We start from the raw sequence: 55,808 nt of genomic DNA, 5'->3' as shown, positions 1-55,808 counted from the left end.
GCCGCGAAGGCCGAGCGCGCCGCCGCCAAGGCCGAGCAGGAGGCGCTCGAGGCCGACCGCGTCCTCGAGGCGGAGCTCACCACCGGAAGGGCGGACACGGTCCCCACGGCCACTCCACGCGCCGCTGGCGCGTCGCGCGGAGCCTCCGGCCGCGTGGGCCCAGCTGCCGCCACCGCGGCGCCCGAGCCCACCGCCGCAGCCGTCGTCGCGGAAGCTCCCGCCGTCGCGGAAGCTCCTGCCGTACCGGATTCGACGGCGGTAGAAGAGGCGCCCGCTGCCGCTCCGAAGGCGCCCGCTGCCGCTCCGAAGGCACCCGCGAAGCGCACCACGACCCGCACCCGCGCCCCGCGTGCGCCGAAGCCCGCGGTCAAGCCGACCGCTGCTGCCGCAGCATCCACCTCGTCTGATCTCGCCACGCTCACCGTCGCGCAGCTGCGCGAGCGCGCCCGTGCCGCGGGCCGGACCGGCTACTCGCGGCTCACCAAGGCCGAACTGATCACCCTGCTGTCCTGACGTGAGCTCGATCGATTCGCCCCCGGCCGTGCCGGCACCGCTGGATCGCATCGACGCGGCACCGGAGCCGCGCACGCTGCTCGACATCCTCCGCGCCACCGTGCAGCGCACGCCGGAGGCCTCCGCACTCGACGACGGCTCGGGCGCACTCAGTTATCGCGAGCTCATGGCGCGGGTGGGTCGCACCGCCGCGCTCCTGCACGAGGCGGGCGTCCGCCGCGGCGACCGGGTCGGGGTGCGGATGCCCTCCGGCTCGAAGGAGCTGTACATCTCGATCCTCGGCGTCATCGCCGCCGGCGCGGCGTACGTCCCGGTGGATGCCGACGACTCCGACGAGCGGGCGCGGCTCGTGTTCGGGGAGGCGCACGTCCACGGCGTGATCGGCGAGGGCGGCGCCTACGTGCCTGCCGGCGCGGCCGGCGAGGAGCCCGCCGCCCTGTTCGGCGGCGCCGCGCCGCATCCGAGCACGCACGCGATCGTCACCGTCCCGCCGCCGACGGTCGACGACGACGCCTGGATCATCTTCACGTCGGGCTCGACGGGCGTGCCCAAGGGGGTTGCTGTCTCCCACCGCTCCGCCGCCGCGTTCGTCGACGCCGAAGCGCGCCTCTTCCTGCAGGGCGCACCGCTCGGCCCGGGCGACCGTGTCCTGGCGGGTCTGTCCGTCGCCTTCGACGCCTCCTGCGAGGAGATGTGGCTCGCGTGGCGCCACGGCGCGTGCCTCGTGCCCGCGCCGCGCTCGCTGGTGCGCTCGGGCGAGGACCTGGCGCCCTGGCTCATCCGGCAGGCGATCTCGGTGGTCTCGACCGTGCCGACGCTCGCAGCGATGTGGCCCGCAGACGCGATCGAGAACGTGCGGCTGCTCATCTTCGGCGGGGAGGCCTGCCCGCCGGAGCTCGTCGCGCGGCTCGTCGCCGACGGCCGGGAAGTCTGGAACACGTACGGCCCGACCGAGGCCACCGTGGTCGCGTGCGCGGCGCTCCTCGACGGCGAAGGTCCGGTGCGCATCGGGCTCCCGCTCGACGGCTGGGCGCTGGCCGTCGTCGACGGTGACGACCGCCAGGTCGAGCCTGGTGGCGTGGGCGAGCTCATCATCGGCGGAGTCGGGCTCGCCCGCTACCTCGACCCGGTCAAGGACCTCGAGAAGTACGCGCCCATGCCGACGCTCGGGTGGGACCGCGCCTATCGCTCGGGCGACCTGGTGCGCTACGAGCCGGAAGGCCTCCTCTTCCAGGGCCGTGCCGACGACCAGGTCAAGGTCGGCGGCCGTCGCATCGAGCTCGGCGAGGTCGAGAACGCACTCCAGGAGCTTCCCGGGGTGACGGCCGCGAGCGCCGCCGTGCGCACGAGCGACGCGGGCGTCCCCGTCCTCGTGGGCTACCTCGTCGTCGACGGCGAGCTCGACCGCGCCGCCGCCCGCGGCCACCTCGCCGAACGCCTGGCCGCGGGCGTCATGCCGCTCCTCGCCGTCGTGCCCGACCTGCCGGTGCGCACCTCCGGCAAGGTCGACCGCGCCGCCCTGCCGTGGCCGCTGCCCGACCTCGACATCCCCCGCGCCGACCTGAGCCCCGACGAAGCCTGGCTCGCCGACCAGTGGCAGGCGGTGCTCGGCCTTCCGGTCCCGGATCGCAAGGCCGACTTCTTCGACCTCGGCGGCGGCTCGCTCGCGGCGGCGCAGCTGGTCTCGCGGATCCGTGCGCGCGTCCCCGACTTCTCGGTCGCCGACATCTACGACGTGCCGCGCCTCGGGGCGATGGCCAAGGCGCTGCAGCCGTTCCTCTCGCGAGAGGAGGCGGGGGAATTCCGGATGCCGGAGCCCACGCCCCGTGCCACGCAGTGGGTGCAGTCGCTCCTCGGCGCCCCGCTGTTCATCCTCTCGGGCGTCCGCTGGCTCCTCTATCTGCTGACGGCCGGGGCCATCCTCCAGCTGTTCCCCGGATTCGAGGCCCTGCCCTCGGCGCCATGGTGGGTGCTCGTCATCGGCCTCGTGCTCTTCGCCACGCCGTTCGGCCGCATGGCGATCGCCGCAGCATCCGCTCGCCTTCTCCTCGCGGGACTGCGTCCCGGGGACTATCCGCGCGGCGGCTCGGTGCACCTGAGGCTCTGGCTCGCCGAGCAGATCTCGGATCAGGTCGACGCCGTGGGGCTGGCCGGCGCGCCCTGGGTCTCGTATTACGCGCGCGCCCTCGGCGCACGCATCGGCGCGGACGTCGACATGCACACGCTGCCGCCGATCACCGGGATGCTGAAGATCGGCGATCGCGCCTCGATCGAGCCGGAGGTCGACCTCAGCGGCTACTGGATCGACGGCGACCTCGTGCGCATCGGCGAGGTGCGCATCGGCGCCGACGCCACCGTCGGCACGCGCAGCACGCTCGCTCCCGGCACGCGGATCGGCCAGCGCGCCGAGATCGCGCCGGGCTCCGCCGTCTTCGGCCGCGTGCGCGCGAACCAGTCGTGGGCCGGCTCGCCGGCTGTGCGGGTCGGCGGCACGTCCGAGGGGTGGCCCACCGAGCGTCCCCGGGCGGCGCGCCGGTGGCTGTGGGCGTACGCGGCCTCGGCCGTGGCCCTGGGGCTCCTCCCCATCGTGAGTTTCGCCGTCGGGGCCGTGGTCCTCGCGATCGGCATGCGCGGCGCTCCCGACCTCGGCAGCGCCCTCGGCGCGGCGCTCGTGTGGCTCGTGCCCGCGGTGCTCGTGACCGGGATCGTCTATGCCGGCGCCGTCCTGCTGGGCGTCCGCCTCGCCGCGATCGGGCTCCACGAGGGCACGCACGCCGTGCGCAGCCGCATCGGGTGGCAGGCCTGGACCACCGAACGCCTGCTCGACTCCGCGCGGACGATCCTCTTCCCGCTCTACTCGAGCCTGTTCACCCCGGTGTGGCTGCGCCTACTCGGTGCGCGGGTCGGACACGACGTCGAGGCATCCACCGTCCTCCTCATCCCGGCGATGACCCGCATCGAGGACGGCGCGTTCCTGGCCGACGACACGATGGTCGCCTCGTACGAGATGCGCGGCGGATGGCTGCGCCTCGGCGAGGTGCGCATCGGCAAGCGCGCGTTCCTCGGCAACTCCGGCATGGCCTCGCCCGGTCACACGGTGCCGAAGGACGGCCTCGTCGCCGTGCTCTCCGCCGCACCGGTGAAGGCGAAGGCCGGATCGTCATGGCTCGGCTCGCCGGCCACACGCCTGCGCCGGCAGCCGAACGAGAGCGATGCGAGCCGCACCTACAACCCGCCGACCTCGCTGCGGGTCGCGCGGTCGCTGTGGGAGCTCTGCCGCTTCATCCCCGTCGTCGTCACGTGCGGCCTGGGCCTGCTCGTGCTGTTCGCCCTCGCCGCCCTCGTCGACACCGTCGGCCCGTGGATCACCTTCCTGCTGTCGGGGTTCGTGCTCCTCGCCGCGGGCGCGGTCGCCGCGGGCATCTCCACCGCCGCCAAGTGGCTGTTCGTCGGCCCGATCCGCGCGGGGGAGCAGCCGCTGTGGTCGAGCTTCGTGTGGCGCACCGAGGTGTCGGACACCTTCACCGAGATGCTCGCGGCCCCGTGGTTCGCGCGCGCCGCCGCCGGCACGCCCGCGCTCGCCGTGTGGCTGCGCAGCCTCGGCGCCCGCATCGGGCGCGGCGTGTGGTGCGAGAGCTACTGGCTGCCCGAGCCCGACCTCGTGACGCTGGGTGAGGCATCCACGGTCAACCGCGGGTGCGTCGTGCAGACGCACCTGTTCCATGATCGAATCATGAGCATGGACACCGTCGAACTCGAACCCGGTGCGACGCTCGGACCGCACAGCGTGATCCTTCCGGCCGCCTCGATCGGCGCCCACGCGACCGTCGGCCCCGCCTCGCTCGTGATGCGCGGCGAGAGCGTGCCCGTCGGCTCCCGCTGGAGCGGCAACCCGATCGGACCGTGGCGCGCGGTCAAGGTGCGCGCGTACCAGTCGACGTCGTGATCGGCCCCGATCCGTATACGCCGCGCAGCGGCGACGCCTCGTTCGACGTCGTCTCGTACGACCTCGACCTGCGCTACCGCGTGCACACGAACCGGCTCGAGGGCACCGCGCTCGTCAACGCGGTCGCGACCCAGCGGACGCGCTCGGTGCGACTCGACCTGATCGGCCTGCGCGCGTCGCGGGTGCGGCTGGACGGCGACGCGCGGACGAAGTTCGCACAGGATGCCTCGGCCCTGCGGATCACGCCGCCTCAGGCCCTGGAGGTGGGCGAGGAGTTCTCCATCGAGGTGCGCTACGCGGGCGCACCGCGGCCCCGGCGCTCGCGGTGGGGCACGATCGGGTGGGAAGAGCTGGAGGACGGCGTGCTCGTCGCGTCGCAGCCGGTCGGCGCGCCGACCTGGTTCCCCTGCAACGACCGCCCCGACGACCGGGCGAAGTTCCGCATCGCGATCACGACGGATCCGGAGTACACGGTCGCGGCGACCGGGGTCCCGCACCCGCCGGTCCGCATCGGCGGGCGCACCCGCTGGGAGTTCGTGTCGGAGGTGCCGACCGCGACCTACCTTGCCGCCGTCCACATCGGCCCGTACCGCGAGAGCGCGATCGGACCCGTGCGGCTGATGGCCCCGGCCGCGCTCGTCACCGCCGCCCGGCGGTGGTTCTCCGACGTCCCGCGCATCCTCGAGTGCTTCGAGGAGGCGTTCGGGCCGTACCCGCAGGAGGGCTGCACGGTGGTCGTCACCGCGGACCCCCTCGAGATTCCCCTCGAGGCGCAGGGACTCGTCGTGTTCGGCGCGAACCACTTCGAGCCGGAGGCCGCGCGCCTGGTGCCGCACGAGATCGCTCACCAGTGGTTCGGCAACAGCGTGGGCGTCGAGCGGTGGCGCGACATCTGGCTCAACGAGGGATTCGCGTGCTACGCCGAGTGGCTGTGGTCGGAGGCCTCAGGCGGCGACGACATCGCGACGCTCGCCGACCAGCACCATGCGCGTCTGCGGGCACTGCCGCAGGACCTCGTCATCTCGGACCCTGGCCCCGTGCTCATGTTCGACGACCGCGTGTACAAGCGCGGCGCGCTCACGCTGGAGGCGCTGCGCCGCACGGTCGGGGCAGAGGTGTTCGCCGATCTCCTCCACACGTGGGTGCGCGAGCACCGGCACGCGCTCGCCACCACCGAGGCGTTCCGCGACTGCGTCGCCCGCGTCGCCGGCCCGGCGGCGGTCGAGCTCCTCGCGACGTGGCTCGACGCAGCGCCTCTCCCGCCGCTGCCGCCCCGCCCGCCGGCACCTGCGGTGCGACGGTGGCTCAGACTCCCGGGCTCCCGGGACTGAGGACCGCGACGCTCACGAGGATGCCCGGCGGCCCGGCCGCATCCCATCCTGCGAAGACCTCCCCGTCGGAGACGGTCGCCGTCCAGCCGTCCGCGGTCGGGGCCACGACCACCGTCGAGGGCTCCACGCGCAGTCCCCGGCCGTCGGCTTTCAGCGCGGCCTCGACGCGGACCCACTCCCGGACGCTCGCCTCGCCGTCGCCGAGCACGCCGGACATGCCGGCCGCGTCGCGGCGCGCGTCGTGCTCGGGCTCGGCGTCGACGCCGAGGGCCGCAGCATCCCGCGTCGCCGCCACGGCCGCGATCGCATACCCGCCCGCGTACGTGACGCCGGCCAGGAACGACGCGTGCGAGACGGCCACCGGGCCGTGCGGTCCGCCGCAGCGCGGGCACGGATTGCTCAGTTCGGCGTCGGCGGGCAGCATCGCCCGCAGCAGTCGCCACGCGTGCGCGCGTCGCGGCTCGCCGGGCGGCACCTCGACCCACGCGATGTCGACGATCGACCGCGCGGGCGCCATCACACCTTCGGCTCGTGCGTCTCGATCGTGACGATGCCCGAGCCCGGGTTCTCGACCGAGAGGTGCACCACCGAGAACGCCGCCGGCTCGAGGGCCGAGGCGCTGCCGAGGTAGGAGCCGCGCAGCGTGCCCGTCGCCAGGGCGAGCTCGCTGAGGATGTCGGGGAGCACCGGGCCATGGCTGCACAGCACCGCAGGCTTGCGCGAGCGCACCCGTTCGCCGATCACCGTGCGGGCATCCGACTTGCCGTCCTCCCACGCGTCCTGACTGATGAGCTTGGTCGTGTCGATCTCGCGCCCGATGGCCGCCGACAGCGGTGCGACGGTCTTGACGCAGCGGGCGGCCGGGCTCGACACGATCCTCCGGACGCCGAACGCGAGAAGGGGGCCGACGATGGAGGCCGCCTGCCGGCGCCCGCGCGCGGCCAGGGGCCGCGCGGCATCCTTCCCCTCCCACTCCTCGCGGGTGACGGCCTTGGCGTGCCGCAGGGCGACGATCGGGAACGTGCGCAGCACGCCCTCGTCGACCAGGCGCAGGAAGTTCTCCATGATCTCGGTGTCGACGGGGTAGCTGAGCCGCTTCAGCGCCTTCTTCGGCGAGACCCATTCGATCGCCGCGATCTCTTTGTTCGGCACGAACGCAGAACCGCGGATCGCGGCATCCGTCGCCTCAGCCGCCCAGTAATGGACGATCTTGGTGCGCTTGCTGGGCAGCCGGTAGCGCGACACCCCGACCGGCACGCCGAGGGCGACGCGGATGCCGGTCTCTTCGTGGATCTCGCGCACCGCGGTCTCGGCGAGCATCTCGCCGGGGTCGACCTTGCCCTTGGGGAGGGTGAGGTCGCGATACTTCGTGCGGTGGATCAGGAGCACGCGCAGCTTGCCGTCGACGACACGCCAGACGACGCCCCCGGCCGCGTAGACGGCCGTCTCGGTCATCGCACCGCCCGCGCCCGCCGGCGGCGCTGCACATTGACCATCGAGCGGTCCTGGAGGTCGAGGAGCGGCTTGCCCTCGTCGTCCGCATTGTGCCGCACCCATTCGCCGTCCGGGCCGAGGTGCCACGAGCTCGTCGAGTCGCTCATCGACAGGGTGAAGAGGTCGTTGATCTCCTTGACGTGCGCCGGCGTCGACACGCGGACCAGGGCCTCGACGCGGCGGTCGAGGTTGCGGTGCATCATGTCGGCGCTGCCGATGTACACGATGGGGTCGCCATCGTTGTGGAAGACGAAGATGCGCGAATGCTCCAGGTAGCGGCCGAGGATCGAGCGCACCGTGATGTTCTCGCTCATCCCCTCGACGCCCGGCTTCAGCGAGCAGATGCCGCGGACGCAGACCTCCACCTTCACACCGGCCTGGCTCGCCCGGTAGAGGGAGTCGATGATCTGCTCGTCGACCATCGAGTTGACTTTGATGCGGATGCCGGCGGGCTTGCCGGCCAGCGCGTTGCGCCGCTCCTTGTCGATGAGGCGGAGGAGGCCTTTGCGCAGGTGCAGCGGCGCGACGAGCAGGCGCTTGAATTTCTTCTCGATCGCGTAGCCGCTCAGCTCGTTGAACAGGCGGGTGAGGTCGCGACCGACCTGGTCGTCGGCGGTGAAGAGGCCGAAGTCCTCGTAGATGCGGCTCGTCTTGGGGTTGTAGTTGCCCGTGCCGATGTGGCTGTAGCTGCGCAACACGCCGCCCTCCTCGCGGATGACGAGGGCGAGTTTGCAGTGGGTCTTGAGGCCCACCAGGCCGTACACGACGTGCACGCCGGCCTTCTCGAGCTTGCGCGCCCACACGATGTTGTTCGCCTCGTCGAAGCGGGCCTTGATCTCGACGAGCGCGAGCACCTGCTTGCCCGCCTCGGCGGCGTCGATCAGCGCTTCGACGATGGGGCTGTCGCCCGACGTGCGGTACAGCGTCTGCTTGATGGCGAGGACGTGCGGATCCTTGGCCGCCTGCTCGAGGAAGGCCTGCACGCTCGTCGCGAACGACTCGTACGGGTGGTGCACGAGCACGTCGCCCTTGCGGATCGAAGCGAAGATGTCGGGGCGCTCGTTGTTGTCGCCGGGCTGGAAGGCCAGAGCGGTCGTCGGCAGGTGGGGCTTGTAGTGCAGGTCGGGCCGGTCGATGCGCGCGAGGTCGAAGAGACCGCGCAGGTCGAGCGGGCCGGGGAGGCGGTAGACCTCCTGCTGCGTGATGTCGAGCTCCCTGAGGAGGAGGTCGAGGGTCACGTCGTCCATGTCGTCGGTGATCTCGAGGCGGATCGGCGGGCCGAAGCGGCGCCGCAGCAGCTCGGCCTCGAGCGCCTGGATGAGGTTCTCGGTCTCGTCCTCTTCGATCACGACGTCCTCGTTGCGCGTGAGGCGGAAGGCGTGGTGGTCGAGCACCTCCATCCCCGGGAAGAGGTCGTCGAGGTGGTTCGAGATGAGGTCCTCGAGAGGCAGGTAGCGCACGGCGCCTTGGACGGGCGGCAGCTCGACGAAGCGCGGGAGCATCGGCGGCACCTTGAGGCGCGCGAACTCCTGGCGCCCGGTGCGGGCGCTGCGGATGCGGATAGCGAGGTTGAGCGAGAGCCCCGAGATGTACGGGAACGGGTGAGCCGGGTCGACCGCGAGCGGCATGAGGACCGGGAACACCTGCGCCTGGAAGTAGTCGTACAGCGCCTCGCGCTCGGAGGGGTCGAGCGACTCGTAGGAGACGACCTCGATCCCGGCCTCCGCCATCGCGGGCTTCACGAGGGCGGTCCACACCTCGGCGTGTCGCAGCTGCAGTTTGTGCGCCTCGGCCGAGATGTCGGCGAGCACGTCCGCGGGGGAGCGCCCCACGTTCGTCGGAAGGGCGAGGCCCGTGACGATGCGGCGCTTGAGGCCTGCCACGCGCACCATGAAGAACTCGTCGAGGTTGCTGGCGAAGATCGCCAGGAAGTTCGCCCGTTCCAGCGTCGGCAGATGGGGATCCTCCGCGAGCTCCAGCACGCGCTGGTTGAACGCGAGCCAGCTCAGCTCGCGATCCAGGTAGCGGTGGTCGGGAAGCTGCGAGTCGAAGACCTCGGACAGGTCGAAGTCGTCGTCGTCCGCATCGCCCAGGCCGGCGTCGAGCACCTCGGGTTCGATCATCCCTTCATCATTGCAGGGTGACGTGACGAGAGTGTGAACGAAGTCCCGGGCCCGTGGACGGCGAGGCGCCGCCCCGATCAGGCGTCGGTGCGCTCGCGGGGCGCGGGTTCGGGCTCGTCCTCGTAGACGTTGAACCGGTAGCCCACGTTGCGCACGGTGCCGATCAGCTGCTCCATGTCGCCGAGCTTGGCGCGCAGGCGCCGGACGTGCACGTCGACCGTGCGGGTGCCGCCGAAGTAGTCGTAGCCCCACACCTCGCTCAGCAGCTGCTCGCGGGTGAAGACGCGTGACGGGTGCGTCGCGAAGAAGTGGAGGAGCTGGAACTCCTTGTACGTGAGGTCGAGCGGACGACCGTGCACCTTGGCCGAGTACGAGGACTCGTCGATCGTGATCCCCGAGGTCTGGATGCGCGTCGAGACCTGCTCTGCCGACTGCCGGCCGACGGCGAGGCGGATGCGGGCGTCGACCTCAGCGGGGCCCGCGGTGAAGAGGATGACGTCGTCGACGCCCCAGTCGGGAGAGACGGCGGTCAGGCCGCCCTCGGTCACGATGAGCAGGAGCGGTGCGTCCAGGCCCGTCGTGTTGAGGATCTTGCACAGCGACTTGGCGCCGACGAGGTCGACGCGCGCGTCGACGAAGATGATGTCGGCGCTCGGCGCGTTGACGAGCTGGGCGGGCTCAGCGGGGATCAGGCGCACGCGGTGGCTCAGCAGTTCGAGCGAGGGCAGGACGGGGCCGCCTCCGTGTGTGGAACTGAGAACCAGGAGCTGTGCCAATGGATCGCCTTCCCGGCGCAGGGGGGTGCGCCGCGAACCCCAGTGTAGGGCGTGGGGGAGAGCCGCTCGGCCCGCATGTCCTCCGTCGACACGCACACCACCCGCGCGGCAGCGCGTGCGCCGCGCGGGTTGTTGCGCGATGATGGGACGCGTGGCCGTGCCTGAACTCGCCCCCCGCCGCACATTCGGCGGCATCGTCGCCGTGTGGGTGCTCGCGGCCGTGATCGCGATCGTCGTCGGCATCTTCGCGACGCCGGACTGGCGTGCGGCGTGGCTGGGCGTCGGATTGGGCGGATGCCTCATCGCGGGGTTCGCGGTCCAGCTCTGGTCGGGCCGGTCCCAGGGGTTCACCGAGCGCGTCGCGGCGAGCGTCCTCGGTGCCGCCCTCGTGATGGGCGTCATCAGCCTGGGGTTCGGACTTGCCGCTCTCGTTCCCGGCTAGACTCGCTCGTATGGATACCGTCGCGCTCGAACTGTTCTTCGTGGGCCTGCTCGGTCTGGCGTCTCTGGCGATCGTCTTCGTCTCCGCCGTCGTCGTCAAGAACCTCTACCGCGGCCAGCGCTGACGGGTCCGGTCGTGCTCGACATCCCGACCGACCTTCCGGCGGAGCTCGTCCCGCTGTCGTGGCTCATCGGAGTGTGGGAGGGCACCGGCGTCATCGACTACGGGGACCACGCCTACGCCGGCGAGTTCACCCACCGCGTGAGCTTCAGCCATGACGGCGGCGACTACCTGAACTACTCGGCCGACGCGTGGCTGCATGACGCGGAGGACCCCGAGAAGCGCACGCGTCTCGTGGCCGAGCTCGGCTACTGGCGCCTCGCACTCACCGCGACCGACGCCGACGCCGGACCCGGGCTGCTTCCCGCGCTCGCCGCACCGGTCGTCCGCACCGCCGACGACATCGAGCAGCTGCGCAACGCCGACGGCGGCTTCGATCTCGAGGCCGCGCTCGTGCACGCCGACGGCGTGAGCGAGCTCTACCTCGGCCAGATCAAGGGTCCTCGCATCGACATCGCGACCGATGCCGTCGTGCGGCCCGCCGGCGCGAAGTCGTACGCGGCCGCGACCCGCATGTACGGGCTCGTCGACGGCCACCTGCTGTGGGCGTGGGACATCGCGGCCCTCGGCTTCGAGCTCGGCGCCCACGCGTCGGCACGACTCGCGCGGGCCGAGTGATGGCCGCCTCGTTCGCCGCTGTTCCCGGCGCCGTCGTCGACGGCACCGGGCTGCAGCACGTCGGCAACCCGCTCCTCGAGCAGCGCCGTCTCGCCGCCGGAGCCGCGCTCGCGCCCCGCGCCGACCGCGCCGTCATCGCCGTCCCCGGTGAGGACCGCCTGACCTGGCTCGACTCGCTGTCGTCGCAGGCGCTGACCCGACTCGACCCCGGCGTGGGCACGGAGCTGCTGATCCTCGACCCGCAAGGACACGTCGAGCACGCGGCATCCGTCGTCGATGACGGAGAGACCACCTGGCTCATCGCCGATCGCGCCGACGTCGAGGGGCTGTACGACTGGCTCCGCAAGATGCGGTTCCGTCTGCGCGTCGACCCGCGCGTCGCCGACGACGAGTACGCCGTGATCGGCGGCACGACCGCTGCCCTCGACCGCATCTCGCCGGCGGCCCCCGCCGGAGTGCCGCTCGTGTGGCGCGACCCGTGGCCGTCGGTCACGCCCGGCGGTCACGCCTACGCGCCCGTCGAGCCGCACCCCGGCGCCGATCGCGATTGGGCCGAGGCGATCGTGACACGCGACGAGGAGACGCGGATCGCGGATGCCGCGGCCCGCGGCGAGCTGGAGCTCGCAGGCCTGACCGCGGTCGATGCCCTTCGCGTCGCCGCCTGGCGCCCGCGATGGACGACGGACGTCGACGAGCGCGCGCTGCCCCACGAGCTCGACTGGCTGCGCACCGCCGTGCACCTCGACAAGGGCTGCTACCGCGGGCAGGAGACCATCGCCAAGGTGCACAACCTCGGGCACCCGCCGCGGCGCCTCGTTGCTCTTCAGCTGGACGGCTCGGGCAGCGTGCTGCCCGAGCACGGTGCGCCGGTGCGCCTCGGCGACACCGAGGTCGGCATCGTGACGTCGGCGGCGCTGCACTACGAAGAGGGTCCGATCGCGCTCGCCATCGTGCGCCGCACGACGCCCGTCGACGCCCCGCTGACGGTGGACACCGCCGACGGCCCGGTCGCCGCGGCGCAGGAGGTCGTCGTTCCGCCGGACGCCGGTGCCACGGCGAACGTGCCTCGGATCACGCGGCTGTCGCGCCGCGCGGCGGCCCAGTAGGGGACCCGGCGGTGAGCGGCGACGGCGAGACCGCCGCGATCACCCAGGTCGTCCCCACGGGCTGGCGCGCCCGGCTCGATCTGCGTCCGCAGCTGTCGCGCGTGCGCGGCTCGGCGCTCGCCATCGTGCAGATCACGGTCGCCGCGACCGCGGCGTGGGCCTTCGCGCACTACGTCGTCGGGCATCCGGCGCCGCTGCTCGCCGCGACGGTCACCATCACCAGTCTGGGTCTCGTGCGCGACGCCCGGCCCCGGCGCGTGCTCGAGACGGTGGTCGGGATGCTCGTCGGCATCCTCGTCGCCGAGGGCTTCGTCGTGGTCGTCGGACCCGGCTGGTGGCAGCTCGCGCTCGCTCTCGGGGTGACGCTGCTGGTCGCGCGGTTCCTCTCGCCCTATCCGCCGTTCGCCATCATGGCGGGCGTCCAGGCGTGCATCGTCATGTCCCTGCCGGCGACGGAGCCGTTCTCGCGGCTCATCGACGGCGCGGTGGGCGGCGTCGCCGCTTTGGCCGTGACCGCGCTCATCCCGCGCAATCCCCGCAGGGAGGAGGCGCGCGACGGACACGCGGTCTTCGCGGCCGCGGACGCCGCGGCGCGCACCATCGTGCAGGCGCTGCGTCGGGGCGATGCGCTCCGGGCCGCCCGCGGTCTCGAGAAGGCGCGGGCGATCGCCCCGCGCATCGACGAGTGGCGCGCCTCACTGGATTCCGGCCTCGCCGTCGCCGGGTTCTCGCCGTGGCTGCGCCCGCAGCGGGCCGAGCTGCGCCGGCACCACGCCGTGCTGCAGGCGATGGACTTCGCCACCCGCAACCTCCGGGTCGTCGCCCGTCGAGCGGTGTACCTCTGCGATGACGGCCAGCGACGTCCGGTGCCCGCCGAGGTGCTCGCCGAGCTCATGCGCGCCGCGGAGCTGGTGGGGGAGAGCCTCGACGACATCTCGCTGCAGCCGGCCGCACGTGAGGCGGTGCGCGCGGTCGCCGTGCGCCTCGACCCGGCGCAGATCCTCCCCGACGGTTCGCAGGGCGAGCAGAACCTCATCACCGCGATGCGGCCGTTCGCGGTCGACCTCCTCACCGCGACCGGCATGCCCTCCGCCGAGGCGCGGGCGGTGCTGCCCCGCGTGTGACGGACGGCACGCCGCGGCTCAGCGCGGGGCCACGGCATCCCACGGCACGGTGACCTCGCCGAGGCGCCAGCGCGACCGCTCGAGGATCGGCCAGCCGCCGTCGACCAGCGCCGACAGGGCCGTGCGCCAGCGATGCACCGGACCGAAGGGCGACACGCTCGCTGCGCGCTCCCACTCCGCGTCGAGGGCCGCGAGGAACGCGTGCACGGGCTCGCCGGGGACGTTGCGGTGGATGAGGGCCTTCGGGAGCCGCTCCGCGGCGATGGACGGATGCTGCAGCCCGGCCAGCCGCAGCGACACCGTGAGCGTGCGCGGCACGGCGTCGGAGTCGAGCGCGACCCAGGTCGCGATGCGGCCGATCTCGTCGCACGTGCCCTCCACGAGGAGGCCGTTCGCCGCGAGGCGCGCGCACATCGTCGCCCACGCGGCCGTGACCTCCGACTCGTCGTACTGCCGCAGCACGTTGAACGCCCGCACGATCGCCGGGCGGCGCCCGCCGGGGATGGGCACCTCGAAGCCGCCGCGCGCGAAGGACACGTGTGCATCGGGGGCGAACGACGTGCCTCCCGCGCGCACCTGCTCCAGTTGGGCCCGCGCCCGCGCGACGCGCGCGGGATCGATCTCGAGGCCGAGCACCTCGACGTCCGGCCGTGCGCGGACCAGGCGTGCGTACAGCTCCAGCGCCGTCACGCCGCTCGCGCCGTAGCCCAGGTCCACGACGAGCGGATCGACGGCGCGGCGCAGCGCGGGATGCGGCGCGATCCAGCGGTCCACGCGTCGCAGCCGGTTGGTGCCGGTGGTGCCGCGCGTGATCTGCCCGACCGGTCCCCGCGCCATGCCTCCATGATGCCAGCCCGGCCCGTCACAGCATCCGGGGGCAGCACCCGGCGCCGATATCATGGGGCGCATGACCGCGCCCTACACGCTGATCCTCCTCCGACACGGCCAGAGCGAGTGGAACAAGACCAACCAGTTCACGGGCTGGGTCGACGTCCGCCTCACCGACCAGGGCAAGGCCGAAGCCCAGCGCGGCGGCGAGCTGCTCGCCGAGTCCGGCATCCTTCCCGACGTGCTGCACACCTCCGTGCTCAGCCGCGCCATCCAGACCGCCGACATCGCCCTCGACGCGGCCGACCGCCTCTGGATCCCCGTCAAGCGCTCGTGGCGCCTCAACGAGCGCCACTACGGCGCTCTGCAGGGCAAGGACAAGGCGCAGACCCTCGAGGAGTTCGGCAACGACCAGTTCATGCTGTGGCGCCGCTCGTTCGACGTGCCGCCGCCGCCGCTTCCCGCCGACGACCAGTACAGCCAGGTCGGCGACCCCCGCTACGTCGGCATCGACGGCGAGGTTCCCGACACCGAGTCGCTCAAGATCGTCATCGACCGCATGCTGCCCTACTGGCACAGCGACATCGTTCCCGACCTCAAGGCCGGCAAGACCGTGCTCGTGACGGCGCACGGCAACTCGCTGCGCGGCCTCGTGAAGCACCTCGACGGCATCAGCGACGCCGACATCGCCGAGCTCAACATCCCCACGGGCATCCCGCTGGTGTACCGCCTCGACGAGAACCTCGAGCCCCTCGGGCCGGGCGAGTACCTCGACCCCGAGGCCGCCGCCGCCGGCGCTGCCGCGGTCGCGAACCAGGGCAAGGCCTGATCTGAAGAAACGACGGAAGAGCGGATGCCTCCCCACGAGGCATCCGCTCTTCCTTTTCTTCGCCTTCGCAGCGGCAGCTCCCCAGCTGCAGGCCGCGTGACGGGCTTTACAGAGCCGGGGCGACGACGTCGATCGTGTCGGTGCTCGACGTCCAGTCCCCGGTCGACAGGTACGCGACCTTCTTCGCGACCGAGACCGCGTGGTCGCCGAAGCGCTCGTGGTAGCGGCTGGCGAGCGTGGCATCGACAGTGGCGGACGGATCGCCCTGCCAGCTGTCGCTGAGCACCTTCTCGAACACCGAGACGTGCAGCTCGTCGAGCTTGTCGTCGGCGTTGCGGATCTCGTCGATGAGGTCGCCGTCCTGCGTGCGCAGCAGCTCGGTGAGCTGGCGTGCCGCCTCGACGTCGAGTTCGCCCATCTTGAGGAACGTGGACTTGAGGCCCTTGGGGATCGCCCGCTCGGGGAACCGCATGCGGGTGAGCTGGGCGATGTGCTCGGCGATGTCGCCCATGCGCTCGAGCGACGCGCTCATGCGCAGCGCGCTGACGACGATGCGCAGGTCGCGGGCGACCGGCTGCTGGCGGGCCAGGATCTCGATGGCGAGCTCGTCGAGCTCGACGGCCTTCTCGTCGATGACCGCGTCGGCCTCGATGACCTCCTCCGCGAGCGCGACATCGCTCGTTCCGAACGCCCGCGTCGCCTTGTCAATGGCGATCGTGACGAGCTCGGCGATCTCGACGAGACGGCCCTGCACGTCCTCGAGGGACTGGTGGAAGACTTCGCGCATTCCGACGCACCTTTCATGGATGGGGGGAGCTTTCGCCCGCGCCCGGCCGATTGTCGTCAGCGAAGGTTAACGGACAGTGCCCCCGTGGTGAACAGTACCGGGCGCGGGTGCCCGGGTCCCCGTCACGGTCCATTGTCCCGCGCGACGTGCCCCTACGCTTGAGACATGGATACGACGCAGCTCGCGCTGCTCGCCCTCCTCGCGGGGATCATCATCGGCGGTTCGATCTCCGCCGTCGTCGTCGCGTCGATGCGGGCGCGTGACCGCGCGCATGCCGAAGGGTCGATCGAGATCCCCGACGGCGTGCGCGGCGTCCTTCACGGCATGGACGACGCCGCCGTGGTGGTGGACGCGTCGTTCACGGTGCTGGCGGCTTCCTCCGCAGCCGCGGCATTCGAGCTGCTCGAAGGCGGCACGCTGCCGACCGACGAGCTGCGGACCCTTGCACGCCGCGTGCGGACCACCGACGCCGAGGTCACCGAGGCGAGTGCGACGGAGACGATGCGGCTGCGCCGTGGCGCTCCGCCGGCCGAGCCCCGCCTCGTGGCCGTGCGCGCGTCGCGCATCTCGCCCCGGCTCACCCTCCTCGTGCTGCGAGACATCTCGGAGCGCGAACGCGTCGAGGAGATGCGGCGCGACTTCGTGGCGAACACGAGCCACGAACTCAAGACGCCCGTCGGTGCGGTGAGCCTGCTCGCCGAGGCGATCGAGTCGGCCGCCGACGATCCGCCGCAGGTGCGGATCTTCGCGACGCGGCTGCAGGCGGAGGCCAACCGGCTCGCGCTGCTGACCTCGCGCATCATGAACCTGTCCCGGCTGCAGGCTGCGGACGAGCTCACGCAGCAGGACGTCTCGATCGACGAGGTCGTGGCGTCGGCCCTCGACGCGCACGCGATCCAGGCGGACTCCGCCGGCGTCGAGGTGATGCGCGGCGGTGCGCGCGGCCTCTACGTGCATGGCGATGCACAGGTGCTGAGCGAAGCCGTCGGCAATCTGATCGCGAACGCCATCGCGTACTCTCCGCGCGGCTCGAGCGTCGGCGTCGGGATCAAGGCCGTCGACCGCGTCGTCGAGATCGCCGTGACGGACCGCGGCATCGGCATCGCCGAGGGCGAGCAGGACCGCGTTTTCGAGCGCTTCTATCGGTCCGACCCCGCGCGCGCCCGCCGCACCGGCGGCAGCGGGCTCGGGCTCTCCATCGTCAAGCACGCGGTGCAGCGGCACGGCGGCGAGGTGCGGCTGTGGTCGCGCCCGGGTCGCGGATCCACGTTCACCATCCGCCTGCCCCAGATCGACGCGCCCGACCTCGAACCGGCGCCCAAGCGCGGGCGCAAGAAGAAGCGGCCGGCCGCTGACGTGACCGCCGAGGCTGGGCTCGCCGCTGGGGCTGCGCCCGCCGCCGTCTCGGCACCGTCTGCGTCTGCCGCCGCTCCGGCCGCGAAGAGCACGCCGGTCGCGAAGATCGCTCCGGCCGCACCCGCGGCGAAGCCCGCCGCTTCCGCCCGCGCGGCCAAGCCTGCGGCACCCGCCCGCGCGGCCAAGGCCGCTGCGCCCAAGACTCCCGTCGGTCCTGCCGGCGGACAGAACCCTGCATCCGTCGCGAATGGAGACCCCGCATGACTCGCGTTCTGATCGTCGAGGACGAGCCAGACCTCGCCGACCCGCTCGCCTACCTCCTTCGCCGCGAGGGCTACGAGGTCGAGATCGCCGAAGACGGCCCGACCGCGCTGACCGCGTTCCGCGAACGCGGCGCCGATATCGTGCTGCTCGACCTCATGCTGCCCGGAATGCCGGGCACCGAGGTGTGCCGCCAGATCCGCGTCAATTCGGCCGTGCCGATCATCATGCTGACCGCCAAGGACTCCGAGGTCGACATCGTGGTGGGCCTCGAGCTCGGCGCAGACGACTACGTCACGAAGCCGTACTCCGCCCGCGAGCTGCTCGCCCGTATGCGCGCCGTGCTGCGACGGTTCTCGCAGATCGACGCCGACCTCGAGGACCGCGTGCTGGAAGGCGGTCGCGTCGTGCTCGACATCGACCGTCATACCGTCGCCGTCGAGGGCGGCGAAATCAACATGCCGCTCAAGGAATTCGAGCTGCTCGAGGTGCTCATGCGCAACGCGGGCCGTGTGCTCACGCGCGGCCAACTCATCGATCGCGTGTGGGGGAGCGACTACTTCGGCGACACGAAGACCCTCGACGTGCACATCAAGCGGATCCGCTCCCGCATCGAGAAGAACCCCGGCTCGCCGGAGATGCTGGTGACCGTGCGCGGCCTCGGCTACCGCTTCGAGGGCTGAGCCACCGCAGACGAGAAGAGGGCGCCCCGTGATGGGGCGCCCTCTTCTCGCGTCTGCGCGAGCGTCGCTCAGGGAGCGAGGGGCGCGAGGTAGCTGAGAGAGCCGTCCAGCACGGGCACCGAGACGAGCGCGCCCTCCGAGTCGCCGGACTGGAAGAACGTGGTGATATCGGTGCCGGGGAGGGCGTCGAGGTCCTCGACGAGGAGCGGCTCGTCCTCGTCGGAGCCGAGGCTCACGGTCGTGTTCGCGGGCACCCTCACGGTGAGCGTCGGACCGCCCTCGCCGAACTCGATGTTGAGGGTGTGCGAGTCCTCGGTCTGGTTGATCAGCGCGGCGACGAAGTTGCCCTCGGACCCGTCTTCGTTGGCGACGATCTGGGCGTTGCGCACCTCGACGGGGCCGGCCTCGTGGACGTTCGTCCCCTCCGCCGCGGAATACGGGAGCGTGGTCGCCTGCGGCGAGATCATGCTGCAGCCGGTCGTCGTGAGGACGAGTGCGCCCCCGATGGCCAGCGACGCGATGAGGCGGCGGTTCACGGATCCTCCATAAGACGGATGACGGTTCTCCAGCATTCTAGGGGCTCGCGATGTGCCGCGCGGAGCACCGCCCCGGCCGGAGGGCGGAGAACCTTAGCGTATTTCGCCTGTGGTATCCTGGAGGTTGCCGAAAGGACATAACTCCATGCTTTTTGAGGTTGGCGAGACGGTCGTCTACCCCCACCACGGGGCGGCTACGATCATCGAGGTCAAAGACCGGATCATCAAGGGCGAGACGAAGAAGTACCTGAAGCTCAACGTCACGCAGGGTGATCTCATCATCGAAGTCCCCGCAGAGAACGTCGACCTGGTCGGCGTCCGAGACGTCATCGGCAAGGAGGGCCTCGACAAGGTCTTCGAGGTGCTGCGCGCTCCCTTCACGGAGGAGCCGACCAACTGGTCGCGCCGCTACAAGGCGAACCTCGAGAAGCTCGCCTCCGGTGACGTCATCAAGGTCAGCGAGGTCGTGCGCGACCTCTGGCGCCGCGATCAGGACCGCGGCCTGTCGGCCGGAGAGAAGCGCATGCTCGCCAAGGCGAAGCAGATTCTGATCTCCGAGCTGGCCCTGGCGGAGAAGACCGACGAAGAGAAGGCGAGCGTTCTTCTCGACGAGGTCCTCGCGAGCTGAGACTCCTGGAACGGCGCCCCGATGGGGCGCCGTTCTGCTGTGCGCACCGGGTCCCGGCGGGGCCGGACGCGCACAGCGCCGCCCGTCGATCGCGATAGCGTGAACGGGTGAGCATCACTCCCGTGCCCCGCGTCGGCGTCATCGTGGTGGCCGCCGGATCCGGCACCCGATTGGGCGCCGGAGCGCCGAAAGCGTTCGTCGACATCGACGGGAGCAGCATCCTGCGCCACGCCCTCGAGGGCGTCTTCGCCGCCCCGCTCGCGCAGGTCGTGATCGTCGCCCCTGCCGGGCGCGAGGGCGACGCGCTGAGCGAGGCGCTGGCCACCGCGGGGGATCGTCGGGAGCTCATGTCCGTCGTCGCGGGCGGCGACACCCGCCAGGCTTCCGTGGCCGCCGGTCTCGCGGCCCTGTGGGCCGACGTCGAGGTCGTGCTGGTCCACGATGCGGCACGCGCCCTCACCCCCGCCGAGGTCTTCGAGCGCGTGATCGCGGCGATCGACGGCGGCGCGGTCGGCGCGATCCCCGTGCTCCCGGTCATCGACACGATCAAGCGCGTCGCCGGCGACGAGATCGTCGCCGCTGTCGACCGCGCCGAGCTCGCCGCGGCGCAGACGCCGCAGGGCTTCCGGCGAGACGTGCTGGACGCGGCATATGACGCCGCCACGACGGACTTCACCGACGACGCCGCCCTCGTCGCCGAGGCCGGGCATGCCGTCGCGGCCGTGCCGGGGCATCCGCTCGCCTTCAAGATCACCACCGCGGCGGACCTCGATCGCGCACGCCACCTGATCGCCGAGCCCGCACCGCACGCCGCGGCACACCTCGGCGGCGTGCCGGTGCTTCCGCGCGTCGGCGTCGGGACGGATGTGCACGCGTTCGGCGGCGAGGGGACGCTGTGGCTCGCGGGGCTCGAGTGGCCGGGTGAGGCGCCGCTGTCAGGGCACTCGGACGGCGACGCCGTCGCGCACGCGATCGTCGACGCCCTGCTGGCGGCCGCGGGCCTCGGCGACATCGGCACGCACTTCGGCACCGATCATCCCGAGTACGCCGGCGCGCACGCGGGCGCGTTCCTGACCCGCACCGTCGCGCTCCTCGGGGAAGCGGGCTGGCGCGTCGGCAACGTCTCGGTGCAGGTGCAGGCGAACCGCCCGCGGTTCTCCGCCCGCCGCGCAGAGGCCGAGCGGGCTCTGTCGGCCGCACTCGGCGGCGCGCCGGTGTCGGTCTCTGCGACGACGACCGACGGCCTCGGGTTCACCGGGCGGGGCGAGGGTGTCTCCGCGTTCGCCGTCGCCCTCGTCGTCCCGGCCTGACCACCGACGCCCCTCGGACGTCAGAGCGTGCGCGTCATGAACACCGAGAACGGGTCGAGCGCGTAGTCCTCGAACGGACCGCAGAAGACGAACCCCTCGCTCTCGTAGAGGCGCCGCGCGGGCACGAAGTCCTCGGTGGTCCCGGTCTCGAGCCACAGGCTCGACATGCCGCGCCGCCGGGCGTCCTCGACGATGTGGCGCAGCAGGGCGCGGCCGACGCCGGTGCCGCGGAATCGGTCGTCCGCACGCATCGATTTGATCTCGCCGCGATCGGCATCGAGCGCCTTGAGCGCCCCGACGCCCGCGAGCTCGCCGTCGACCCACGCCGTCCAGACCGAGAGAGACGGATGCCGCAGCGCGTCGATGTCGAGTGCGTGCACGCTCTCGGCGGGAGACGTGTCGTGCATCCCCGCCAGGTGCAGGGCGATGAGGCGCCGGGTGGCTTCGCCGCTCAGGTCGTCGGTGCGGATCTCGATGGTGCGCTGCATGTCGCGCTCAGTGTGCCACGCCCCGGTTTCGGCCGTGTTTCCTGTCGGGCTGGGCCTCACGCCTCGACGGCGTACGGCGCGGGGTCGCGCGGCGACCGGGATCCCCACGCGAGGAGGGCGAGTCCGGCAGCCAGCACCACGAGCCCGACGATCGCGAGGGCCGACAGCCGCTCGCCCAGCACGACGATGCCGAGCACGCTCGCGGTCAGAGGCTCGCCCAGCGTGAGCGTCGCGGCGGTCGCCGCGGTGAGGCCGCTCAGGCCCCACGTGAACAGCACGTAAGCGATGGAGATGGTCGCGAGGCCCAGCCACAGCGCCATCACCACACCCGACGTCGTGCCGAGCCACGAGAGGTCGACGAAGGGGAGAGCGAAGGCGCAGATGATCGCCGAGCTGGCGCCCATCGCCCCGACGACTGTGAAGGGGTCCCAGCCGTCGTCGAGCAGGCGCCGCTGCGCGTTGGCGATGACCGCGAACGAGGCGCCCGCGCCGATGGAGCCGATCAGTCCCAGGGGATCCGTGCCGCCGGCCGCTCCCGCCTCGCCGCCGAAGCCCAGCAGCACGACGCCGATCGTCGCGAGCGCGGTCGCGCCCATCCACGTGGGTGTCGGCATCCGTCGCGTCAGCGCCCATTCCAGGAGGCCGGCGAGGATCGGGGCCGAGCCGAGGGCGACGACCGTGCCCACGGCCACGCCGTTGCGCGCCGTGCCGAGGAAGAAGAGGGGCTGATACAGCGCGAGGCACGCGCCCGTCAGCACCATGAGCAGAACCGGCCGGGCGCCCCACCGCGGACGCACCGCACCCGCCGGCAGGCGTCGGGAGTGCCGTGCGGCGAGCGAGAACGCGATGATCGCGAGGCCCGTGCCGCCGATCACCATGCGCATCACGCCGATCGACAGGGGAGTGGTGCCGGCGGGGCCGAGCGCCTGAGACGTGCCCGTCGTGCCGAACAGGAGCGCGGCGGCGAGGACGGCGAGCACATGCACCATTTAGTTCTACAGGCTCACTCAGGGTCGACGCGGTACCCGCCGGTAGGCTGGTGCGGTGACGGTTCAGTTGTACGACACCAAGGCGCAGACCCTGCGCGATTTCGTGCCCCTCGACCCCGGAAACGTCACGATCTACGTCTGCGGTCCGACAGTGCAGTCCGGGCCTCACATCGGGCATCTGCGCGGCGCCCTGAGCTTCGACATCCTGCGGCGCTGGCTCACCCACCGGTACGGCCGTGTCACCTTCGTCCGCAACGTCACCGACATCGACGACAAGGTGCTCGCGAACGCGTCAGACGGTGAGCCGTGGTGGGCGCTCGCGTACCGCATGGAGCTCGAGTTCACGCGCGCGTACACCGCGATCGGCATCCTCCCGCCGACCTACGAGCCCCGCGCGACGGCCTCGATCCCGCAGATGCAGGAGCTCATCCAGCGCCTCATCGAGGCGGGTCACGCCTACGCCGCGGCGGCGGACACGGTCCCCGCGTCCCCTCACGACGCCGCTGGCGCGTCGCCGCGAGCCTCCGGGCGTGGGGGCCCAGCCGGGGGCGACGTCTACTTCGACGTCCGGTCGTGGGCGGACTACGGGTCGCTCACGAACCAGTCGATCGACGCGATGGAGCCGGCGGCCGACGCCGATCCGCGCGGGAAGCGCGACCCCCGCGACTTCGCCCTCTGGAAGGGCGCCAAGGCCGACGAGCCGGCATCGGCGACCTGGGCCTCGCCCTGGGGATCCGGGCGCCCCGGCTGGCACATCGAGTGCTCCGCGATGGCGCGCCGCTATCTCGGCGCCGAGTTCGACATCCACGGCGGCGGGCTCGACCTGCGCTTCCCCCACCACGAGAACGAGCTCGCGCAGTCCACGGCGGCCGGCGACGGCTTCGCGCGGTACTGGGTGCACAACGGCCTCGTGACGGTCGGCGCGCAGAAGATGTCGAAGTCGCTGTTCAACTTCGTCCTCGCCGAGGACCTGCTGCGCGAGCGCGACCCACTCGTGGTGCGCTACGCGCTCGCGGCGGCGCATTACCGGTCGAGCCTGGACATCACGACCTCGACGTTCGACGAGGCCGAGGCGGCGCTCGAGCGCATCCGCACCTTCCTCGAGCGCGCGCTGCGCACGCTGCGGGGGACGGAGGACGTGCGGGTGGATGCTGCGGTCCCCGCCGCGTTCGCGACGGCCCTCGATGACGACCTCGGGGTGCCCCAGGCGCTCGCCGTGCTGCACGAGACCGTGCGCGACGGCAACACCGCGCTCGATGCGGGTGACCGCGACGCGGCGCTCCGCGCGTTCGCCGACGTCGCCGTGATGGCGGGCGTGCTCGGCATCGACCCCCTCGACCCGCAGTGGCGGTCGACGGATGCCTCGGCCGAGGCATCCGCTCTCGACGCGCTGGTGCAGACGATGATCACTCAGCGCGCGGTCGCGCGCGCTGAGAAGGACTGGGCGGCGGCCGACCGCATCCGCGACGCGATCGCGGCGGCCGGCATCGCCCTCGAAGACGGTCCCGACGGGACGCACTGGAGTGTCGCCGACGCTCCTCGCCCGGCGGAGAGCAACTGACGGGCCGCGGCCCGCACGAAGGAGAACTGATGGCAAAGCCAGGGCGCCCCGGCGCAAGCAAGGGCGGCAAGGGTCCCACCAAGGGCTCGGGCGGCAAGAACAAGCGGTCCCTCGAGGGCCGCGGGCCGACCCCCAAGGCCGAGGATCGCGCATGGCACCCCGCCGGCAAGCGCAAGGCGGCTGCTGACCGGTACGCGGCGGCAGGCGGCAAGGGCAAGCCGGGACAGCCGGCGCCCCGGTCGTCGCGTCCCGCCAAGAAGGACGATGACACCGAGACGGTGACCGGCCGCAACTCGGTGCTCGAGGCGCTGCGCGCGAAGATCCCCGCCACCGCGTTCTACATCGCGCAGCGCGTCGAGATGGACGACCGCGTCAAGGAGATGCTCGCGATCGCCACTCACCGCGACATCCCGGTGCTCGAGGTCACGCGTCCCGAGCTCGACCGCATGGCGGGCTTCGACGGCGTGCACCAGGGCGTCGCGCTCAAGGTGCCGCCGTACGAGTACGCCCACCCGCAGGATCTTCTCGAGAAGGTGATCGACGAGGGCAAGACGCCGCTGTTCGTCGCGCTCGACGGCATCACCGACCCCCGCAACCTCGGCGCCATCCTCCGCTCGACCGCGGCCTTCGGCGGGCAGGCGGTCATCGTTCCGCAGCGCCGCTCGGCGAGTGTGAATTCGGCCGCGTGGAAGACGAGCGCCGGCGCCGCGGCTCGCGTGCCGGTCGCCCTCGCCTCGAACCTCACGGCGATGCTCAAGGACTTCAAGAAGCAGGGCGTGTTCGTGCTCGGCCTCGACGGCGGCGGCGACGTCTCGCTCCCGGCGCTCGAGCTCGCGGACCGTCCCGTCGTGATCGTCGTCGGCTCCGAGGGCAAGGGTCTCTCGCGCCTGGTGACCGAGACGTGCGACCAGATCGTGTCGATCCCGATCTCGTCGGCCACTGAGTCGCTCAACGCCGGGATCGCGGCATCCGTCGCGCTGTACCAGGTCTCGACCCTTCGGGGCTCCACTCCCGCCTGAGTCCGCGTGTGACGCGCGCGGGAAGAACCCCGCGCGGCGCACGTTCCCCTCTGCAGAGCCGGCGAAGGCCGGCGCACCACTCGTGAAAGGCAGCACATGGCACGCATCGCCGTCATCGGAGGCTCGGGATACGCCGGCCGTCACATCGTCGCCGAGGCGGTGAGCCGGGGCCACAGCGTCCTGTCGATCGCGCGCCGCATCCCCGCGGAGCGCCACGCCGGGGCGATCTACGTCGAGGGGTCGTTGACCGATGTCCCGGACCTCCTCGCCCAGATCGAGGGCGTGGACGTGGTCGTGTCCGCGGTCGCGCCGCGCGGCGAGATGGAAGGCCTGGTGCGTCCGAACATCGCGGCGCTCGCCTCGCTCCTTCCCGAGGATGTCCGCCTCGGCGTCATCGGCGGCGCCGGCGGCAGCCTCGTCACCGAGGGCGGCGAGCGGGTCGTCGACCTTCCCTCTTTCTCCGAGGACTACAAGGCCGAGGCACTCGAGGCGATCGGCATCCTCGACGACCTCAAGGAAGGGCCCGAGTCGCTGGACTGGTTCTACATCCACCCGGCCGGCGGCTTCGGCGCGTACAACCCGGGGGAGCGGACCGGCGAGTACCGCACCGGCGGCGACGTCATCGTCACCGACGCCGAGGGCGAGTCGTACATCTCGGGCGAAGACCTCGCCGTCGCGATCGTCGACGAGATCGAGCACCCGCAGCACCCCCGCAAGCGGTTCACCGTCGGGTACTGACAGCTGGAATCGCGAAAGGGTGCATCTCCGCCGGCGGAGATGCACCCTTTCGGCGTCTGGGCGACGCGAGACGGGCTCAGACCAGGTCGCGCCAGTCGATGTCGTCCTCGTCGTCGTCGATCACGGGGTTGGATGACGTGATGATGGACAGCGACACGGTCTCGGTGGGCGGTCCCATGAGGGTCGCCTCGTCGCGGCGGTGGCGCAGCACGTTGTCGATGTAGCTCGTCAGGGCCTCCGCGAGGGGCACCGACTTGCCCTTGGCCTGCGACAGGTACCAGCGGTGCTCGAGCAGCTGGTGGAACACCTCGGCAGGCTCGAGCTTCGAGCGCAGGTCCCAGGGGATCGCCTTGACGACCGGCTCGAACACCCGGGTGAGCCACTCGTGGGCGACCATCTCCTCGTCGTCGCCGAGGCGTGAGATGCGCACGCGGAACTCGTCGAGGTCGTTGAGCAGGCGCCGGGCCTGGTTCTCCTCGACGTCGAGGCCGGTCAGGCGCAGCAGCCGCCGCTGGTGGTGGCCGGAGTCGACGACCTTGGGCTGGATCGACACGCGGGTACCGTCTGCCGTCGTCTGGATCGACATCTCGCCGATGTCGAACCCGAGGTCGTTGAGCCGCTGGACGCGCTCCGTGAGCCGGTACGCCTCGTCGGCGCGGAACGTCTCCTCGTCCGTGAGCGCGGCCCACAGGGCGTGGTATGCCGACACGATGCCGTCGGCGATCGCGATGGCGTCGACGCCGCCCTCGAGACGCCCCCCGGCCTCGAGGTCCATGATCTCGCCCGCGATGTTCGTGCGGGCGACGTCGAGGTCGTGCGCGCGCTGGCCCGGGGTCAGGCCGCTCTCGTGCAGCTCGCCGGTCTCGGCGTCGACGAGGTAGGCGGCGAACGCGCCCGCGTCGCGGCGGAACAGCGTGTTCGACAGCGACACGTCGCCCCAGAAGAAGCCGACGTTGTGCAGGCGGACCAGCAGCAGCGCGAGCGCATCGACGAGGCGCGTCGCGGTGTCCGGGCGCAGCACCTGCGTGAACAGGGCGCGGTAGGGCAGTGAGAACTTGAGGTGCGCGGTCACCAGAGCCGCGGGGAGCGGCTCGCCCGCGGCATCCGTCCTCCCGGCGATCACGGCGACGCGCTCGACGCACGGTACGTCCAGGCGGGCGAGGTTGCCGAGCATGTCGTACTCGCGCTGCGCCATGGCCTGGGTCGTCTCCTTGATGGCGACCACCCGGCCCGAGAGGTTGGCGAACCGCACCAGGTGGCGCGAGATGCCCTTGGGCAGGAACACGATGTGGCTCGACGGCCACTCTCCGAGCGGGGTCGACCACGGCAGCGTCAGCAGCCCCGGATCGACGCTCGAGGCGGTGATGCTCAGGGCGTCAGGCACAAACCCTCCTGGAAAAGTGCGACGGCGCGGGGGGAAGAAGCTCCCACCCGCGCCGTCGCGAACGAATCAGCGGTTACGCCGCGGCGATCGCCTTGTCGGTGAGGCGCTCACCCGACTCGATGTCGAACACGTGGACGTGTCCGGGGACCGGAGCCAGCGTGACCTTGTCGCCCGCGATCGGGTGACGGCGGCCGTCGACGCGCGCGACGATGTCGGTGCGCTTGCCGGCGACGTCGGCGTGACCGTAGAGGTAGCCGTCGGCGCCGAGCTCCTCGACGAGGTCGACCGTGACCGTGAGGCCCTTGCCGTCGGCCGGAGCGACCTGGATGTCCTCGGGACGCACACCGATGGTGACCTCCGAGCCGTGCGCCTTGCCGAGCGTGTCGGCCTCGACACCGACGACGCTGTCGCCGAACTGCACGCCGCCCTCGGCGATGTGCGCCGGGAACAGGTTCATGGCGGGCGAGCCGATGAAGCCGGCGACGAACACGTTGTTCGGCTTCTCGTACAGGTCGCGCGGGGAGCCGACCTGCTGGAGGAGGCCGTCCTTGAGGACCGCGATGCGGTCACCCATGGTGAGCGCCTCGGTCTGGTCGTGCGTCACGTAGACCGTGGTGACGCCGAGGCGGCGCTGCAGCGACGCGATCTGCGTACGGGTCTGGACACGGAGCTTGGCGTCGAGGTTCGACAGCGGCTCGTCCATGAGGAACACCTGGGGCTGGCGGACGATCGCGCGGCCCATCGCGACGCGCTGACGCTGACCACCCGAGAGGGCCTTCGGCTTGCGGGTCAGGTACTCCTCGAGGTCGAGGAGCTTCGCAGCCTCGAGCACGCGAGCGGCGCGCTCCTCCTTGCCGACGCCGGCGATCTTGAGCGCGAAGCCCATGTTCTCGGCGACCGTCATGTGCGGGTACAGCGCGTAGTTCTGGAAGACCATCGCAATGTCGCGGTCCTTCGGGGGGACGTCGGTGACGTCACGGTCGCCGATCAGGATGCGGCCCGAGTTGACCTCTTCGAGGCCGGCCAGCATGCGCAGCGACGTGGACTTGCCGCAGCCCGACGGGCCGACGAGAACCAGGAACTCGCCATCGGCGACCTCGAGGTTGAGCTTGTCCACAGCGGGGCGAGTGCCCCCGGGGTACAGACGAGTTGCGTTGTCAAACGTGACGGACGCCATGTTCTCTTCTCCTTCACCGGCAGGTACGTGCCGGACGATCCGTAGTGAGGAATGAGCGGGGGCTTACCCGCACGCCCGCCATCGGGCGCAAGGAACAGTATGACACGGCGCGCGCGGAGCTTGCGTCTGGGCATTTCCCAGGGTGGCTGACTAGCATCGTGGACGGCCGCTTTCCCGCCTGGCCAGTGCGAATCCATGGTCTAGCCGGTTCGCCGCCCCCCTTCCGCCCCGAGAGGTTCCATGTCGAGCGACGAGTCACAGAACGCCGCGCCCAGCGAGCGCCGCGACGCCGTGCGCGAGAAGGCGCAGCAGGTGAAGGCGCGCCAGTCGCGTGCGCGTCTGATCCGACGGACGTCCCTCGTCGCCGTCGCCCTGGCGTTCGTGGCGGTCATCGCCGTCGTGGTGACGTGGACCGTCTCGTCGAGCGCATCGAAGCCGACCATGAGCCCGGCCAGTGGCGTCGACGGCGGATTCGTCGTCACCGACGTCACCGGAGCGGGCGTCGCCGGCGACTCCAGCGCGGGCGGCCTCGTCGAGGGCGAGGCGAGCACGACTCCCGAGACCGAGCCGACTCCCACCTCGACGCCTACGGATGCGCCCGCGGTCGATATCCGCGTCTACGTCGACTACCTCTCGACGGGTTCGCGAGAGTTCCAGCTCGCGAACATGAAGCAGCTCTCGCAGTGGATCGATGACGGCGCCGCCACTCTGACTTACTACCCGGTGGCCATGCTCACCGCGAAGTCGAACGGCACGAAGTACTCGCTGCGCGCCGCCGGCGCCGCGGCCTGCGTCGCCCAGCACTCGCCCGACTACTTCTTCGCGTTCAACGACGCCCTGCTGCGCCAGCAGCCTGAGGTCGACTCCGACGGCCTCAGCGACGACGAGCTCGCGACGCTCGCGCAGGCGACGGGGCTCGACGGCGGCAAGGTCGTCCGCGCATGCATCGAGGACCAGTCCTACGCGTCGTGGGCGAAGGCGGCGACCGAGCAGGCGCTGAAGGAGCTCCCCGGCACGGACGGTGTGGCCCTGACCGGCACCCCGATGGTGCTGGTCAACGGCACGCAGTACGTGGGCAAGCTCGACGACCCCAAGGAGTTCGCGCAGTTCGTGCTGACGATCGCGAGCGACGCGTACTACAAGGCGACGCCGACCCCGACCCCGACGCCGACCGCTCCCTGATCGGGTCCTCGCGCGGGCGCCGCTAGACTGGGCGCTCTGCCGACTTGGCGCAATTGGTAGCGCACCGTACTTGTAATACGGGGGTTACGGGTTCAAGTCCCGTAGTCGGCTCCAGTTTCCGGCGACCCGTCGCCGCGGGTCCGCGCCCCGTGGCCGGCTCCCGTCGCGCGGGCAGGAGAGGATGGATCGGGTGACCGCACGCCGCCTGCCCGCATGGATCGGCCTGGGCGGCGCCGCACTCATCGGCATCCTCACCGCCGTGCAGGCGCGCATCAACGGCCAGCTCGGCGTCCGCATCGGCGACGGGTTCGCCGCTGCCGTGATCTCGTTCGGCTCGGGGCTGATCGTCCTCGTGGTGCTGTCGGCCGCGCTGCCGCAGGGACGCCGCGGATTCGGCGCGCTGGTGACGGGGCTGCGCGAGCGGAGGATCCCGATCTGGATGCTGTGCGGCGGCGTCGCCGGCGCGCTCTCGGTCGCCACGCAGTCGCTCGCCGTCGGCATCATCGGTGTGGCCCTGTTCACGGTGGGGGTCGTCGCCGGGCAGACGGTGAGCGGGCTGCTGCTGGACCGAGCCGGCGTCGGGCCGGCCGGTGTCGTCGCGGTCACGCCGGCGCGCCTCGTCGGCGGCGCGCTCGCGGTGCTCGCCGCGGCGGTGTCGCTCGCCGGCGGCGTCCACGCGCCCTTGGTGCTCCTGGTGCTGCCGTTCCTCGTCGGCGCGGGCATCGCGTGGCAGTCGGCGGTCAACGGCCGGCTGCGTCAGCGCGTCGGCACGCCGCTGACGGCGACCCTCGTGAACTTCATCGGCGGCACCGCGGTGCTCGGCGTGGCCGAGCTCATCCACACCGCGATCGCGGGGCCCCCGACCTCGTTCCCGTCGGATCCGTGGCTGTACGTCGGCGGGGTCATCGGTGTGACCTACATCTTCCTCGCGGCGGCCCTCGTGCCCTACACCGGCGTCCTGCTGCTCGGCCTCGGCACCGTCGTCGGGCAGGTCGTCACCTCGGTCCTCATCGACGCCCTCTGGCCGACGGAGGCCGCACCGACGGTCGGCGCCTCGCTCCTCATGTCGACGCTGGCGATCCTGTCGGTGGTCGTGGCCGCTGTGCCGTGGAGACGGATGCCGCGCCGCGGCCACTGACGCCGCGCACATCGTCGCCTCACCCCGCGCCGCACCGCGGGGTGGCATGCTGAGACCGTGCCGAAGGGGTCGCAGCCGCACCGCACCCTCCTGTCGCGCGCCGACGACGGCGCACGACCGCCCGATCGTGCGGCGCCCGCGCTGACGCCCCAGGACCTCCTCGGCATCGATCGCCTCCTCGCGCCTACCGACCGGCTCCTCGCGGACGCCTACCCCGGCGACGACGACACCCGCCAGCCTGTGCACACCGTCTACGTGGCCGCCGACCGTTACGCGCCGGGGCTGCCTCGCGAGTGGGGTGCCGCGGCACGCGATGCCGTCGAGGCTCACGGCGGCATGGAGGCCGTCGCCCTCGACCTGGGAGTGCCGGAGGCGTTCTGTGCCGAGGTCGCGGGGCTCGTCACGGCGAAGCTCGCGTCCGAGCCCATCGAGGACCTGCGCCTCGACCTCGAGGACGGGTACGGCGACCGGGGTGACGAGACCGAGGACGCCGACGTCCGACGCGCCGCAGAGCTGCTGCTCGAGGCGGGCGCCGGCGGCGAGGCGCCGCCCTTCTTCGGGATCCGCATCAAGGGCCTCGAGCGGGCGACGCGGGAACGCGGCATCCGGTCTCTCGATCTGTTCCTGGCGACGCTGCTCGCAGCCGGCGATCTGCCGAACGGCCTCCGGCTGACCCTGCCGAAGGTGACGACCGTCGCGCAGGTCGAGGCGATGGCGCGGATCTGCGACCGCCTCGAGCAGCACCACGGGCTCGCGACCGGACGCCTGCGATTCGAGATGCAGGTCGAGACGCCGCAGATCGTGCTCGCCGCGGACGGGACCTCGCCGCTGGCCGCGGCCATCCATGCGGCGGAGGGCCGGGTGAGCGGGCTGCACTACGGCACGTACGACTACAGCGCCGCCCTCGGCATCGCCCCGGCGTACCAATCGATGGATCACCCGGCGGCCGACCATGCCAAGAACGTGATGCAGGTCGCCGCGGCGCAGACCGGGGTGCGGCTGTCAGACGGGTCGACGAACATCCTCCCGGTGGGCGACGCGGACACGGTGCGCGCGGCCTGGCGTCTGAGCGCACGCCTCACCCGCCGTTCGCTGGAGCGGGGCTTCTTCCAGGGCTGGGACCTGCACCCTACGCAGCTGGTGCCGCGGTTCGTCGCCAACGTCCTCTTCTACCGGGAGGGCTTCGCGCCGGCCGTCGCACGCCTTCGCGCCTACGTCGACCGGGTCGAGGGGGGGATCCTCGACGAACCCGCGACCGCCCGCGCGCTCGCGGCGTTCGTGTCCCGCGGCGTCGCCTGCGGGGCTGTCACCGAGGACGAGCTGACGGATGCCGCGGGCCTCGATCTGGCAGCACTCGCCGCGCTCGCACGTCCACTGCACACCACGACCGAGGGGCACGCATGAGCTACTACACGCCGCAGGGCGGCCTGCCGCCGCAGACCGCGCTCCTCACCGATCGCGCCGTGGTGAAGCCCGCGTACACGTTCATCCCGAAGGGCGTGCTGCGCGACATCGTCACGAGCAACCTTCCGGGGTTCACGGACACGCGGTCGTGGATCCTGGCGCGGCCCGTCGCGGGTTCGGCGACGACGTTCGCGCAGCTGATCGTCGAGATCGCACCCGGAGGGGGAGCCGAGCGCCCCGAGCCCGAGAGCGGCGTCGAGGGCGTCGTGTTCGTCACCACAGGCGCGGTCACGCTCGTCCTCGAGGGGGAGCGGCACGTGCTCGACCCGGGCAGTTACGCCTTCGTCGCGCCGGGTGCGGCGTGGTCACTGGCCAACGAGGGCGAGGAACCTGCGACCTTCCACTGGATCCGCAAGGCCTACGAGCCGGTCGATGACGTGCCGGTGCCGGCGTCGTTCGTGACGCGCGACCAGGACGTCGAGCCGCGCGCGATGCCCGACACCGACGGCGCATGGGCGACGACCCGCTTCGTCGACCCCGACGACCTCTCGCACGACATGCACGTCAACATCGTCACCTTCCAGCCCGGCGGGACGATCCCGTTCGCCGAGACGCACGTCATGGAGCACGGGCTCTACGTCCTGCAGGGCAAGGCGGTGTACCGGCTCAACGACGACTGGGTCGAGTGCGAGGCCGGCGATTACATGCTGCTCCGGGCCTTCTGCCCACAGGCCTGCTACGCGGGCGGCCCCGAGCCCTTCCGGTACCTGCTGTACAAGGACGTCAACCGCCAGATCCGGCTCACCTGACGGCGGGGATGTCATGAGCGAACGGATGCTGCGGCACGACCTGGTCGTGCGCGGCCGGCGCGTGCTCATCGACGGCGGATTCGAATCATGCGAGGTCGCGGTCGCGGACGGAGCCATCGTCGCGATCGAGCCGCTCGGCACGGGAATGCGCGGACACGACGAGGTCGAGCTGCAGGACGACGAGACGCTGCTGCCCGGCCTCGTCGACACGCACGTGCACGTCGACGAGCCCGGGCGCACCGAGTGGGAGGGGTTCGCCTCTGCCACGAAGGCTGCAGCGGCCGGCGGCGTCACCACGATCGTCGACATGCCCCTCAACAGCATTCCGCCCACCGTCTCGGTGGAGGCTCTGGAGGTCAAGCGCCAGACCGCGCGCGACCAGGTGTTCGTGGACGTCGGCTTCTGGGGTGGCGCGATCCCCGGCAACACGCGGGAGCTGCGCCCGTTGCACGAGGCCGGGGTGTTCGGGTTCAAGTGCTTCCTGCTGCCCTCGGGCGTGGACGAGTTCCCTCCGCTCGATGCCGCGGAGATGGAGCGCGACATGGCCGAACTCGCCGGGTTCGGCGGGTTGCTCATCGTGCACGCAGAGGATGCGGCGACGATCGAGCACGCCCCACACGCGAACGGGGTGCGATACGACCGATTCCTCGCGTCGCGCCCGCACGCCGCCGAAGACGTCGCGATCGCCGAGGTCATCGACTGCTCCCGCCGCACCGGAGCACGCGCGCACATCCTGCACCTGTCTTCGTCCGACGCGCTCCCGCTCATCGCGGCCGCCAAGCGCGAGGGCGTGCGCCTCACCGTCGAGACCTGCCCGCACTATCTGACCCTGACCGCGGAGGACGTGACGGACGGGGCGACCGCCTTCAAGTGCTGCCCGCCGATCCGCGAGGCGGTCAACCGCGACCGGCTCTGGGAGGGACTGGTCGACGGGACGATCGACAGCATCGTCAGCGACCATTCGCCCGCCACACTCGAGGTCAAAGACCCCGGCGACGGCGACTTCGCCGTCGCGTGGGGCGGCGTCGCGTCACTGCAGCTCGGGCTGCCGGTGGTGTGGTCCGAAGCGCGACGAAGAGGTATCTCCCTGGAGAAGGTGGTGGAATGGATGTCGGCGCGTCCGGCGGCCCTGGCGGGCCTCGCCCGCAAGGGCAGGATCGCGCTCGGCTTCGACGCCGACCTGTCGGTGTTCGCACCCGACGAGGGGTTCGTCGTCGACGTCGCCCAACTGCACCACAAGAATCCCGTCTCGCCGTACGACGGCCGCGCCCTGTCGGGCGTCGTGCGCGAGACCTTCCTGCGGGGCGAGCGGGTGGACTTCGCCGAGCCCCGCGGTCGCCTGCTGCGCCGCGACGCGGCCTGAGCGCCGACAGCGGCCTCCCCGGCCGGGTGAGACGTGACGATACGGAAGAAGAGTGAGATGTCGGCAGATCCCTATGGCAGTGGCGCGGAAGTCCTCGAGGCGGAGGACGGCCTGCGGTCGCTGATCACCACGCGTCCGGCGCACCATCGCGCCGTGGACCCGGCGATCGCGCGGTCGTGGCTGCTCGTCCCGGGGACCCGCCCCGAGTCGTTCGACGACATGGCGGCGTCGCGCGCCGACGCCGTCGTGCTCGACATCGAGGACGCCGTCGACCCGAGCAACAAGCCGCAGGCCCGGCAGGACGTCGCCGACTGGCTGCGTGGCGGCGGTCGCGCCTGGGTGCGCGTCAACGACGCGCTGAGCCCGTTCTGGGCCGACGACCTCGCGACTCTTGCGGGCCTCCCCGGCCTCCTGGGCATCATGCTCGCCAAGACCGAGTCCGCCGACCAGGTGACGAGCTCGTTCGACCGCCTCGGCGGCACGGTGCCTGTCGTGGCGCTCGTCGAGTCGGCGCTGGGCATGGAGGACGCCGCGCACATCGCGCGCGCCCGTGGTGCCTTCCGCCTCGCGTTCGGCAGCGGCGACTTCCGCCGCGACACCGGCATGAGCGCGGACGCCGAGGCGATGGCCTACCCGCGGGCGCGCCTGGTCGTCGCGAGCCGTGTGGGCAACCTGCCCGGGCCCATTGACGGCCCGACCGTGGGCAACAGCATGCCGACGCTGCGCGAGCACTCCGCGATCACGGTGTCGATGGGCATGACCGGCAAGCTCTGCCTCGCCGCCGAGCAGGCTCCCGTCATCAACGAGGTCATCTGCCCCACGCCGAGCGAGGTGCTGTGGGCACTGGACTTCCTCGCCGACTTCGAGGGCCGCGGTCGCGTGATCCGCGACGGCAGCGACTTGCCCCGGCTCGGGCGGGCGCAGAAGATCGAGAAGCTGGCTCTCGCGTTCGGGGTGCACCCGACCTCGTGACCGGCGACGCCGAGCGACGAACCATCGAAGGGACCGACGACATGGCCGACATCCGCCTGAACGAGGGCGACGCGAACCCCGGGTTCGCGCTGCCCGACTCGACCGGCACGGTGGTGCGACCGGAGGACTTCGCCGGCCGCCGTGTCATCGTCTACTTCTACCCGGCCGCGTTCACGCCCGGCTGCACGACCGAGGCGTGCGACTTCCGCGACAACCTCGCCTCGCTGCAGGCGGCGGGCGTCGCCGTCGTCGGGGTCTCGCCCGACTCGGTCGAGCGGCTCGCGGAGTGGGCCGAGGCCGAGCAGCTGCAATTCCCGCTCCTCTCCGACGAGGACCACGCCGTCGCCGAGGCGTGGGGCGCGTGGGGGACCAAGGTCGTGAACGGTGAGGAGCGCGTGGGCCTCATCCGCTCGACTTTCGTGCTGGATGCCGAGGGCACGGTGCAGTCCGCCGAGTACCGGGTCGATCCCAACGGCCACGTGGACCGCCTCCGCGCCCAGCTCGCCGCCTGAGCCCACCCTCACCCAGGCACGCTGCAGCGATGGAGCTGGACGCGTTCAACCGCCTCGACGCCGAAGCCGCGCGAGCCGTGGTGCGCCCGTGCGTCGACCTCGACCGGTGGGTCGATGCCGTCGTCGAAGCGCGCCCCTACGCGACGACGGCGGAGCTCCTCGCGGCGGCCCGCACGAGCGCCCCGCGGTGGACGCCGGCCGAGATCGACGGCGCCCTCGCCCACCACCCCCGCATCGGCGAGCGCGCGAGCGGAGGCGGAGCCGAGGCATCCCTCTCGCGATCCGAACAGGCGGGGATCGGGATGCCGTCCGCCGACGTCGCCGCGGCGCTCGCCGCCGGCAACCGGGCCTACGAGGAGAAGTTCTCGCGGGTCTTCCTCATCCGGGCGGCCGGGCGCAGCGCCGACGAGATCCTCGGTGCGCTGAGCGAGCGGCTGGCCCACACTGAGGAGGAGGAGATCCCGGTCGTGGCGGAGCAGCTGCGGCAGATCGCCGTCCTCCGACTCGAAGGGATCATCGGTTCATGAGCCAGATCACGACGCACGTGCTGGATGCTGCGCTCGGAGGCCCTGCGCGCGGCGTCGGCGTCGTGCTGACCGCGGCCGACGGAGCCGAGATCGCGTCCGGGGTGACAGACGAGAACGGCCGGATCTCGGATCTCGGACCCGAGCGCCTGGACGCCGGCACGTACCGGCTCACGTTCGCGACCGGCGACTTCTTCGCCGCGACGGGGCGCGCGACGTTCTACCCGGTCGTGTCGATCGACGTCGCGGTCGCCGACTCCGCGCAGCACTACCACGTGCCCCTGCTGCTCAGCCCGTTCGCATACTCGACCTATCGGGGGAACTGACATGTCCGAGCCCGCGATCGTCCTCGGCGCGAACCAGTACGGCAAGGCCGAGGTGCGCCTCGTGCGGGTCGACCGGGGCGGTCAGCGGCACACGATCACCGACCTCGACGTGACGTCGCAGCTGCGTGGCGACTTCACCGCCGCCCACATCGAGGGGGATAACGCGCGGATCGTCGCCACCGACACGCAGAAGAACACGGTGTTCGCCTTCGCCCGCGACGGCGTCGGCACGCCCGAGGAGTTCCTGCTGCGGCTCGGACGCCACTTCATCGGGGAGTTCGACGGGGTCACCGGCGGACGCTGGGAGGCCGAGCAGTACACCTGGAACCGCATCCCGGTCGACGGCGAGGGGCACGACCACTCGTTCGTGCGAGGCGGCACCGAGATCCGCACGGCCGTGGTCACGTTCGTCGGACCCGAGGCGACCGTCATCTCGGGGCTGCGCGACCTCGCGGTGCTGAAGTCCGCCGGGTCGGAGTTCCACGGTTTCGTGCGCGACCGGTACACGACGCTCGCCGACACCGACGACCGCATCCTCGCGACGTCCGTCACCGCGAGGTGGCGCTACAACCGCCTCGACGTCGGGTTCGACGAGTCGTTCGCCGAGGTGCGCCGGCTGCTGCTCGAGGCGTTCGCCGAGACGCACTCGCTCGCGCTCCAGCAGACCCTGTACGAGATGGGCCGGCGGGTGCTCGAGGGCCGTACCGAGATCGACGAGATCCGCTTCTCGATGCCGAACCTGCACCATTTCGCGGTGGACCTGACGCCGTTCGGGCTCGACAACCCCAACGAGGTCTTCTATGCCGCCGACCGCCCGTACGGGCTGATCGAGGCGGCGGTGCTCCGCGACGGCGTTCGGGGGAACCACCCCGCATGGCACGGGATCGCCGGTTTCTGCTGACCGCGGACCCACGCGTGCGTCGGTCTGCGGCGCCGAGTCAGCCCTTCGGCATGCGGCTCACGAAGCGGGTGGCGTCGACGCCCTTGCGGCGGGTCGGACGCGACCGCTTCGGCTTGCCGCCGACGTACAGCCAGCCCAGGAGCTCCTCGTTCTTCTTGAGGCCGTGGGCCTTCGCGACGACCTTCGACCGGGTCTGGTCGCCGGCGGTCCGCCAGAAGACGCCCCAGCCGGCCTCGTCGAGCACCAGGCTCAAGACGTGCGCGACGCCGGAGGCGACGGCCTCCTGCTCCCACCGCGGCACCTTGTGCGTCTTGCTGTAGCTCGCCACCACCGCGATGATCAGCGGCGCGCGCATCGGCTTCGAGGACGAGCCCTTGTGCCCCTCGGCCTTGTTGAGCGCCTTGCCCAGACGCTGTCGATCGGCGCCGCGCAGCTCGATGAGCCGCCACGGGTGCAGCGACTTGTGGTCGGCGACGCGCCCGGCGGCGGCGACGAAGTCGAGGAGCTCCTCGTGCGAGGGCGCCTCGTCCGTCACCTTCGACCACGACCGCCGTGCGAGCGCGGCGTCGAGCGCGCCGGACATCACGCCGCGCCCTCGCCGGGCGTGAACTGCAGCGAGATCGAGTTCATGCAGTAGCGGTCGCCGGTCGGGGTGCCGAAGCCGTCGGGGAACACATGGCCCAGGTGCGAGCCGCAGTTCGCGCAGCGCACCTCGGTGCGCACCATGCCGTGGCTGTTGTCCTCGATGAGCTCGACCGCCTCCGGGCGGATCGACTCGTAGAAGCTCGGCCAGCCGCAGTGCGAGTCGAACTTCGTGCCGCTCTGGAACAGCTCAGCCCCGCAGGCCGCGCACGTGTAGAGGCCGGCACGGCTCTCGTCGAGCAGCTCACCGGTCCAGGGCCGCTCGGTCCCCGCCTGGCGCAGCACGGCGTACTGATCGGCGGACAGGTCTTCGCGCCACTGGGCATCGCTCTTGTCGACGGCGTAGGTCATGGTTCCTCCTCTGCCGCGCACGACGGCCACCCTCCATTCAACCCCAGCAGCGGGTGCCCTGGGGCGGCTCGGGGTGGGGGAGGATGTGGGGCGTGGACGAGGCCAGGGGCGAAGAGGTCGACGCCGTCATCGAGCGATACGCGCGCTTCGCGCGCGACGAGGCGCCCGGCCGGTCGGCGCTGTACGCCGAGTGGGCGGACGGCATCGCCTCCGATCCGGCTCTCGCGGCCACCCTCGCGCGCATCCCCGCCACGCGGCGGCAGCCGCCGCTCGTGTTCGCGGTGACCCGCATGCTCGGCGCGCCCGAGGGCGCCTTCCCGGCGTGGGCCGCCTGGCTCGTCGGGCACGGCGACGAGGTCGTGGCCGAGGCATCCGTCCGCCGTCTGCAGACCAACGAGCCGCAGCGGTGCGCGGCCCTCCTCCCGGCCCTCGCGACGGTCGAGGGCCCGATCGCGCTGCTCGAGCTCGGCGCGAGCGGCGGGCTGTGCCTGTACCCCGACCGCTACTCGTATCGCTACCGGGGGAGCGACGGCGTCCTCGCGCTCGATCCCGACGCCGGCACCTCGGAGGTGGTGCTGGAGTGCGAGATCACCGGCGCACCGCCGCTGCGGCTGCCGGAGGTCGTATGGCGCGCCGGGATCGACCTCGAGCCGCTCGACGCCGGTCACGAGGGCGACCGGCGGTTCCTCACGAGCCTCGTGTGGCCGGGGGAGAGCGGAAGGACGGGGCGGATCGCCGCCGCCCTCGACATCGCCGCCGCGGACCCGCCGCATCTGATCGCCGGCGACGCGTCCGACCCGGAGGTGCTGCGCGCGGCCGCCGCGCTCGCGCCCACCGGTGCGACGCTCGTCGTCACGACGCCGGGGGTCCTGCCGCACATCCCGCGTGCCGGACGCGAACGCCTCCTCGACGCCGTGCGCACCCTCGACGCGGTCTGGATCACGATCGACCCTCCCGCGCTGCACGACCGGTGGCGGCCTCCCGTCGACGCCGCGTCGTGGGGCGGCTTCGCGCTCGGCCGGGACGGCGAAGCGCTCGCCGCGGTCGACCCGCTCGGCTCGTTCGTGCACTGGCGCGCGTGGCGCACGGGAGGAACGGATGCCGCGGGCTAGCGTGGAGGCGTGCCTCTGACCGACCGCGACCGCGCCATCCTCGACTTCGAGGCCGAGTGGCGCCGGCACGCGGGTGCCAAGGAGGAGGCGATCCGCTCCGACCTCGGCCTGTCGCCGGCGCGGTACTACCAGCTGCTCGGCCGCCTCATCGACACGACCGACGCGCAGGAGCACGACCCGATGCTCGTGAAGCGGCTCCGCCGGCTGCAAGAGGCCCGTCTGCGCGAGCGCGCCGGCCGCGCCGCCGACGCGCGCTGAGTCGCCGCTCCGCGCCACGCGGGCGGGCCCGCGCAGGACGCCCAGGGTTCGGCAGGTAGCATCGACGGGTGCCGACCACCAGCTACCCCCGGGATCGTTTCGACGATGTGCCGGAGACGGATCGCGTCGGCGCCCACCGGGCCGAGAACCCGCGCATGCGCGGATGGGTCGTCCTGCTGTGGGCCGCACTGGCCACCGTCGTGCTCATCGTCGTGGGCATCTTCGGCACGCTGCTGGCCTCCGGACGCATCGAGCTGGTCCCGACGCCCACCCCGACCGTCGAGCCGGTCCCCGAGGTCACGCCCGTCGTGGACGTGAACTACGACGTCATGATCCTCAACGCGACCCCCGAGCAGGGCCTCGCGACGCAGATGAAGGACGTCGTCGTGGGTGCGGGCTGGACGGACGACAAGGTGACCGCGGGCGAGGCCGGCTCGCAGGACTTCCCGACGACCACCGTCTTCTACGTCGATCCGGCTGACGAAGCCGCGGCCGTGGGCCTCGCCGGCGTCATCGGAGGCGCCGAGATCGAGCAGAGCGAGGCGTACCCCGCGACCACGGAGGGCGTGCCGCAGCTCACGGTCGTGATCGGTCTGGACCGCACCGCTGCGGGACAGACACCGGCCCCTACGCCCTGACCCGCCGAGCGCGTGTTTCGCGCGGGTAAACACTTGTGTGCCTGCATGTCAACAAGTGACGAAACGCGCGGATCCCGCGATTTCGCCTGCATACGATGAAGCCCTGCACCGCCGGCAACAGGAGATACGCATGACCCAGGGCACCGTCAAATGGTTCAACGCCGAGAAGGGATTCGGCTTCATCACCGTCGCCGACGGCCAGGACGTCTTCGTCCACTACTCGAACATCGACATGTCGGGATTCCGCGTGCTGGAGGAAGGGCAGACCGTGGAATTCACGGTCGGCTCCGGCCAGAAGGGGCCGCAGGCCGAGTCCGTGCGCGTCGTCTGAGCGCCCGGCTCAGCGCCCGACGCTGAACCGACACCGGAGACGGGATGCCGAAAGGCGTCCCGTCTCCTTGCGTTTCGGCATCCGTCATCGCGGCTTGCACTCGATAGGGTCGAGTGCCAGAATGATTTAGCACTCGCGTTTGTTGAGTGCTAATACCCCAGCCAACGTTCCGGAGGGACGACACACACATGGCAAAGATCATCGCTTTCGACGAGGAGGCCCGTCGCGGCCTCGAGCGTGGCCTGAACACCCTGGCCGACGCCGTCAAGGTGACGCTCGGCCCGCGCGGTCGCAACGTCGTGCTCGAGAAGAAGTGGGGCGCCCCCACGATCACGAACGACGGTGTCTCGATCGCCAAGGAGATCGAGCTGGACGACCCGTACGAGAAGATCGGCGCGGAGCTCGTCAAGGAGGTCGCCAAGAAGACCGACGACGTCGCCGGTGACGGCACCACCACCGCCACGGTTCTCGCCCAGGCGCTCGTGCGCGAGGGCCTGCGCAACGTCGCGGCCGGCGCCGACCCTATCTCGCTCAAGAAGGGCATCGAGAAGGCTGTCGCGGCCATCACCGCTGAGCTGCTCGAGTCGGCCAAGGAGGTCGAGTCCAAGGACCAGATCGCCGCGACCGCGTCCATCTCGGCCGCTGACCCGGAGATCGGCCAGCTCATCGCCGAGGCGATCGACAAGGTCGGCAAGGAGGGCGTCGTCACCGTCGAGGAGTCGCAGACCTTCGGCACCGAGCTCGAGCTCACCGAGGGCATGCGCTTCGACAAGGGTTACATCAACCCCTACTTCGTCACGGACCCGGAGCGCCAGGAGGCGGTCTTCGAGGACCCGTACATCCTCATCGCGAACCAGAAGATCTCGAACATCAAGGACCTTCTGCCCGTCGTCGACAAGGTGATCCAGGACGGCAAGGAGCTCGTCATCATCGCCGAGGACGTCGAGGGTGAGGCTCTCGCGACCCTCGTGCTCAACAAGATCCGCGGCATCTTCAAGTCGGTCGCCGTCAAGGCTCCCGGCTTCGGCGACCGTCGCAAGGCGCAGCTGCAGGACATCGCGATCCTCACCGGCGGCCAGGTCATCACCGAGGAGGTCGGTCTCAAGCTCGAGAACGCCACCCTCGACCTGCTCGGCCGTGCGCGCAAGGTCATCGTCACCAAGGACGAGACCACGATCGTCGAGGGTGCCGGCGAGGCGGGCCAGATCGAGGGTCGCGTGACCCAGATCCGCCGCGAGATCGACAACACCGACAGCGACTACGACCGCGAGAAGCTCCAGGAGCGCCTCGCCAAGCTCGCCGGCGGCGTCGCCGTCATCAAGGCGGGCGCGGCCACCGAGGTCGAGCTCAAGGAGCGCAAGCACCGCATCGAGGACGCCGTCCGCAACGCGAAGGCTGCTGTCGAGGAGGGCATCGTCGCCGGTGGTGGCGTCGCGCTCATCCAGTCGGGCCGCAAGGCTCTCGACTCGCTCGAGCTCTCGGGTGACGAGGCGACCGGTGCCAACATCGTGCGCGTCGCGATCGAGGCTCCGCTGAAGCAGATCGCCCTCAACGCCGGTCTCGAGCCGGGCGTCGTGGCGAACAAGGTCTCGGAGCTCCCGCTGGGCCACGGCCTCAACGCGGCCACGGGCGAGTACGGTGACCTGTTCCAGCAGGGCATCATCGACCCCGCCAAGGTGACCCGTTCGGCGCTGCAGAACGCCGCGTCGATCGCCGGCCTGTTCCTCACGACCGAGGCCGTCGTCGCCGACAAGCCCGAGAAGGCCGCCGCTCCCGTCGGCGACCCGACCGGTGGCATGGACTTCTGATCCAGAACTCCACGACCGCGTAACGCGTTCACAGAACGGCCCCTCCTCGCGGAGGGGCCGTTCTGCGTTCCGGTGGGGGTCAGCGGAACAGGCTCGTGGTGGAGAGCTCGGTGTCGGCGTACTGGCGGCCGGCCGCCGCGAGCGCGGCGTTGATGCTGGTCAGCGACTCCTCGACCTGACGCTGCGTCGCGCGCCACTGCTCCACCACTCCGGCGAAGGCGGCCGAGGCCGACCCGGTCCACGAGGACTGCAGCTGCGTGAGCTGCGCGAGCATCGCGTTCGACTCCGCCTGCAGCCGGTCGATCGTGCCGCGCACCGTGGCGGTCGAGGTGAGGATGCTGTCGCTGTCGACGGTGAAGACGGCCATTCGGGGCTCCTGATCAACGTGCGGCGGCCGGATGCCGAACCGCGGTGAGGCCAGGCTAGGCGTCCGACGAGGCGGGCCGAGGCGTCCGTCGTCAGTTGTGCACGATGCGTCGGGGGCGGCGGCTGGGGAGGAGACGCTCACTCGGAAGCGTCGGCGAGCCTCGCCATCGGCTGGGTCGCGAGGTCGACGTGCTCGGCAGCGTCGCGCGCGTCGGCGAGCGGGAACGCCACGCGGAACGTCGCACCGCCGCCCGGCGTGTCGACGACCCCGACCGAACCGTGCAGCGCCTCGACGATCGACGCGACGATCGACAGGCCCAGACCCGACCCGCCGGTCTCACGTGTGCGCGACGTGTCGGCCCGCCAGAAGCGCTGGAAGATCTTGTCCTTGATCTGGTCGGGCACGCCCTCGCCGTGGTCGATCACCTCGATCCACCCCATGCGGTCGCGCACGTCGACGCCGATGCGCAGCTCGACGGGGGACTCGTCCGACGAGTACCGCCGCGCGTTCCCCAGCAGGTTCGTCACGACCTGACGGATGCGATTCTCGTCGCCGAGCACCACCGGCAGGAGTCCGTCGGCGGCCGGCTCCGGCTCGGCGTCGGGAAGGATCGTCGGCAGCGCCGCACTCGCCGCGGCGCCCGCCGCGGGCACCGGCTTCGGGCGGCGGCGCAGCAGCGACAGCGTCGCGCCTGCACGCGAGATGGCGGATGGCCCGCCGGCACGGCGCTTCGTCTCGGGCGGGACGGATGCCTCGTCCTCGGGCGGCAGTGCGGGCTCGCCGATCGTGGTGTCGATGACGGTGACCGGGCGCATCGGCGAGGCGGCGCGCACGTCGAGGGCGGCGTCCCGGGCGATGGGGCGCAGGTCGACGGGGCCGATCACGACGTCGCGGCGCTCGTCGAGCCGGGCGAGCGCGAGCAGGTCCTCGACCAGGACGCCCATGCGGATCGCCTCCTTCTCGATGCGCTCCATCGACTGGGCGATGTCTTCGTCGCCGCGGATGGCCCCCATGCGGTACAGCTCGGCGTAGCCCCGCACCGTGACCAGCGGGGTGCGCAGCTCGTGGCTTGCGTCGCCGACGAACCGCCGCATCTGGCGCACCGTCGAGTCGCGCTGCGAGAGCGCCGCGTCGACGCGGTCGAGCATCGCGTTGATCGCGGTCTTGAGGCGGCCGACCTCGGTCGTCGTCGGCTCGATGTCGGTCATGCGCAGGCTGAAGTCGCCGCCCGCGATGGCGTCGGCGGTCGACTCGACCTGGCCGAGGCTGCGGAAGGTGAGGGTGACGAGGAAGCGCGTCGCCACGGCGCCGGCGATGAGGACCACGAGCGCGAGGATCGAGTAGATGCCGATGTACTGCGCGATCGTGCGGTTCACGCTCGCCAGGGGAAGGGCGACGAGTTGGGGGTAGAGGATGCCGGTGTCCTCGGACGGCTGGGTCGAGACGGTGGCGAGGAACTCCGCTTCGCCGTCTTTCGACATGAGCTGGGTGATCTGCAGCTCCTTGGTGACCGCCTGCTCCGGTGTCAGCGTGAGGGGCACGTCGGGCGATGGGCCGCCGCGTCCGCCGACCAGCGCGAGGAGGTTGTCCTGCGGCGTCGTCGGCTCGTAGACGGCGACGAAGTAGTCGACGTCGGCGGTGCCCTCCTTCTTCTCCACGTCGAGGCGCCCATCGACGGAGGAGAACTCGAGCAGCGGAGCCCCCGCTTCGGTGCGGGCGAGGGCGACGAGCTGGGTCTCGACGCCGTCGATCAGCGAGTTGCGCAGGAAGAGCGCGGTGCCGACGCCGGCGGCGATGAGTCCGATCCCGAGGAGCGCGACGGTCACCCCGGTGACCTTCGCGCGCAGACTCGTGCCGCGCCACCACCGGGTGATCGCGTCGGGCTTGTGCGCCAGATCGTCCCCCTCGCTTGCTGCCGCGCCGGGCGGCGCTTCCAGGCTAAGCGGTCTTGCCGGCCTTCAGCATGTAGCCGAAGCCGCGCTTGGTCTGGATGAGCGGCTCGGACGAGTGCGGGTCGATCTTGCGGCGCAGGTACGAGATGTAGCTCTCGACGATGCCGGCGTCGCCGTTGAAGTCGTACTCCCAGACGTGGTCGAGGATCTGGGCCTTCGACAGCACGCGGTTGGGGTTGAGCATGAGGTAGCGCAGGAGCTTGAACTCGGTGGGGCTGAGGTCGATGGACGCGTCGCCCACCTGCACGTCGTGGGTGTCCTGGTCCATCGTGATCTCGCCGGCACGGATCACGGACTCCTCGTCGGCCTGCATCGTGCGGCGCAGGATCGCCTGGATGCGGGCGACGATCTCGTCGAGGCTGAAGGGTTTGGTGACGTAGTCGTCGCCGCCGGCGTTGAGGCCGGTGATCTTGTCTTCGGTCTCGTCCTTGGCGGTGAGGAAGAGGATCGGCGCGGTGTAGCCGGCGCCGCGGAGGCGCTTGGTGACGCTGAACCCGTTCATGTCGGGCAGCATCACGTCGAGGATGATGAGATCCGGCTCCTCCTCGAGCACCGCCGAGATCGTCTGGGCGCCGTTCGAGACGGCCCGTACCTGGAATCCGGCGAATCGCAGGCTCGTGATCAGCAGGTCGCGGATGTTCGGTTCGTCGTCCACGACGAGGATGCGCGGTGCGGTCATGCCCTCATTATGTCGGCGGAACCGATGCGGCGTCTGGATATCCGGCGACGCGGCCGAGAATCCGTCAGCGGGCGCTGTCCCGGATCTCGACGCAGCAACGGCCCGCCGTGGGCGCGAGCACGGGCGTCCGCTCGTCGCCGGTGGCGGTCGTGAGGCCCCGCACCAGCTCGAGGTTCGCCCCGCAGATGAGGGCGGTGTGCCGGGTCGCGAGGGCGTGGAAGGGGCAGTTCTCGAGCACCAGATCGGTGGATGCTGCGTCCTCCGCGCCGTCCGAAGGGAGCGTGTCCTTCGCGCGTGGCGCGTAGCCGCACAGGGTCAGCGCCGCCTCGAGGTCGGCGCACCCGGCGCCGATCGCAGCGCCTGCGGCGAATGCCCCGGCGTCGAGCGCATCGCGCACCGGCACCCCTCGTTCGTCGGCCTCCGCCGCCGCGGCGGCGAGCAGCTCCCCGGCGAGCTCGTAGTGGCGTTCCGGGATGGTGGCGGCGAGCTCGGCGTCGGCGGCGCGGTAGAGCTTCGCCGGGCGCCCCGCGCCCGGGCCCGTGCGACCGGAACGCCTCTCGTACGAGACCGTCAGGAGGCCGGCCTCCGCCAGCCGGTCGAGGTTCACCGCCGCCGTGCTCCGCGGCATCCCGAGCGCGGCCGCAGCCTCGTCGCGGCCGATCGGACGCTCGGTCGCGAGGCGGTACAGCTCGCGGCGCTGCGGGTCGGCGAGTGCCGCGACCGCCTCGGCGCGGTTGGGGGTGAGGATGCTCACGGCGTGAGTCTACCTCTAAAACCAGGAATCTTGACAAAAGAATCCGAGAGTTCTAGCGTCGGGGTCAGACGAGCCGATCGTGCTCAACACGAAGGAGTGGGGATGATGTCGACCCCGGCGCACGCGACGGCGCTGCACGCCCTGCCCGACGAGGCTCCGATCGATCGTGACGCGGCGATGGTCGCCGTCGGCGATCTGCTGGCGGCACTCGGCTTCGATCCGGACGAGGGCGACCTCGTCGAGACTCCCCGGCGCGTCGCCGACGCGTTCATCGAGATGATCACGCCCGAGCCGTTCGAGATGACCACTTTCGCGAACGACGACGCGTACGACGAGCCGGTCGTCGTGCGCGGCATCCCGTTCGTGTCGCTCTGCCGGCATCATCTGCTGCCGTTCCGCGGCACGGCCACCGTGGGCTATGTGCCCGGCGATCGCCTGGTGGGGCTCTCGAAGCTCGCGCGCGTCGTTGCCCACCACGCACGCGGGCTGCAGGTGCAGGAGGCCCTCACGGTGCAGATCGCGCGCACGCTCGAGACCGCGCTGGAGCCCCGCGGGGTCGGCGTCGTCGTCGAGGCGGAGCACCTGTGCATGTCGGCGCGAGGCGTCCGCACCGAGACCGCCCTCACCACGACCACGGCTTTCCGCGGCGCGCTCGCCACCGACCTGGCGCTGCAGGCGCGATTCATCGGAGCGTGCCCCGTCTGACGCGCCGACACAGGCGAGAGGAGTCGTCATGAGCCACATGCTGATCATCGGGGGAGGCCTCGCCGGCGGAACGGCCGCCGAGGCGCTGCGAGACGAGGGGTTCGACGGCGACATCACCGTCGTCGCCGCCGAGGCGCATCCGCCGTACCAGCGACCCCCGCTCTCGAAGGGGTATCTCGCGGGCGGCGAAGGACTGGACGCCGTCATCCTGCATGCCACCGAGTGGTACGAGGAGCGCGGGATCCGCCTGATCACCGGCGTCGCCGTCACCTCGCTCGAGCCCGCCGCGCACGCGGTGGAGCTCGAGGACGGCGAGAGGCTGACGTACGACGCGGTGCTGCTCGCGACGGGCGCGACACCGCGGATGATCCCGCTGCCAGGACACGACCTGCCCGGAGTCACGACGCTGCGGCGCCTGGACGATTCCGACGAGCTCAGGGCGCAGCTGGGCGAAGGCGGCAGACGACTCGTGGTGATCGGCGCGGGCTGGATCGGCATGGAGGTCGCCGCGACGGCCCGCGGCTTCGGCAACGAGGTCGCGATCCTCGAGCGCGACGCGGTGCCGCTCGCGATGGCGCTCGGCGCCGAGATGGGGGAGGTCTTCCGCGCGCTCCATCTCGAGCACGGTGTCGACCTGCGCACGTCGGTCGGCGTGGATCGCATCGTCGGCGACGGGCGCGCGGAGGGTGTCGTCGTCGACGACGAGACCCTTCCCGCAGACCTCGTGCTCGTCGGCGTCGGGGCGTCCCCGAACACGGCGCTCGCCGAGGAGGCGGGGCTCGACATCCTGAACGGGGTCCTGACCGACGAGGCGCTGCGCACGAGCGCGCCCGACGTGTTCGCCGCAGGAGACATCGCCAACGCCTTCCACCCGGTGCTGCAGCGGCATCTGCGTAGCGAGCACTGGGCGAATGCGCTGAACGCCGGCAAGGTCGTGGCGCGGTCGATGCTCGGGAAGCCGGCATCCTTCGACGACATCCCGTACTTCTACACGGACCAGTACGACCTCGGCATGGAGCTCTCGGGGTACGCGCCCCTGATGACGGATGCCGAGGTCGTGGTGCGCGGCGATCTCGACGCGCGCGAGTTCATCGCCTTCTGGACGGATGACGGCCGTATCGTCGCGGGCATGAACGTCAACGTGTGGGACGTGAACGACAAGGTGCAGGACCTCATCCGGTCCGGCGCGCGGATCGACCCCGACCGTCTTCGTGACCCCGATGTGCCGCTGGAGGACCTGATCCCGTGACGCTCGCCCCCGACACCGCCTCGGCCCTGCTCGCTCCGGTGCTCGACCTGCCGGGCGGTGCGCTCGACCTGTCGCGGCACATCGCGGTGATGGCGATCGTGAACCGCACGCCGGACTCCTTCTACGACCGCGGGGCGACGTTCGCACTCGACGCCGCGGTGTCGGCGGGCTTCGCCGCCGTGGAGGCCGGCGCCGAGATCGTGGACGTCGGAGGCGTGAAGTTCGCGCCCGGTCCGCCGGTGCCGGTCGACGAGGAGATCGCGCGCGTCGTGCCCGTCGTGCGCGAGCTGGCGCCGGTCGCACGCGTCAGCGTCGACACGTTCCACCCCGAGGTCGCGCGGGCGGCGATCGACGCGGGCGCCGCGATCATCAACGACACGACCGGCCTGCATGATCCGGCGATGGCCGAGGTGGTCGCACGAGGCGGGGCCGGGGTGGTGATCGCCCACAGTCTCGCGGCGCCGCGCACGCAGCATCCGCTCCCGCACTACGACGACGTGATCGGCGACATCGCCGAGTTCCTCGTCGCGCGCCGCGAGCTGGCGCGGGAGCACGGCGTTCCCGACTCGCGCATCGTGCTCGACCCCGGCCATGACCTCAACAAGAACACGCGGCAGACCCTGGAGCTCACCCGGCGACTGGGCGAGCTCGCCGGGCTCGGCGCGCCGCTCCTGGTGGCGCTCTCGAACAAGGACTTCGTCGGCGAAGCGCTCGACCGCGAGAAGGGGGACCGCCTTCCCGGGTCCCTGGCCGCTGCCGTGTTCTGCGCGCTGAGCGGCGCGCGCATCGTGCGTGCCCACAACGTGCGCGAGACCGTCGATGCGATGCGCATGGTGGAGGCGATCCTCGGCTGGCGCAGGCCCGCCTACGAGCTGCACAACACTCGACCCGAGGGGAACGACTGATGCCCACGCGCTCCGAACTCTTCGACGCCTATGCGCTCCGAGGCCGCGACGGCACGCGTGTGCGCATGAACTTCGTCTCGAGTGCCGACGGAGCCGTCACCCTCGATGGACGCAGCGGCGCGCTCGGCGGCGACACCGACCGCGAACTCATGCAGGTCCTGCGCGCGATGGCCGACGTCGTGCTGGTCGGTGCCGGCACCGTGCGTGCCGAAGGCTACGGCGGGCTGAAGGTCGATCAGGAGGACGTCGAGTGGAGGCGCGCCCGCGGGCTCGACGACCAGCCCGCGCTCGCCGTGGTGAGCGGCGGCCTGCACCTCGATCCGGCCGACACGGTCTTCGCCGAGGCGGTGCGGCGCCCGGTGATCGTGACGACGGATGCCGCGGCCGCCGCAGACGGCGGGCGCTTCGAGTGGGTGGCATCGGTGATGGCGTGTGGGGAGGCCGACGTCGATCTCGCCGCGATGCTCGACGCGTTCGCGCGGCGAGGGTGGACGCAGGTGCTCTGCGAGGGCGGTCCGCACCTCTTCGGGGCGCTGCTGGAGGCCGACCTCGTCGATGAGGTGTGCGTCACGCTCGCGCCGCGGTTCGTCGGCGGACAGGCCGGGCGCATCGTGCAGGCCGCCGCCGAGGCGGACCGGCGGTTCGCCCTCGAGGGCGTCGTGACCGACGACGAGGGCTTCGTCTTCCTGCGGTACGCGCTGGCCTGACTCCCCGGCCTACTACATACCTAGTGCCGGTAGCACTATAAGCGTAGTATGACGCTCACTCTAGGAGAGGAGAGTCATCATGAGCCTCACCGAATCGCGCGAAGAGCTGCGTTTTCAGCTGCGACGTGAACTGCACGCCACGGAAGAGGCCGTCTTCGACGCGCTCGTGAATCCCGAGAAGCAGAAGGTATGGCTGTCGCCGCCGGGTGCCGGCGCCGTCGAGACGACCGTCGACCTGCGCATCGGGGGTGCGTGGGAGGCCCGCTTCCGTCCGGATCACCTGACCGAGGTGCACGACGTGCAGACGTACCTCGTGGTCGATCGCCCGCATCGCCTCGTCACCGATCTGGTCTCCGAGTCGGCGCGGGGCGGACGGGCGATGCCGACACTGCACTCGCGTGTCGACATCACGCTCGAGCCCACGGTGTGGGGCACGCTCATGACGGTCGAGCAGACCGGCTTCCCGAGTGTCGAGGTGCGCGACTTCTTCGAGGCCGTCGTGTGGCCGGGCGGGTTCGACCGCATCGAGTCCTGCCTCACCGGGCGCTGAACGCCGGTACCGGTGATCAGTCCAGTGCCGCGCGGACCGCGCGCTCGACGACGGGCCGGATCTCGGCGTCCGGGTCCACGGTCACGCGATGGAGCACCAGCCCATCGCCCGCGGCCATGAGCGCGCGGACGGCCTCATCGGGCGAACGGGCCCCGATGCGCGCCAGAAGCGCGGTGGTCCACTCGACGAAGATCCGGCGCTGGGCGAGAAGCGGTTCCAGCAGATCGGGGTCGCCGGCACCCTCGAGGAAGAGCGCGTAGCGGGCTCTCGTGCGCGAAGCGCGTGGCCCGGTCTGAAATGCGATCGTGCTGCTGAGTGCGTCGATGAACTGCTCGGGCGTCTCGACAAGAGGCGCTTCGGCCGCCGCGAACTCGGCTCGCTCGGTTTCGGCGAGCCAGGCCACGACGCCGGCGACGAGCGCGTCGCGCGTGCGGAACCAGTTCGAGGTCGACCCCTTCGGCAGCCCGGCGCGTTCGTCGACCCTGGCGTGGGTCAGCGCCCGGATGCCCTGCTCGCCCACGAGCTCGAGCGCCGCGTCGAGCGCACGATCGCGGGTGGATGCCATGTCCACGACACTAGGCGCAACACCTCCTACTGCAGAAGTAGTAGCACCCGTCGTCGCCTCGTCGTTCCGGTTTCATGAAGTTCGCCGATCGCCCCTGTCGAATCCGCGGGGCCTGTATTAGGTTTCTCGTGATCGCGCCCACGAGGACGCGTGCATCTCGGCGGGCAGAGCCGCCCGCCAGAAAACGGGAGGGTTCTGTGCACATGCGCAAGACAACGACGGCCCGGCTTGCGGGAGGCGCGGTCATCACCGCCACCGCGGTCGCGCTCGCCTTGATCGGATCGGGGGCCGCGACAGCGGCACCGCCGACGGGGCCCAACAACGGCGGCAACACGCCGAACGGCCCGACGCTCGACATCCAGCTGCTGTCGTTCAACGATTTCCACGGCAATCTCGAGCCGCCCACCGGTTCCAGCGGCCGCCTCAACCTTCCGGGAGGGGGCACGACGGACAGTCTCACTCCTCCCGGAGTCGGCGGTGTCGAATACCTCGCGACCCACCTCGCGCAGGCGCGCGAGGGTCACCGGTACTCGCTCACCGTCGCTGCCGGTGACCTGATCGGCGCATCCCCGCTGCTGTCCGGTGCCTTCCATGACGAGCCGTCGATCGAGGCGCTGAATGCGCTCCACCTCGACGTCTCGGCGGTCGGCAACCACGAGTTCGACGAGGGCTACGTCGAGCTGCAGCGCATGGCGGACGGCGGATGCCTCGACGACGGCGACGGCGAGAACAACCAGAACTCGTGCCCGACCGGCAGCTTCGCCGGCGCCGACTTCGATTACCTCGCCGCGAACGTCGTGTACGAGGGCACGAACGACACGATCCTCCCCGCCTACGCGATCAAGAACATCAAGGGCGCCAAGATCGGCTTCATCGGCATGACGCTCGAGGACACGCCCGACATCGTGACCGCGTCCGGCATCGCGGGCCTTGATTTCAAGGACGAGGTCGAGACGGCGAACGCGCTCGTCCCCGTGCTCAAGGCGAAGGGCGTGAATGCGATCGTGGTGCTCATCCACCAGGGCGGGACGCCGCCGTCGAGCGCCGCGTACAACGCGGCATGCGGCAACGGCGCGGAGATCGCGGCCGACAGCCCGATCATCCCGATCGCGCAGAACCTCGACCCCGCGATCGACCTGATCGTCTCGGGACACACGCACCAGCCGTACGTGTGCAACATCAAGGACCCCGCGGGCAACGACCGTCTGGTCACGTCGGCCTCGTCGTTCGGCCGCTTGTACACCGAGACGAACCTGACGTACGACAAGCGGACCCAGGACATCGTGCGCACCTCGATCACGAGCGCGAACATGCTGGTGACCCGTAACGTGCCGAAGGATCCGACCGAGACGGCGCTGATCGCCAAGTACCAGGCGCTCGTGGCACCCATCGCGAGCAAGATCGTCGGCCAGATCTCCACGACCGTGACGCGGACGCAGAACGCCGCCGGAGAGTCCCCGCTGGGCGATCTGATCGCCGACGCACAGCTGGCCGATCCGAGCGTCGTCGGACCGTACTCCGCCCCTGTCATCGCACTGATGAACCCGGGCGGGATTCGGGCGGATCTGCCGTTCTCGTCGCCGACGTCGCCCTACGGCGAACCGGACGGCGCGATCACGTTCGCTGAGGCGTTCACGGTGCAGCCGTTCAACAACTACCTGGTCTCGCTCGACCTGACGGGCGCGCAGATCAAGCAGCTGCTGAACCAGCAGTGGAGCGGGGTGAACGCGGGCACGGCCCGGAAGATCCTGCAGGTGAGCGACGGCTTCTCGTACACGTACTCGGGCACTACGCTGCAGTCCGTCACGCTCAACGGGCAGCCGCTCGTCGACACGACGACCTACCGCGTCGTGACGAACAACTTCCTCGCCGGCGGCGGGGACGGCTTCCCGACGTTCCTCGAGGCGGGGAACGTGTACTACGGCGGGCTCGACATCGACGCGTTCTCCGCGTACCTGACGGCGAACAGCCCGTACACGCCGGGACCGCTCGACCGCATCATCGGGGCTCCGTAACCCCGACCACAGGAGAGCCCGGCGCTGACTCGGCGCCGGGCTCTCCCCGTGTGCGGCTCAGGCCGCGAGCGAGTGCGCGTCGAGGATCGTGTACGCGTAGCCCTGCTCGGCGAGGAAGCGCTGGCGGTTCTGCGCGAAGTCCTGGTCGACGGTGTCGCGCGCGATGAGCGTGTAGAAGCTCGCGGTGTGGTTCGACTGCTTCGGCCGCAGCAGGCGTCCGAGGCGCTGGGCCTCCTCCTGGCGCGAGCCGAATGAGCCCGACACCTGGATGGCGACGGATGCCTCGGGCAGATCGATCGAGAAGTTCGCGACCTTCGACACCACCAGCACGGAGATCTCGCCGACGCGGAACGCCTGGTACAGCTCTTCGCGCTCGTCGATCGGGGTCTGTCCCGTGATCTTCGGAGCGTTGAGCGCTTCGGCGAGGACGTCGATCTGGTCGAGGTACTGGCCGATGATCAGGATGCGCTCGCCCTCGTGGCGCGCGACGAGGTCGCGGACGACCCCGATCTTCGCGGGTGCGGTCGCGGCCAGGCGGTAGCGCTCGTCGTCGGCCGCCGCCGCGTACTCGAGGCGGTCGCCGGCGGGCAGGTCGACGCGCACCTCGTAGCAGACGGCGGGCGAGATGAAGCCCTGCGCCTCGATCTCCTTCCACGGAGCGTCGAACCGCTTGGGGCCGATCAGGCTGAACACGTCGCCCTCGCGGCCGTCCTCGCGCACGAGGGTGGCGGTGAGGCCGAGGCGGCGCCGCGCCTGCAGGTCGGCCGTCAGCTTGAAGACGGGCGCAGGGAGGAGGTGGACCTCGTCGTACACGATGAGGCCCCAGTCGAGGGCGTCCAGCAGGGCGAGGTGGGCGTACTGTCCCTTCCGCTTCGCGGTGAGGATCTGGTACGTCGCGATGGTGACCGGCTTGATCTCCTTGGTCTGGCCCGAGTACTCGCCGATCTCCTCGGGCGTGAGCGACGTGCGCTTGAGGAGCTCGTCGCGCCACTGACGGGCGCTCACCGTGTTGGTCACGAGGATCAAGGTCGTGGTCTTCGTGTCGGCCATCGCCGCCGCGCCCACGAGTGTCTTTCCTGCGCCGCAGGGGAGCACGACGACGCCGGATCCGCCCTGCGTGAAGATGTCGACGGCCTGTCGCTGGTACGGCCGCAGGTGCCAGCCGTCCTCCGCGAGATCGATCGGGTGCGGCGTCCCCGGCGTGTATCCGGCGAGGTCCTCGGCGGGCCAGCCGATCTTCAGCAGCTCCTGCTTGATCTGGCCGCGCGCCCACGCGTCGATGACGTACGAGTCGGGGGAGGGGTGCCCGAGCAGCAGCGGCTGGATGCGCTTGTTCTTCGACACCTCGGCGAGGACCGCGGCATCCGTGGATCGAAGGATCAGCTCGCCGTCCTCGTTCCGCTCGATGACGAGGCGGCCGTACCGGCCCACGGTCTCGGCGATGTCGATCGACACCGACGGGGGCACGGGGAAGCGCGACCAGCGGTCGAGGGTCGCCAGCATGTCCTCGGCGTCGTGGCCGGCGGCGCGTGCGTTCCACAACCCGAGCCGCGTGATGCGGTACGTGTGGATGTGCTCGGGGGCACGCTCGAGCTCGGCGAAGATCGCGAGTTCGTGCCGCGCGCTCTCGGCATCGGGGTGCGCGACCTCGAGGAGCACGGTGCGGTCGCTCTGGACGATGAGGGGGCCGTCAGCCATAACGGACCAGTCTACCGTCGCGGACGGCGGGTGGATGCTGCGGGCTCAGGCCGCGTGGACGCTCACGATGCTCGACACGGGGAGAGTCCGTTCGATGTCGGCGGCGCGGTCGCGGCCCCGGAGGCGCCCGCCGCCGAGGCCGGCCGCCTCCAGGGTGAAGGAGCGCTCGGAGCCGTCGGGCATGCGCACGACCACGACGATCTCGGCGCGGGCGCGCACCGCCTGCTCCAGCTCGCGTTCGAGCCAGCCGGACTCGCCCTGCGTGCCGTGCCCGCCGCGGAGGGTGGCGATGAGGCGCGCGTACGTCTCCTGCGCAGTCCCGGCCGGCTTGGATGCGGTCGCGGTGGTGCGCCGGTGGATCGACTCGGGAACCCCGCGGGCGTCGAGCGCGACGACGGGGTAGCGGGCATCGGCGAGGGTCCAGTACACCGCGTCGCGCGCCACACGGGACGAGAGTGCGTCGTCGCCCTCGAGCACGAGCAGACCCAGGGGCCGCAGCGCCTGGTCGACCGTGATCGCGTCGAGCAGGCCCGCGTCGGGGCTCTCGACGCGGGTGCGCCCGGTGGCGCCGTCGGCGCGCACGCGCACCAGGCCGTGCCGGCTCGCCGTGCTCTCGATGAGGTAGGCCAGCGGCTGCGGGATGCCGGTGAGCGACAGGCCCGCGAGGAAGTCGCGCATCGACTCGGCCGTCTCTCCCTCGGTCATGCCCGCGCCGATCGACTCCGCGGTGAAGCGGTACGTCGACGCCTGCGCACGCGACTCCCGCAGCGCGATCGACCGCAGGCGCAGATCGAGGGCGGGCGCGAGAGGACCCGGCGCGATCGCGGTGAGGTCGGCCTGCAGGTAGACCCGGTCGATCTCGGTGGGAAGGTACGGCGCCATGGTGGCGGCATCCGCTCGCTCTCCCGCCCGAAGGGCAGCCGTCCAGGGGAACTCGGCAGGGGAGCGGTCCGACGTGAACAGCCCCCATCGCACGCCGATGCGGTGCAGCCGCTCAGCCCGGGCGGGCCACTCGGGGTCGAGCGGGTACATGCCGGGCCATGCGTCCGGTGTCAGGAAGCCGTGCGACGAGGTGCGCAGCCCCTGAGGAAGGCTCGTGCGGAGGCCCTCGGCGATCGCCTCCCAGCGATCCGCGGTCGGCGCCTTCAGCCAGCGCTCGCCGGCGTCGGTGACGGTCCACTCGCGTTCAAACGCCGTCGCAAGGCCCGCACCTGCCGCCGAGGC

55 protein-coding genes, 1 tRNA gene and 1 pseudogene (2 of these 57 cut by a window edge) are annotated in these 55,808 nt (G+C 71.3%); 37 read left to right on the top strand and 20 right to left on the bottom strand.

The annotated features are described in order from the left end of the window. The 3 genes in view from ACLBXX_RS09930 to ACLBXX_RS09920 are tightly spaced (at most 1 nt apart) and all read left to right on the top strand, a layout consistent with a single transcriptional unit that may run on beyond the window. Positions 1–513 carry the 3' portion of a hypothetical protein gene (locus tag ACLBXX_RS09930; protein WP_447657888.1) on the top strand. The gene continues 372 nt to the left of window position 1, outside the view, so only the last 513 of its 885 coding nucleotides appear in the window; the start codon falls outside the window, past its left edge; it ends in the stop codon at positions 511–513. A gap of 1 nt (position 514) precedes the next feature. Next, positions 515–4,459 (top strand): Pls/PosA family non-ribosomal peptide synthetase, encoded by a 3,945-nt coding sequence (locus tag ACLBXX_RS09925; protein ID WP_447657887.1) that lies wholly within the window; start codon positions 515–517, stop codon positions 4,457–4,459. After that, positions 4,456–5,790, top strand: coding sequence for a M1 family metallopeptidase (locus ACLBXX_RS09920; protein ID WP_447657886.1), 1,335 nt, complete (start codon positions 4,456–4,458; stop codon positions 5,788–5,790). Before ACLBXX_RS09925 ends, ACLBXX_RS09920 begins: the two co-directional genes overlap by 4 nt. Here ACLBXX_RS09920 and ACLBXX_RS09915 read toward each other — a convergent pair. The 4 genes from ACLBXX_RS09915 to ACLBXX_RS09900 form a co-directional block, all read right to left on the bottom strand. After that, positions 5,765–6,307, bottom strand: a complete 543-nt coding sequence (locus ACLBXX_RS09915) for a chemotaxis protein CheY (RefSeq protein ID WP_447657885.1) — start codon at positions 6,305–6,307, stop codon at positions 5,765–5,767. The genes ACLBXX_RS09920 and ACLBXX_RS09915 overlap by 26 nt on opposite strands. Continuing rightward, entirely contained in the window at positions 6,307–7,245 is a 939-nt protein-coding gene (locus ACLBXX_RS09910) for an NUDIX hydrolase (RefSeq protein ID WP_387147175.1), read from the bottom strand. The genes ACLBXX_RS09915 and ACLBXX_RS09910 overlap by 1 nt, the downstream gene beginning before the upstream one ends. Next, entirely contained in the window at positions 7,242–9,407 is a 2,166-nt protein-coding gene (locus tag ACLBXX_RS09905) for an RNA degradosome polyphosphate kinase (protein ID WP_447657884.1), read from the bottom strand. The genes ACLBXX_RS09910 and ACLBXX_RS09905 overlap by 4 nt, the downstream gene beginning before the upstream one ends. A 77-nt stretch (positions 9,408–9,484) precedes the next feature. Beyond that, positions 9,485–10,183: a response regulator transcription factor gene (locus ACLBXX_RS09900; protein WP_045298087.1), complete on the bottom strand. Its 699-nt coding sequence runs from the start codon at positions 10,181–10,183 to the stop codon at positions 9,485–9,487. A 151-nt stretch (positions 10,184–10,334) separates the two neighbouring features. Here ACLBXX_RS09900 and ACLBXX_RS09895 point away from each other — a divergent pair, with 151 nt between their 5' ends. From ACLBXX_RS09895 to ACLBXX_RS09880, 4 genes are all read left to right on the top strand, one after another. Then, complete coding sequence (locus ACLBXX_RS09895) at positions 10,335–10,625, top strand: hypothetical protein (protein WP_447657883.1); 291 nt, start codon at positions 10,335–10,337, stop codon at positions 10,623–10,625. A 135-nt stretch (positions 10,626–10,760) separates the two neighbouring features. Beyond that, complete coding sequence (locus tag ACLBXX_RS09890; RefSeq protein WP_387147166.1) at positions 10,761–11,363, top strand: FABP family protein; 603 nt, start codon at positions 10,761–10,763, stop codon at positions 11,361–11,363. Then, on the top strand, positions 11,363–12,469 hold the full coding sequence (ygfZ, locus tag ACLBXX_RS09885; protein ID WP_447657882.1) for a CAF17-like 4Fe-4S cluster assembly/insertion protein YgfZ: 1,107 nt from the start codon (positions 11,363–11,365) through the stop codon (positions 12,467–12,469). Before ACLBXX_RS09890 ends, ygfZ begins: the two co-directional genes overlap by 1 nt. 11 nt (positions 12,470–12,480) lie before the next feature. After that, complete coding sequence (locus ACLBXX_RS09880; protein WP_387147161.1) at positions 12,481–13,593, top strand: FUSC family protein; 1,113 nt, start codon at positions 12,481–12,483, stop codon at positions 13,591–13,593. 18 nt (positions 13,594–13,611) lie between these two features. Here the strand turns inward: ACLBXX_RS09880 and ACLBXX_RS09875 are convergent, their stop codons facing one another. Then, positions 13,612–14,430: a class I SAM-dependent methyltransferase gene (locus tag ACLBXX_RS09875; protein WP_447657881.1), complete on the bottom strand. Its 819-nt coding sequence runs from the start codon at positions 14,428–14,430 to the stop codon at positions 13,612–13,614. A 70-nt stretch (positions 14,431–14,500) separates the two neighbouring features. Here ACLBXX_RS09875 and ACLBXX_RS09870 point away from each other — a divergent pair, with 70 nt between their 5' ends. After that, positions 14,501–15,250 carry a phosphoglyceromutase gene (locus ACLBXX_RS09870; RefSeq protein ID WP_387147155.1) on the top strand — a complete coding sequence of 250 codons (750 nt, stop codon included), beginning with the start codon at positions 14,501–14,503 and terminating at the stop codon, positions 15,248–15,250. Positions 15,251–15,356: 106 nt separating this feature from the next. On the opposite strand, the gene phoU is transcribed toward ACLBXX_RS09870, so the two are convergent. Further along, positions 15,357–16,037, bottom strand: a complete 681-nt coding sequence (gene phoU, locus ACLBXX_RS09865) for a phosphate signaling complex protein PhoU (protein ID WP_387147152.1) — start codon at positions 16,035–16,037, stop codon at positions 15,357–15,359. A gap of 165 nt (positions 16,038–16,202) precedes the next feature. On the opposite strand from phoU, the pseudogene ACLBXX_RS09860 reads away from it, so the two are divergent. Both ACLBXX_RS09860 and ACLBXX_RS09855 read left to right on the top strand, forming a co-directional pair. Further along, positions 16,203–17,393, top strand: a pseudogene (locus ACLBXX_RS09860) (sensor histidine kinase); the annotation flags it as partial. Between the two features lie 260 nt (positions 17,394–17,653). After that, positions 17,654–18,337, top strand: coding sequence for a response regulator transcription factor (locus ACLBXX_RS09855; protein WP_056369486.1), 684 nt, complete (start codon positions 17,654–17,656; stop codon positions 18,335–18,337). A 68-nt stretch (positions 18,338–18,405) separates the two neighbouring features. Here ACLBXX_RS09855 and ACLBXX_RS09850 read toward each other — a convergent pair whose 3' ends face one another. Next, positions 18,406–18,873, bottom strand: coding sequence for a DNA modification methylase (locus ACLBXX_RS09850; protein WP_387147144.1), 468 nt, complete (start codon positions 18,871–18,873; stop codon positions 18,406–18,408). Positions 18,874–19,018: 145 nt separating this feature from the next. On the opposite strand from ACLBXX_RS09850, the gene ACLBXX_RS09845 reads away from it, so the two are divergent. Both ACLBXX_RS09845 and ispD read left to right on the top strand, forming a co-directional pair. Next, on the top strand, positions 19,019–19,501 hold the full coding sequence (locus tag ACLBXX_RS09845) for a CarD family transcriptional regulator (RefSeq protein WP_045298114.1): 483 nt from the start codon (positions 19,019–19,021) through the stop codon (positions 19,499–19,501). A 107-nt stretch (positions 19,502–19,608) separates the two neighbouring features. Next, complete coding sequence (gene ispD / locus ACLBXX_RS09840; protein WP_447657880.1) at positions 19,609–20,811, top strand: 2-C-methyl-D-erythritol 4-phosphate cytidylyltransferase; 1,203 nt, start codon at positions 19,609–19,611, stop codon at positions 20,809–20,811. Positions 20,812–20,831: 20 nt separating this feature from the next. Here ispD and ACLBXX_RS09835 read toward each other — a convergent pair whose 3' ends face one another. Both ACLBXX_RS09835 and ACLBXX_RS09830 read right to left on the bottom strand, forming a co-directional pair. Next, positions 20,832–21,299 carry a GNAT family N-acetyltransferase gene (locus ACLBXX_RS09835; protein ID WP_447657879.1) on the bottom strand — a complete coding sequence of 156 codons (468 nt, stop codon included), beginning with the start codon at positions 21,297–21,299 and terminating at the stop codon, positions 20,832–20,834. Between the two features lie 56 nt (positions 21,300–21,355). After that, positions 21,356–22,288 carry a DMT family transporter gene (locus tag ACLBXX_RS09830; protein ID WP_310292544.1) on the bottom strand — a complete coding sequence of 311 codons (933 nt, stop codon included), beginning with the start codon at positions 22,286–22,288 and terminating at the stop codon, positions 21,356–21,358. Positions 22,289–22,343: 55 nt separating this feature from the next. On the opposite strand from ACLBXX_RS09830, the gene ACLBXX_RS09825 reads away from it, so the two are divergent. The 3 genes from ACLBXX_RS09825 to ACLBXX_RS09815 all read left to right on the top strand — a co-directional run bounded on the left by ACLBXX_RS09825 (position 22,344) and on the right by ACLBXX_RS09815 (position 25,606). Beyond that, positions 22,344–23,849: a cysteine--tRNA ligase gene (locus tag ACLBXX_RS09825; protein WP_447657878.1), complete on the top strand. Its 1,506-nt coding sequence runs from the start codon at positions 22,344–22,346 to the stop codon at positions 23,847–23,849. 29 nt (positions 23,850–23,878) lie between these two features. Continuing rightward, a complete protein-coding gene (gene rlmB, locus ACLBXX_RS09820; protein WP_387147131.1) occupies positions 23,879–24,868 on the top strand; it encodes a 23S rRNA (guanosine(2251)-2'-O)-methyltransferase RlmB in 990 nt (329 codons plus the stop codon). A gap of 96 nt (positions 24,869–24,964) precedes the next feature. After that, a complete protein-coding gene (locus ACLBXX_RS09815) occupies positions 24,965–25,606 on the top strand; it encodes an NAD(P)-dependent oxidoreductase (RefSeq protein WP_447657877.1) in 642 nt (213 codons plus the stop codon). A 76-nt stretch (positions 25,607–25,682) separates the two neighbouring features. Here the strand turns inward: ACLBXX_RS09815 and ACLBXX_RS09810 are convergent, their stop codons facing one another. Next, a complete protein-coding gene (locus ACLBXX_RS09810) occupies positions 25,683–26,990 on the bottom strand; it encodes a DUF4032 domain-containing protein (RefSeq protein WP_375872498.1) in 1,308 nt (435 codons plus the stop codon). Positions 26,991–27,063: 73 nt separating this feature from the next. Further along, positions 27,064–28,167 (bottom strand): ABC transporter ATP-binding protein, encoded by a 1,104-nt coding sequence (locus tag ACLBXX_RS09805; RefSeq protein ID WP_447657876.1) that lies wholly within the window; start codon positions 28,165–28,167, stop codon positions 27,064–27,066. 240 nt (positions 28,168–28,407) lie between these two features. Here ACLBXX_RS09805 and ACLBXX_RS09800 point away from each other — a divergent pair, with 240 nt between their 5' ends. The 11 genes from ACLBXX_RS09800 (at position 28,408) to pucL (ending at position 37,298) form a co-directional block, all read left to right on the top strand. After that, positions 28,408–29,349 carry a DsbA family protein gene (locus ACLBXX_RS09800; RefSeq protein ID WP_387147122.1) on the top strand — a complete coding sequence of 314 codons (942 nt, stop codon included), beginning with the start codon at positions 28,408–28,410 and terminating at the stop codon, positions 29,347–29,349. Between the two features lie 38 nt (positions 29,350–29,387). Beyond that, positions 29,388–29,463, top strand: a tRNA-Thr gene (locus tag ACLBXX_RS09795). A gap of 67 nt (positions 29,464–29,530) precedes the next feature. Further along, positions 29,531–30,487, top strand: a complete 957-nt coding sequence (locus ACLBXX_RS09790; RefSeq protein WP_447657875.1) for a DMT family transporter — start codon at positions 29,531–29,533, stop codon at positions 30,485–30,487. Between the two features lie 141 nt (positions 30,488–30,628). Next, on the top strand, positions 30,629–31,891 hold the full coding sequence (locus ACLBXX_RS09785; protein ID WP_447657894.1) for a DUF6986 family protein: 1,263 nt from the start codon (positions 30,629–30,631) through the stop codon (positions 31,889–31,891). Then, a complete protein-coding gene (locus ACLBXX_RS09780) occupies positions 31,888–32,700 on the top strand; it encodes a bifunctional allantoicase/(S)-ureidoglycine aminohydrolase (RefSeq protein WP_447657874.1) in 813 nt (270 codons plus the stop codon). Before ACLBXX_RS09785 ends, ACLBXX_RS09780 begins: the two co-directional genes overlap by 4 nt. Before the next feature lie 13 nt (positions 32,701–32,713). Further along, entirely contained in the window at positions 32,714–34,063 is a 1,350-nt protein-coding gene (allB, locus tag ACLBXX_RS09775) for an allantoinase AllB (protein ID WP_447657873.1), read from the top strand. A 57-nt stretch (positions 34,064–34,120) separates the two neighbouring features. Beyond that, entirely contained in the window at positions 34,121–35,035 is a 915-nt protein-coding gene (locus tag ACLBXX_RS09770; protein WP_447657872.1) for an HpcH/HpaI aldolase/citrate lyase family protein, read from the top strand. Between the two features lie 41 nt (positions 35,036–35,076). Continuing rightward, on the top strand, positions 35,077–35,547 hold the full coding sequence (gene bcp / locus ACLBXX_RS09765) for a thioredoxin-dependent thiol peroxidase (RefSeq protein ID WP_447657871.1): 471 nt from the start codon (positions 35,077–35,079) through the stop codon (positions 35,545–35,547). A gap of 29 nt (positions 35,548–35,576) precedes the next feature. Beyond that, on the top strand, positions 35,577–36,074 hold the full coding sequence (gene uraD / locus ACLBXX_RS09760) for a 2-oxo-4-hydroxy-4-carboxy-5-ureidoimidazoline decarboxylase (RefSeq protein ID WP_447657870.1): 498 nt from the start codon (positions 35,577–35,579) through the stop codon (positions 36,072–36,074). Then, a complete protein-coding gene (gene uraH, locus ACLBXX_RS09755) occupies positions 36,071–36,397 on the top strand; it encodes a hydroxyisourate hydrolase (RefSeq protein ID WP_447657869.1) in 327 nt (108 codons plus the stop codon). The genes uraD and uraH overlap by 4 nt, the downstream gene beginning before the upstream one ends. A gap of 1 nt (position 36,398) precedes the next feature. Beyond that, a complete protein-coding gene (gene pucL / locus ACLBXX_RS09750) occupies positions 36,399–37,298 on the top strand; it encodes a factor-independent urate hydroxylase (RefSeq protein ID WP_447657868.1) in 900 nt (299 codons plus the stop codon). A 37-nt stretch (positions 37,299–37,335) separates the two neighbouring features. Here pucL and ACLBXX_RS09745 read toward each other — a convergent pair whose 3' ends face one another. Then, a complete protein-coding gene (locus tag ACLBXX_RS09745; RefSeq protein WP_447657867.1) occupies positions 37,336–37,881 on the bottom strand; it encodes a nitroreductase family protein in 546 nt (181 codons plus the stop codon). Continuing rightward, complete coding sequence (msrB, locus tag ACLBXX_RS09740; protein WP_387147094.1) at positions 37,881–38,291, bottom strand: peptide-methionine (R)-S-oxide reductase MsrB; 411 nt, start codon at positions 38,289–38,291, stop codon at positions 37,881–37,883. Before msrB ends, ACLBXX_RS09745 begins: the two co-directional genes overlap by 1 nt. 92 nt (positions 38,292–38,383) lie before the next feature. Between msrB and ACLBXX_RS09735 the strand changes: the two genes are divergently transcribed. From ACLBXX_RS09735 to groL, 5 genes are all read left to right on the top strand, one after another. Then, positions 38,384–39,403, top strand: a complete 1,020-nt coding sequence (locus ACLBXX_RS09735; RefSeq protein ID WP_447657866.1) for a DUF2332 family protein — start codon at positions 38,384–38,386, stop codon at positions 39,401–39,403. Between the two features lie 9 nt (positions 39,404–39,412). Next, positions 39,413–39,661, top strand: coding sequence for a DUF3263 domain-containing protein (locus ACLBXX_RS09730; protein ID WP_447657865.1), 249 nt, complete (start codon positions 39,413–39,415; stop codon positions 39,659–39,661). A 68-nt stretch (positions 39,662–39,729) separates the two neighbouring features. Next, the gene (locus ACLBXX_RS09725) at positions 39,730–40,299 is read left to right on the top strand and encodes a LytR C-terminal domain-containing protein (protein WP_447657864.1); all 570 of its coding nucleotides are present in this window, start codon (positions 39,730–39,732) and stop codon (positions 40,297–40,299) included. Positions 40,300–40,429: 130 nt separating this feature from the next. Beyond that, positions 40,430–40,630: a cold-shock protein gene (locus ACLBXX_RS09720; protein ID WP_045298154.1), complete on the top strand. Its 201-nt coding sequence runs from the start codon at positions 40,430–40,432 to the stop codon at positions 40,628–40,630. A gap of 188 nt (positions 40,631–40,818) precedes the next feature. Beyond that, positions 40,819–42,438: a chaperonin GroEL gene (groL, locus tag ACLBXX_RS09715; RefSeq protein WP_387147081.1), complete on the top strand. Its 1,620-nt coding sequence runs from the start codon at positions 40,819–40,821 to the stop codon at positions 42,436–42,438. Positions 42,439–42,517: 79 nt separating this feature from the next. Here the strand turns inward: groL and ACLBXX_RS09710 are convergent, their stop codons facing one another. The 4 genes from ACLBXX_RS09710 to ACLBXX_RS09695 all read right to left on the bottom strand — a co-directional run bounded on the left by ACLBXX_RS09710 (position 42,518) and on the right by ACLBXX_RS09695 (position 46,190). Next, on the bottom strand, positions 42,518–42,805 hold the full coding sequence (locus ACLBXX_RS09710; RefSeq protein WP_447657863.1) for a WXG100 family type VII secretion target: 288 nt from the start codon (positions 42,803–42,805) through the stop codon (positions 42,518–42,520). A 137-nt stretch (positions 42,806–42,942) separates the two neighbouring features. Beyond that, positions 42,943–44,631: a sensor histidine kinase gene (locus ACLBXX_RS09705; protein WP_447657862.1), complete on the bottom strand. Its 1,689-nt coding sequence runs from the start codon at positions 44,629–44,631 to the stop codon at positions 42,943–42,945. A gap of 112 nt (positions 44,632–44,743) precedes the next feature. Further along, entirely contained in the window at positions 44,744–45,436 is a 693-nt protein-coding gene (locus ACLBXX_RS09700; RefSeq protein ID WP_045298162.1) for a response regulator transcription factor, read from the bottom strand. Positions 45,437–45,500: 64 nt separating this feature from the next. Further along, a complete protein-coding gene (locus tag ACLBXX_RS09695) occupies positions 45,501–46,190 on the bottom strand; it encodes a helix-turn-helix transcriptional regulator (protein WP_447657861.1) in 690 nt (229 codons plus the stop codon). Positions 46,191–46,292: 102 nt separating this feature from the next. Between ACLBXX_RS09695 and folE the strand changes: the two genes are divergently transcribed. The 5 genes from folE to ACLBXX_RS09670 all read left to right on the top strand — a co-directional run bounded on the left by folE (position 46,293) and on the right by ACLBXX_RS09670 (position 50,306). Next, positions 46,293–46,895 (top strand): GTP cyclohydrolase I, encoded by a 603-nt coding sequence (folE, locus tag ACLBXX_RS09690; protein ID WP_447657860.1) that lies wholly within the window; start codon positions 46,293–46,295, stop codon positions 46,893–46,895. Positions 46,896–46,923: 28 nt separating this feature from the next. Further along, the gene (locus ACLBXX_RS09685) at positions 46,924–48,144 is read left to right on the top strand and encodes an NAD(P)/FAD-dependent oxidoreductase (RefSeq protein ID WP_447657859.1); all 1,221 of its coding nucleotides are present in this window, start codon (positions 46,924–46,926) and stop codon (positions 48,142–48,144) included. Continuing rightward, a complete protein-coding gene (gene folP / locus ACLBXX_RS09680; RefSeq protein ID WP_447657858.1) occupies positions 48,141–49,049 on the top strand; it encodes a dihydropteroate synthase in 909 nt (302 codons plus the stop codon). Before ACLBXX_RS09685 ends, folP begins: the two co-directional genes overlap by 4 nt. Next, positions 49,049–49,756: a pyrimidine reductase family protein gene (locus ACLBXX_RS09675; protein WP_447657857.1), complete on the top strand. Its 708-nt coding sequence runs from the start codon at positions 49,049–49,051 to the stop codon at positions 49,754–49,756. Before folP ends, ACLBXX_RS09675 begins: the two co-directional genes overlap by 1 nt. Before the next feature lie 79 nt (positions 49,757–49,835). Beyond that, positions 49,836–50,306: an SRPBCC family protein gene (locus ACLBXX_RS09670; protein ID WP_447657856.1), complete on the top strand. Its 471-nt coding sequence runs from the start codon at positions 49,836–49,838 to the stop codon at positions 50,304–50,306. Positions 50,307–50,322: 16 nt separating this feature from the next. On the opposite strand, the gene ACLBXX_RS09665 is transcribed toward ACLBXX_RS09670, so the two are convergent. Next, positions 50,323–50,871, bottom strand: coding sequence for a TetR/AcrR family transcriptional regulator (locus ACLBXX_RS09665; RefSeq protein WP_447657855.1), 549 nt, complete (start codon positions 50,869–50,871; stop codon positions 50,323–50,325). A gap of 203 nt (positions 50,872–51,074) precedes the next feature. On the opposite strand from ACLBXX_RS09665, the gene ACLBXX_RS09660 reads away from it, so the two are divergent. After that, the gene (locus ACLBXX_RS09660; protein WP_447657854.1) at positions 51,075–52,886 is read left to right on the top strand and encodes a bifunctional metallophosphatase/5'-nucleotidase; all 1,812 of its coding nucleotides are present in this window, start codon (positions 51,075–51,077) and stop codon (positions 52,884–52,886) included. 57 nt (positions 52,887–52,943) lie between these two features. On the opposite strand, the gene ACLBXX_RS09655 is transcribed toward ACLBXX_RS09660, so the two are convergent. Both ACLBXX_RS09655 and ACLBXX_RS09650 read right to left on the bottom strand, forming a co-directional pair. Beyond that, positions 52,944–54,584 carry a DNA repair helicase XPB gene (locus ACLBXX_RS09655; RefSeq protein WP_387147048.1) on the bottom strand — a complete coding sequence of 547 codons (1,641 nt, stop codon included), beginning with the start codon at positions 54,582–54,584 and terminating at the stop codon, positions 52,944–52,946. A gap of 45 nt (positions 54,585–54,629) precedes the next feature. Next, positions 54,630–55,808, bottom strand: the 3' portion of a protein-coding gene (locus tag ACLBXX_RS09650; RefSeq protein WP_447657853.1) for a helicase-associated domain-containing protein. It continues 549 nt past the right edge of the window; the window shows 1,179 of its 1,728 coding nt (coding positions 550–1,728); the start codon falls outside the window, past its right edge; it ends in the stop codon at positions 54,630–54,632.

Source organism: Microbacterium sp. C23T, assembly GCF_053345975.1.
The sequence above is the reverse complement of the archived record's forward strand: the minus strand, read 5'-3'. Positions and strand labels throughout refer to the sequence as shown.

Coding starts and splice junctions, on each gene's coding strand:
- ACLBXX_RS09915 (WP_447657885.1), bottom strand. CDS start 6,307: ATGGCGCCCGCGCGGTCGATCGTCGACATCGCGTGGGTCGAGGTGCCG.
- ACLBXX_RS09910 (WP_387147175.1), bottom strand. CDS start 7,245: ATGACCGAGACGGCCGTCTACGCGGCCGGGGGCGTCGTCTGGCGTGTC.
- ACLBXX_RS09905 (WP_447657884.1), bottom strand. CDS start 9,407: ATGATCGAACCCGAGGTGCTCGACGCCGGCCTGGGCGATGCGGACGAC.
- ygfZ (WP_447657882.1), top strand. CDS start 11,363: ATGGCCGCCTCGTTCGCCGCTGTTCCCGGCGCCGTCGTCGACGGCACC.
- ACLBXX_RS09875 (WP_447657881.1), bottom strand. CDS start 14,430: ATGGCGCGGGGACCGGTCGGGCAGATCACGCGCGGCACCACCGGCACC.
- ACLBXX_RS09870 (WP_387147155.1), top strand. CDS start 14,501: ATGACCGCGCCCTACACGCTGATCCTCCTCCGACACGGCCAGAGCGAG.
- phoU (WP_387147152.1), bottom strand. CDS start 16,037: ATGCGCGAAGTCTTCCACCAGTCCCTCGAGGACGTGCAGGGCCGTCTC.
- ACLBXX_RS09855 (WP_056369486.1), top strand. CDS start 17,654: ATGACTCGCGTTCTGATCGTCGAGGACGAGCCAGACCTCGCCGACCCG.
- ACLBXX_RS09845 (WP_045298114.1), top strand. CDS start 19,019: ATGCTTTTTGAGGTTGGCGAGACGGTCGTCTACCCCCACCACGGGGCG.
- ACLBXX_RS09835 (WP_447657879.1), bottom strand. CDS start 21,299: ATGCAGCGCACCATCGAGATCCGCACCGACGACCTGAGCGGCGAAGCC.
- ACLBXX_RS09830 (WP_310292544.1), bottom strand. CDS start 22,288: ATGGTGCATGTGCTCGCCGTCCTCGCCGCCGCGCTCCTGTTCGGCACG.
- rlmB (WP_387147131.1), top strand. CDS start 23,879: ATGGCAAAGCCAGGGCGCCCCGGCGCAAGCAAGGGCGGCAAGGGTCCC.
- ACLBXX_RS09815 (WP_447657877.1), top strand. CDS start 24,965: ATGGCACGCATCGCCGTCATCGGAGGCTCGGGATACGCCGGCCGTCAC.
- ACLBXX_RS09805 (WP_447657876.1), bottom strand. CDS start 28,167: ATGGCGTCCGTCACGTTTGACAACGCAACTCGTCTGTACCCCGGGGGC.
- ACLBXX_RS09800 (WP_387147122.1), top strand. CDS start 28,408: ATGTCGAGCGACGAGTCACAGAACGCCGCGCCCAGCGAGCGCCGCGAC.
- ACLBXX_RS09790 (WP_447657875.1), top strand. CDS start 29,531: ATGGATCGGGTGACCGCACGCCGCCTGCCCGCATGGATCGGCCTGGGC.
- ACLBXX_RS09780 (WP_447657874.1), top strand. CDS start 31,888: ATGAGCTACTACACGCCGCAGGGCGGCCTGCCGCCGCAGACCGCGCTC.
- allB (WP_447657873.1), top strand. CDS start 32,714: ATGAGCGAACGGATGCTGCGGCACGACCTGGTCGTGCGCGGCCGGCGC.
- ACLBXX_RS09770 (WP_447657872.1), top strand. CDS start 34,121: ATGTCGGCAGATCCCTATGGCAGTGGCGCGGAAGTCCTCGAGGCGGAG.
- bcp (WP_447657871.1), top strand. CDS start 35,077: ATGGCCGACATCCGCCTGAACGAGGGCGACGCGAACCCCGGGTTCGCG.
- uraD (WP_447657870.1), top strand. CDS start 35,577: ATGGAGCTGGACGCGTTCAACCGCCTCGACGCCGAAGCCGCGCGAGCC.
- uraH (WP_447657869.1), top strand. CDS start 36,071: ATGAGCCAGATCACGACGCACGTGCTGGATGCTGCGCTCGGAGGCCCT.
- pucL (WP_447657868.1), top strand. CDS start 36,399: ATGTCCGAGCCCGCGATCGTCCTCGGCGCGAACCAGTACGGCAAGGCC.
- ACLBXX_RS09745 (WP_447657867.1), bottom strand. CDS start 37,881: ATGTCCGGCGCGCTCGACGCCGCGCTCGCACGGCGGTCGTGGTCGAAG.
- msrB (WP_387147094.1), bottom strand. CDS start 38,291: ATGACCTACGCCGTCGACAAGAGCGATGCCCAGTGGCGCGAAGACCTG.
- ACLBXX_RS09720 (WP_045298154.1), top strand. CDS start 40,430: ATGACCCAGGGCACCGTCAAATGGTTCAACGCCGAGAAGGGATTCGGC.
- groL (WP_387147081.1), top strand. CDS start 40,819: ATGGCAAAGATCATCGCTTTCGACGAGGAGGCCCGTCGCGGCCTCGAG.
- ACLBXX_RS09710 (WP_447657863.1), bottom strand. CDS start 42,805: ATGGCCGTCTTCACCGTCGACAGCGACAGCATCCTCACCTCGACCGCC.
- ACLBXX_RS09700 (WP_045298162.1), bottom strand. CDS start 45,436: ATGACCGCACCGCGCATCCTCGTCGTGGACGACGAACCGAACATCCGC.
- folE (WP_447657860.1), top strand. CDS start 46,293: ATGATGTCGACCCCGGCGCACGCGACGGCGCTGCACGCCCTGCCCGAC.
- ACLBXX_RS09685 (WP_447657859.1), top strand. CDS start 46,924: ATGAGCCACATGCTGATCATCGGGGGAGGCCTCGCCGGCGGAACGGCC.
- ACLBXX_RS09675 (WP_447657857.1), top strand. CDS start 49,049: ATGCCCACGCGCTCCGAACTCTTCGACGCCTATGCGCTCCGAGGCCGC.
- ACLBXX_RS09670 (WP_447657856.1), top strand. CDS start 49,836: ATGAGCCTCACCGAATCGCGCGAAGAGCTGCGTTTTCAGCTGCGACGT.
- ACLBXX_RS09665 (WP_447657855.1), bottom strand. CDS start 50,871: ATGGCATCCACCCGCGATCGTGCGCTCGACGCGGCGCTCGAGCTCGTG.
- ACLBXX_RS09660 (WP_447657854.1), top strand. CDS start 51,075: ATGCGCAAGACAACGACGGCCCGGCTTGCGGGAGGCGCGGTCATCACC.
- ACLBXX_RS09655 (WP_387147048.1), bottom strand. CDS start 54,584: ATGGCTGACGGCCCCCTCATCGTCCAGAGCGACCGCACCGTGCTCCTC.